This is a genomic window from Streptomyces callyspongiae (assembly GCF_047200695.1).
Taxonomy (GTDB): domain Bacteria; phylum Actinomycetota; class Actinomycetes; order Streptomycetales; family Streptomycetaceae; genus Streptomyces.
On the sequence record NZ_JBJZOM010000017.1, the window covers coordinates 1 to 55286 of the forward strand.

Here is a 55286-nt window from a genome sequence, read left to right on the forward strand (position 1 = left end):
TCGGAGCTGCTCAGTCAAGGCTCGATCCTCGTTGTCTCGTCGCGTCAGACGGCTTCTATAGTGACCGACGAACCTGCTGCCGTATTCCCGCCCCGCCCCACCAGGAACCGACATGCCCGACACGCCGCCCCGCCCTCCCGCGGGCCGCTACGGGTCGTCCTCCCCGACGGCCTCGCGCGCAGCGTCCGACCGCACGCTGCGCCTCATCGGAGCGGTGCTCGGGGTGCTCGTGCTGGCCGGTGTGGCCTGGTTCGGCTACGCCTACGTGGCCGGCACGGAGGTGAGCGGCTCGGTGGTCGCGTTCCGCAAGGTGACGGACGACACCGTCGAGGCGAGGCTGGAGGTCCACAAGGACGCCGAGGTGGCCGGTGTGTGCACAGTGCGTGTGCTGGGTAGCGATGGCGGCGTGGTCGGCAGGAAGGACGTGCGCATCGCAAGCGATGCGGAACGGGCCGATCCGGTCGTGACCGTGCGGACCACGGGTCCGGCCGCGCGACTGCAACTGGTCGGCTGCCAGGCGGCCGGCTGACCGCCCGGGCCGCCCCACCGCGCGGGACCGGACGGACACCGCAGGTTCACCGTCCTTCACTTCCGCACCGGAATTGTTAGGCTCGTAGTTTCCGCCCGCCCGTCACGGCGCAGCCTTACGGGCAGGGCGTTGCTTTATATCCCAGCACCGACGAGGAGCGACCGTGACCCAGACCAGCGACAACGTCACCTGGCTGACCCAGGAGGCGTACAACCAGCTCAAGGCCGAGCTGGAGTACCTGTCGGGTCCTGCACGCACGGAGATCGCCAAGAAGATCGAGGCGGCGCGTGAGGAGGGTGACCTTCGCGAGAACGGCGGGTACCACGCGGCCAAGGAGGAGCAGGGCAAGCAGGAGCTGCGGGTCCGCCAGCTCGAGCAGCTGCTGGAGACCGCGAAGGTCGGCGAGGCCCCCGCGGACACCGGCGTGGTCGCCCCCGGCATGGTGGTGACGATCGCCTTCGACGGCGACGAGGACGACACGCTGACCTTCCTGCTGGCCTCCCGCGAATACGCCAGCGCGGACATCGAGACCTACTCGCCGCAGTCGCCGCTGGGCAACGGCGTGAACGGCAACAAGGTGGGCACCGACGCCGAGTACGAGCTCCCCAACGGGAAGATGGCCTCCGTCCGCATCCTGGAGGCCAAGCCCTACCAGGGCTGAGTGCGCACCGAGGCGCCACGGCCGCCGGGCCGCAGCCTCGCAGGAACGGCCGGGTCGGAACGCCGCTGCGTTCCGACCCGGCCGTTTCGTACGTGCCCCGCCGGATCAGCCGGCGGCCGACTTGTACTTCCGCACGGCCAGCGTGCGGAAGAGAGCGACGATGAGCACGGACCAGATCAGCGAGGCCCACGCCGGGTGCTGCATCGGCCAGGCGTCGGGCACCGGGTAGCCCGGCGGGATGTTGCCGAACAGCTCGCGCGCCGCCTGCACGGTCGCGCTGAACGGGTTCCACTCGGCGATGTGCCGCAGCACGGTCGGCATGTTCTGCGACGGCACGAACGCGTTGGAGACGAAGGTCAGCGGGAAGAGCCAGATCAGCCCTCCCGACGTGGCGGCCTCCGGGGTGCGCACCGACAGCCCGATGAGTGCGCCGATCCAGGTGAAGGCGTAGCCGAGCAGGAGCAGCAGCCCGAAGCCGGCGAGGATGCTCAGCGCGTTCTCGTGGGTGCGCCAACCGACCAGCAGCGCCACCAGTGCCAGCACCACGAGGGTGAGGGCGGTCTGCACGAGGTCGGCGAAGGTGCGCCCGGTGAGGACGGCGCCGCGCGCCATCGGCAGCGAGCGGAAGCGGTCGACGAGCCCCTTGTGCATGTCCTCGGCGATGCCCGCGCCCGCACCCGCCGTCGCGAAGGTGACGGTCTGCGCGAAGATGCCCGCCATCAGGAACTCCCGGTAGGCGTCCGGGTCCAGCCCTGCGCCGGGCACGTTGATGGAGCCGCCGAAGACGTAGGAGAACAGCACCACGAACATGATGGGCTGGATCAGTCCGAAGACGACGACTTCGGGGATCCGCATCATGCGGATGAGGTTGCGCCTGGCGACGATCAGCGAGTCGTTGACGGACTGGCGGAAGCCGCCCGTGGGCACCGGCATGTGCTGCGCCCGGGGGGTCGTGGTCTCGGTGACGCTCACCGGTTCTCCTCCTTCGTGCTTCCGGCGGCGTCCGCGACGGCACCCGCCTCCGGGACGTCTTCCGCCGCGCGGGCGTCCGCGCCGGCGCCGCCGGTGTTCTCGGTCTCCCCGGAGTCCGCGGTGTCACCGGAGTCACCGGAGTCACCGGAGTCACCGGAGTTCTTGCTGTCCTCGGCGGCGTGGCCGGTCAGGGAGATGAAGACGTCGTCCAACGTGGGACGGCGCAGGCCGATGTCGTCGATCTCGACGCCTCGGGAGTCGAGGTCCCTGATGACCTCGGCGAGCAGTTTCGCGCCGCCGGTGACCGGGACGGTGATCCGGCGGGTGTGGGACTCGACCAGGGTCTCGCCCTTGCCGAAGCCGCGCAGCACCGACTCGGCGGTGCCGAGGGTCTCGCGGTCGTGGACGACGACCTCCACCCGCTCGCCGCCCGTCCGTGCCTTGAGCTGGTCCGAAGTGCCGCGGGCGATGACGCGCCCGTGGTCGACGACCGCGATGTCGTGGGCCAGCCGGTCGGCCTCCTCGAGGTACTGGGTGGTGAGGAGCAGCGTGGTGCCGCCCGCCACGAGTTCCTCGATGACCTCCCACAGCTGCTGCCGGTTCCGCGGGTCGAGACCGGTGGTCGGTTCGTCCATGAACATCACGGGCGGGCTGACGACCAGCGCGGCGGCGAGGTCGAGGCGGCGGCGCATGCCGCCGGAGTAGGTCTTGGCGGTGCGGTCGGCGGCGTCGGCGAGGTTGAAGCGCTCCAGGAGCTCGGCCGCGCGGGCCTTCGCGTCCCTTGCGGACATCTGGTAGAGCTGCCCGACCATCCGGAGGTTCTCCCGGCCGGTGAGGTACTCGTCGACCGCGGCGAACTGTCCGGAGAGGCCGATGGAGCGGCGGACCTGCGTGGGCTGTTCGAGGACGTCGAGACCGGCGACGATCGCGCGGCCCCGGTCGGGCCGGAGCAGCGTGGTCAGGACCCGGACGGTGGTGGTCTTGCCGGCACCGTTCGGCCCGAGGAGACCGAGCACGGTCCCCTCGGGAACATCGAGGTCGATGCCGTCCAGAGCCTTGACGTCGCCGAAGGTCTTCACCAGACCTTCGGCGTGGATGGCGCCTGGCATGTGTGGGCTCCCGTTGCGTGGATGGGTGGTGAAAGCGATCGGTTGCGTGCGGGCGTGGGACGTTCCGTCACGCGTCGGCGGTGCGTACTCGGGATCGGCCGGCTCCCGGCCGTGCGGTCAGCTCACGACGGTGTACCCCGCGGACCGCAGTGTGCGGGACAGTTCGATGCAGTGCTCCGGGCCCTTGGTCTCCAGGTGCAGCTCGACCTCCACCTCGTCGAGGCCGAGCCGGGGATCGGTACGTACGTGGCTCACGTCCAGCACGTTAGCGTCAGCCACTGACAGCTCCCCCAGCAGTGCGGCAAGCGCTCCCGGGCGGTCGGACAGCCGGAGGCGGAGCGAGAGGTAGCGGCCGGCTGCCGCCATGCCGTGCCGGAGGGTGCGCTGGAGCACCAGCGGGTCGACGTTGCCGCCGGACAGGACGGCGACGACCGGCCCCTCGAAGCCCTCCGGATCCGACAGCAGCGCCGCCACCGGGGCGGCGCCCGCGGGCTCCACGACCAGCTTGGCCCGTTCCAGGCACAGCAGCAGCCCGCTGGACAGGGCGTCCTCGGTGACGGTGCGGACCTCGTCGACCAGCGCGCGGACGATGCCGAACGGCACCTCGCCGGGCCGGCCGACCTTGATGCCGTCCGCCATGGTGGAGAGCCGCTCCAGCGGGACGGGCCGCCCCGCCGCCAGCGACGGCGGGTACGCCGCCGCCCCCTCCGCCTGCACACCCACGATCCGCACGTCGGGGCGGAGCTGCTTCACGGCAACGGCGAGGCCCGCCGCGAGACCGCCGCCGCCCATGCCGACCACGAGGGTGCGGACCTCGGGGCACTGCTCCAGGATCTCCAGGCCCAGGGTGCCCTGCCCGGCGACGACGGCCGGGTGGTCGAACGGGTGGATGAGGACCCCACCGGTCTCCGCCGCGTACTTCCGCGCGGCCTCCAGCGACGCGTCGACGACCTGCCCCTGCATCACGACCTGCGCCCCGTACTCGCGGGTGGCCGCGACCTTCGGCAGCGGGGCACCGACCGGCATGAACACCGTGGAGCGCACCCCCAGCAGCGCGGCGGCCAGGGCGACGCCCTGCGCGTGGTTCCCGGCGCTGGCCGCCACCACGCCGCGGGCGCGGTCCTCGGGCGGCAGTCCGGCGATGCGCACGTAGGCGCCGCGGACCTTGAAGGAACCGGTGCGCTGCAGGTTCTCGCACTTGAGGTGGACGGGGGTGCCGAGCAGCTCGGAGAGGTGCCTGCTCCCCTCCAGCGCGGTCGTCCGGGCCACACCGGACAGGGTCCGCTGCGCGGCGCGGACGTCGTCGACCGACACCGCCAGGGGGGCGGCGGGGTCCTCGTCCGTGCTGGTGGCCATGCAGTCAGTCTGGCAGCTCGCCGCACCGAGGGGCGCGTGAATTTCCGCACCCCGGCGCCGGCCCGTGGCGCGGCGGCGACGGATGACGGCTGCGGCGGTACCCGCGCGCGCCGGGACGCGTACTGTGGTCCACAGACTCTCCCCGTCGCCCGTACCGTGCCCTCACCGAGAAGCGAGCATCCCGGCCATGCCCACGCACCCGGAACTGACGACCGGATCCCCCGAACCCACCCCCGCCCCGCAGGCGGCACCGGCGCCCCTGGAGGACGCGGTTCCCCGGGGGGAACCCGATTCCGCCCACGAGGCGGCGGTCCTCGACGCCATGCAGCACCAGGTCGCCCTGTTCGCCAGGCGCGCGGAGCAGACCCGGCTGGGAGGTGTGGGCCAGGCCCGCAACTCCATGGACCGGGCCGCCTACCTGCTGCTGCACCGTCTGGACCGGGAAGGCCCGATGGGTGTGAAGGCCCTGGCCGCGGGCATGGGAATCGACTCCTCGACGGTGACCCGGCAGGTGGCGCCGCTGGTCGACTCCGGGCTGGTCAAGCGGACCTCCCATCCGGAGGACGGCCGCGCGGTCGTGCTCCAGCTCTCGGCGCGCGGCTCCGAACGCCTGGAGCAGGTGCGGTCCTCGCGCCGCGAACTGATGGAGCGGCTCACCGAAGGCTGGGGCGAGCAGGAACGCATCACCTTCTGCTCGCTCCTCACACGGTTCAACTCGGCACTCTTCACGGCCGGAACGCCCACGAAGTGACGGGCCGCCGCGGCACCGCCCGAGCGGCGCCGCGCCTCCCTCCCGCCTCTTGCGCCCGGTGCTCCCCCTGGAGTCCCATGGGGAGCACGGGAGGCGAACCACAGTGGCAGTGCTGCACCAGTCGCACCAGGATCGGCTCCGCGACCGGGAGTTCGAGGCGTTCGTCGCGGGAGCGGGCGGGCGGCTGCTGCATGCCGCTTCCCTGCTCACCGCCGAACCGCCCGATGCGGCGCCCGTGGCGGAGGATCTGCTGGTCTCCGCCCTGGCCCGTACGTACGCGGACTGGCGGCGGCTGCGGGACGAGGACCCGTACGACCACGCACGACTGGAACTGGCACTGCTGTTCGCCCACCGCGCCTGGCGGTACCGGCGTCCGCGGGGCGGCCTCCTCGAGCGGCTCCCGCCGCAGGAACGCCTGGTGCTGGTGCTGCGGCTCCACGAAGGCATCGCGGAGGAACAGGTGTCGGCGGCGCTGGGGCTGCCGCTGGACCGGGTGCGGACGCTGTGCGGGCGCGCGGTGGCCACGCTGCGCGAGGTCCCGCACCGGAACGGGACGGTCGCCGGGGGACGGGCGGTGATGTCGTGAACCTGCCCGACCGCCGAGAGGACGAGGTCCGGCGCATGCTGGACGGCGCGCAAGCGACCCTGCCTGCGGATCTTGCCGCCCGGGCGGGCGCGCGCGGGGAGCGGCTGCTGCGCAGGCGGCACCGGCTCCGCGTGGTGCTGTGGACCGTGGCAATCGCCGCCGCCGTGGTCTTCGCGGCCTGGGCCGTCACCGTTCAGCCGTGGCGCGCCCCCGCCACGTCCCCGCCGATCGTCACCTGGTGAGGGCTCTCCCCTCCGCCCGGCGCGGAGCGGGAGAGCCCGTGGCGCGGGTCCGGGTCAGGCGAGTGCCGCGTTGAGGTCCGCGAGCAGGTCGTCGGCCGACTCGATGCCCACGGACAGCCGCACCAGGTCCGCGGGGACCTCCAGTGCGGAACCGGCCGCGGAGGCGTGCGTCATGCGCCCCGGGTGCTCGATGAGCGATTCGACGCCGCCCAGCGACTCCCCGAGCGTGAACAGCTCCGCCCGGTCGCAGACGCGGACGGCGGCCTCCTCGCCGCCACGCACCCGGAAGGAGACCATGCCGCCGAAGCCGCGCATCTGCTTCGCCGCGATCTCGTGGCCGGGGTGGGACGGCAGACCGGGGTAGTAGATCTCGGTCACCGCGGAGTGCCCGCTCAGCAGCTCCACCACGCGCTCGGCGTTGGCGTTGTGCCGGTCCATGCGGACGGGAAGCGTCTTGATGCCGCGCATGACCAGCCAGGAGTCGAACGGCCCGGCGACCCCGCCCATCGAGTTCTGGTGGAACGCGAGATCCTGGCCGAGCTCCTCGTCCGCCACGACGAGTGCGCCGCCGACGACGTCCGAGTGACCGCCCATGTACTTGGTGGTGGAGTGCACCACGACGTCCGCACCGAGCGACAACGGCTGCTGCAGGTAGGGCGAGGCGAAGGTGTTGTCCACGACCAGCCGCGCCCCGGCGGTGTGCGCCACCTCGGCGAGCACCGCGATGTCGCTGATGCCGAGCAGCGGGTTCGACGGCGTCTCGACCCAGATCGCCTTCGTCCGGTCGGTGAGCGCCGCGCGGACGGCGGCGGGGTCGGAGGTGTCGGCCACCGACCACTCCACGCCCCAGCGCTCCACGACCTTGGCGAACAGCCGGAACGTGCCGCCGTAGGCGTCGTTCGGGATCACCACGTGGTCGCCGGGGCGCAGCAGCGTGCGCAGCAGGCAGTCCTCCGCGGCGAGCCCGGAGGCGAAGGCGAGGCCGCGCCGCCCGCCCTCGAGGGCCGCCAGGTTCTCCTCCAGCGCGGTGCGCGTCGGGTTCGCGGAACGGCTGTACTCGTAGCCGCCGCGCATGCCGCCCACGCCGTCCTGCTTGTAGGTCGACACCTGGTAGATGGGCGGCACGACCGCACCGGTGGTCGCGTCCGCCGGCTGCCCGGCGTGAATCGCGAGGGTCTCGAAGCTCTTGGGATTCCGGTCACTCATGGGCCCACGGTAACGGGCCGTACCGTGGAGGCAGACACGGTCGACCGAACCGTTGCCGGTTCCCTTCCTCCGGGAGACACACGTCATGGAAGCCCTGCTCCTGCTGATCGTCATCGCCGCCGTGGCCGGCCTGCTGGTCGTGCCCGCGATGCGCCGCCGACGACTCCTCCGCGGCGCGTCGGGAGGGAACGCGGCGGCGGTCCTGCCCGGGGCGGCGTACGGGTTCGTGCCGGTCGAGGAGCTGGACGTGCGGCTGCCCGGCCCGGACCCGCAGCTGATCGACGCGCTGGAGGAGGCCCGTGCGGAGCAGGAGTGGGAGCAGCTCGCCCGCCTGATCGCTCTGACCGGCGACGAGTGGGAGCTGCGCTGGCAGCGCGTGCAGTCCGCCGCGGGGGCCGCGGCGAAGGAGCTTGCCGACGCCCGTGCGGCCGCGGCCGACGCCGACGCGGACGCCGAGGCCGGCGGCGGGACGGCACCGGAGGGCGGGACCGTCTCCCTCAGCAAGGACGCGGCCACCCGGGCCCGGGTGCCCGACGCGAGCTGGCTGCGCCGCTGGCGCGCCGAGCAGCCCGCCGACGCGGGGGCGGCGGAGGTCTACGCGCAGTTCCTGATCTGGCAGGGGCTGGCCGAGCAGCCGGGGTCGGACAGTCGCCGGATCATCCTGGAGGAGGCGCGTGCGGTCTGCCGCGAGGCGGCGGCGCTGGCACCGGCCGACCCGACGCCGTACGTGTCGGAGCTGCTCGTCGCGCGGGGGCTGGGAGACCGCCGGCCCGACTTCGAGGCACTGTGGTCCGAGGTGACGCGCCGCGCCCCGCACCACATGGGCGCACACCTGGCGGCACTGCAGTACTGGTCGGAGAACGGCTGCGGGTCGAAGGAGCAGGCCGACGCCTTCGCGCAGGGCACCGCGTCCCGGGCGCCGGAGGGCACGCTGCTGCCGGCACTGCCGCTGTTCGCGCTGTACGAGCACCTGCCGGAGGTGCAGGTCGTGCGGAGCCTGTACCGCAGCGCCGAGGTCGAGCAGGCCATCGAGGCCGCGGAGTTCGCCGTGGACCAGGTGGACGACGACCACCCGGTGCGGCCGCACGTGCTGCACCTGCTGGTGTGCCTGCTGGTGCGCGCCGAGCGGTACGAGGAGGCGCTGGAGGCGTTGCTGGTCGTGGACGGCTACGTCGGCGCGCTGCCATGGGCGGCGACCCCCGACCCGGCGGCGAGCTACGCGACGTACCGGGGGCTCGCGGTCGCGGGCTGGGAAGCCGCCTCGCGCGCGGGAACGCGTCAGGCCTGAACCGGGGCGGCGGGGCGAGGGGACCACACCTGTTTCCCGCGGCTCCCGCGAAGGCAGCGGGTCCACACCGTTCTGCGCGACGGGACCTGCTGATCAGCCGGAAGAGCGTCGTCGACGCGCAGACTGTGCAGCCGGACCTCACCCCCGCAGTGTCACCACCCGCTGTCCGAAGTTCACGGGAAGCCTCAGGACGCCGGAGGCGCCGAGGGCGGTCACGGGCGATTCCTCGTTGCTCACGGGACCCCGATATCGACCGTGACAGGGAATGGCACGGTGGCCTTCACGGTGCCGGTGAACACCTCGCCGTCCCGGTAGGCCCTGCTGGCTGGGTCGAGGACGTAGGTGTACACGATCGGAACGCCGGTGGCGGACTGCTCGATGCGCCAGTAGAAGGGGATGCCGGCTTTGGCGTATTGGTCCACCTTCACGATCCGGTCGGTGGTCTCCGACCCCGGGGACACGACCTCGACGACCAGGAGCACGTGCTCGGGACGGGTCGGCGTGAGGTCGATGGTCTCCGCCCGGTACACCGTGACGTCCGGGCGGCGGTTGGTGAGCGGCACGTCCTGCAAGCGGACATCGAAATCCGTGTCGGCGTTCCAGTCCGGGCCCGCGGCGTCGTCCAGAGCATTGGCGAGGAGCCGGGCCAGCCGGTTGTGCCGCTTGGAGGCGCTCGGGCTCACGACGACCATCCCGTCCACGATCTCGATGCCGACGCACTGCTCCTCGGTCCAGGAGTCGTACTGTTCCGCGCTGATCGGCGTATGCATCCACGCGGGCGCCACCATCCCGGCGGTCATGAAGTACCTCCTTCGAGGATTCGGTGCTGCTCGACTCAGCGTACTGCCGGCTTCCAGCCCGGCACCGGCTTCGGGCCGAGGTCGAACCGGCGGGGCCGTCCCGGCGTGAGAGGCTGGGTCCCATGAACCGGCTGGCTGACGTGACCTCGCCTTATCTGCTTCAGCACGTTGACAATCCGGTCGACTGGTGGCCGTGGGGACCGGAGGCGTTCGCGGAAGCGGAACGGCGCGACGTGCCCGTTCTGCTGTCGGTCGGCTACTCCGCGTGCCACTGGTGCCACGTGATGGCGCACGAAAGCTTCGAGGACGAGGAGACGGCCCGGTTCCTCAACGAGCACTTCGTGTCCGTGAAGGTCGACCGCGAGGAGCGGCCCGACATCGACGCCGTGTACATGGAGGCGGTGCAGGCAGCGACCGGGCAGGGCGGGTGGCCCATGACGGTCTTCATGACGCCGCGGGCCGAGCCGTTCTACTTCGGCACCTACTTCCCGCCCGCGCCGCGACACGGCATGCCGTCGTTCCTGCAGGTGCTGGAGGGCGTCGTGACGGCCTGGGCCGACCGGCGCGGTGAAGTCGCGGAGGTCGCCGAGCGGATCACCGGTGATCTCGCAGGGCGGCGGCTCGCCTACGAGGGGCCGCAGCCTCCCGGTGAGGAGGAGCTCGGGCAGGCGCTCCTGGGGCTCACCCGTGACTTCGACGCCCAGCACGGCGGGTTCGGGGACGCGCCGAAGTTCCCGCCCTCGATGGCGCTGGAGTTCCTGCTGCGGCACCACGCACGGACCGGCGCGGACGGCGCGCTGGAGATGGTCGCGGCCACCTGCGAGGGGATGGCACGCGGTGGCCTCTACGACCAGCTCGGCGGGGGGTTCGCGCGCTACTCGGTGGACGGGGGCTGGGTCGTGCCGCACTTCGAGAAGATGCTGTACGACAACGCGCTGCTGTGCCGCGTGTACGCGCACCTGTGGCGTTCCACCGGCTCCGCCCTCGCACGCCGGGTGGCGCTGGAGACCGCGGACTTCCTGCTGCGTGAACTCCGCACGGAGCAGGGCGGTTTCGCTTCCGCTCTCGATGCGGACAGCGACGACGGCAGCGGCCGGCACCGCGAGGGCGCCTTCTACGTGTGGACGCCCCGGCAGCTCGCCGAGGTGCTGGGCGAGCGGGACGGAGCATTCGCCGCGGCGCGTTTCGCCGTGACGGACGACGGCACCTTCGAGGAGGGCGCGTCCGTTCTGCAACTCCCGGCGCAGGAGGACCCGCGGGAGGACGAGGAAGCGGACCGGACCGAGGCCCGGGCGGAGGCGGAGCGCCTGGAGTCGGTGCGCCGGCGGCTGTTCGCCGCGCGCGCGTCGCGGCCGCGCCCGGAGCGGGACGAGAAGGTGGTGGCCGCGTGGAACGGTCTCGCGATCGCGGCACTCGCGGAGACCGGCGCGTACTTCCAGCGCCCGGATCTGGTGGAGGCCGCCCGTGCGGCGGCGGACCTGCTGCTGGCGGTGCACTTCGACGACCGCGGCCGGCTGGTGCGGACCTCGCGCGACGGGGTGCCCGGAACCAGCGACGGCGTGCTGGAGGACTATGCCGACGTCGCCGAGGGCCTGTTGACGCTCTACGCGGTGACCGGGGAGACGGCGTGGCTGGAGATCACCCGCACGCTGCTGGACGCGGTGCTGCGCCATTTCACCGCGGAGGACGGCTCGTTGTACGACACCGCGGACGATGCGGAGCAGTTGATCCGTCGTCCGCAGGACCCCGCGGACAACGCGGCACCGTCGGGCTGGACGGCGGCCGCCCAGGCGCTGCTGTCCTTCGCGGCCTACACCGGCGAGGGCCGCTACCGGGAGGCGGCGGAGCGGGCGCTGGGCATCGTCCGTGCGCTGGCGCCCCGCGCCCCGCGGTTCGTCGGCTGGGGACTGGCCGCCGCGGAAGCCGCGCTGGACGGCCCCCGGGAAGTCGCCGTGGTGGGTGACGCCGAGGACCCGGCGACCGGTGGTCTGCACCGTACGGCGCTGCTGGGGACGGCGCCGGGGGCGGTCGTGGCACTGGGCGCCCCCGGCGCGGCGGATGCGGCGCCGCTGTTGCGGGACCGTCCCGCGCCGGACGGCCGGGCCACCGCGTACGTGTGCCGCGGTTTCGTCTGCGAGGCGCCCACCTCGGACGCGGAGGCGCTCGCCGAGGCCCTGCGCGCGGGTTGAGGACCACCCGCAGCGCCGCGGCCGGAGGGGCCTGTCGTCCCTCCGGCCGCGGCGGCACCGGGCGGGTCAGCCCACCGGCTCGGCGGCGGCCTGCTCCTGCTGCGCCGGGTACAGGGACGCCTCTTCCATGGCGGCGTCGTTCATCGAACCGCCGTCGTGCATGCCCCACTCCCAGCGGCAGTGCGGCACGTGCGAGCGGACGCGGACGGTGTCGGAGTTCACCCAGCCGGGCTGCATGGCGAGCTTGTACCAGGTGTCGCCGTACTTGCGCACCTTGCACTTGAGGTAGATGTGCCGGTGCGCCTGGATCCAGCTGATGACCGGGGAGCGGTGGCTCGGCCGCTTGTGGACCTTGGTCTTCTCGGTCGTCCAGCCGTGGTGCACCTTTCCGCCGCCGTCCGGCATCGAGGGGGCAGCGAGGGCCGGGCCGGCGGCGCCCATGGCGGCGACGGCACCGCCCGCGGCGCAGAGGGCGACCTTGCTCATGGTCGTGTGAAGCATGTGCGGTCTCCAGGGGGAAGGGGACGGGACTCCGGGGACGGAAGTCCGTGGAACAACCCACGGCAGTGACCTTGCGTATTCATTCGATCACGTGCCGCGTTCCTCACGCTAAGGAGGGCACCCGGGTCCCGCAACTCGTCGCCCGGCCCACCGGAACCCGAGAACCCCGATCACCGGAATCCGCGCGCCGGAGCCCGCCGCCGCGAGGCATGACGTGCCCGTCGGCGGTCACCCGGAGGGTGCGGGCGGCACGGCTGCCGGCGCTGCGCCGTCCGCGACGGACGACGCACCGGAGAGGACGTGGCGAACATGAAGGTCGGATTTCTCGTGGCCCCGGCGGGCGTGGAGCAGCTGGAACTCACCGACCCGTGGCGGGCGGTCGAGGACGCGGACGGCACGCCGGAACTGGTGTCCACGGCGCCGGGACACATCCAGGCCTTCCACCACCTCGACAAGGGCGAGAGGTTCCCGGTCGACCGCACCGTCGAGGAGGTGTCGGCGGCGGACTACGACGGCCTGGTGCTTCCAGGCGGGGTGGCCAATCCGGACGCGCTGCGCACGGACGCGGACGCCGTGTCGTTCGTGAAGGGCTTCTTCACCTCGGGGAAGCCGGTGGCGGCGATCTGCCACGCCCCCTGGCTGCTGATCGAGGCGGACGCGGTCCGGGGGCGGACCCTCACGTCGTACCCGAGCCTGCGGACCGACCTGCGCAACGCGGGAGCCTCCTGGGTCGACGAGGAGGTCAGGGTGTGCACGAACGGCCCCAACGCGCTGGTGACGAGTCGCCGTCCGGCCGATCTGAAGCCCTTCGAGGGGGCGTTCCTCCTCGAGTTCGCGCGGGCGGCGGAGGCGAACGTGGCACGCTGAGCGCACGGCCCCGGCCCCGCGGACACGCGCACCGCCCCGGAACGCAGCGGCGTTCCGGGGCGGTGTATGCCGGGAGCGGTCAGGAGGTGGCGGAGCCGGCCTTCCAGTCGTCCCAGGAGAGGTTCCAGCCGTTGAGGCCGTTGGCCGGGTCGATCTGCTTGTCGGGAGACCCCTTGACCACGACGACGTCGCCGACGAGGGAGTTCTGGAAGAACCAGGCGGCGTTCTGCGCCGGGTCGCCCGCTCCCTTGACGTCGTTCAGGCCGATGCATCCGTGGCTGGTGTTGGCCGAGCCGAAGATGTTGTCGCCGGCCCAGTAGTTGCCGTGGATGAAGGTGCCGGACGTGGACAGCCGCATGGCGTGGGGCACGTCCTTGATGTCGTACTCGCCCTTGCCGTCGTCGTCCTTGAACCCGACGGTGGCGCCGTTCATCCGGGTCTCCTTGAACTTCTCGGAGATCACCATCTCACCGTTCCAGGTGGGATTGTCGGCGCTGCCGGCGGAGATCGGGAACGTCTTGATCGTCTTGCCGTCCCGCACGACGGTCATCTGCTTGGTCTTCACGTTGACCGTGCTGACCTGGGAGCGGCCGACGTTGAACGTGACCGTCTTGTCCTGGACGCCGGTCACGCCGTCGGAGGCTTCGACGCCATCGAGGCCGAGGTCGAGGGTGACCTGGGAGCCGGCCTTCCAGTAGTCCTCCGGCCGGAAGTCGAGGCGGGTCTCGCTGAACCAGTGGCCCACGACCTCCTGACCGCTGGAACTGCTGACGTCGATCGCGGACTCGACCTCGGCCTTGTTCTCGATGGCCTTGTCGAAGTTGATGCTCACCGGCATGCCGACGCCGACGGTGGTGCCGTGGTCGGGGTTGAAGTAGCCGATGAAGCTGTTGTCCGGGGAGACGGTGGTGAACGAGGCGGCCTCGTGCGCCTCGCGCCCGTCCGCGTCCTCGGCGACAGCACGGATCTCGTACCGCGTGGCACGCTCCAACTGCCCGTCCGGGGTCCAGGACTTGCCGTCGTCCGCAAGGGTTCCGGCGACCTCGCTCCCGGACTGGGACGCGGTCATGGTCACCTCGGTGAGCTCACCGTCGCTGACGGTGACCTTCCCGGCCTCGTTGATGCTGGCGTCGTCGGTGCCGTTCTTCGGAGAGATGGATATTCGTGCGTCGGACACATCCTCCGCGGCCGCCTGGTCGACCTTGCTCTGCGAGTCGGCCTTGCCGCCGCCCGCTTCCGCGTCGTCGCCACCGCTTCCACAGGCGGTCAGCGCCAGCACACCGCTCAGCAGCGCGGCGGCCGCCGCCATGCTCCTGCGGTGCTTCCCCACCGTCATCACTCGATCTCCATCTGCTCGCTGAGTCCTGGGACTTCCCGGCCTCGCGGTTTCCGGCCCTGCCGGGCAAACCGGACAAGGCACCTTCCAGCTCTACGGATCCAGACGCATCCTGTCTGTGATTCGTTCCACCCGGAACGCGAAATGTGGGGCACGCCACGTCAACGCGCCTCTGCGCCTCGGGACCCGCAGCCCACGAGTCGGCGGCCGCGACGCCGCAGCGCCGGGGACGTGGTGAGGCACCTGCCCGAACCCCGCACCCTCACACATCGAGCGGACCGGGACCGGACCGGCGTACAACCCGAACACGCCTTCCACGAACCGGAGATGATCACTAGAGTAGCCGTCCTCACCGCACGCACCGCACGCGCCGGAGGCATCCCGGCGGAGCTCCGAGGGGGGCCGGCACACCCGTGGCATCCGACCAGTCGACACGCCGCCGGTCGCTGGCGACGGCGGCCGCCGCTGCCGGCGTACTGTTCGGCCTCGGATTCGTGCCCTCCGCTCAGGCGTCGCCGGACGACGTGCGCGCCCCGCAGGCAGCGGCCCGGCGCGTTTCGGCGGTGTCCACGGAGACCCTCCGGTCGGCCGACCCCGGCGTGATCGCCGGACCGAGGCTGAGCCGGAACCCCGCCTTCGACAGGGCGCCGTACACGCTGGGAGCACTCGGCCTGGTGGGCGCCGGAGGTCTGCTCGCCGGGCTGTCCCGGCGGCCCCGCCGGTAGTCCTTTCCCGCCTCGGTCGGTCCCCCGTCTCAGGCGAGCGGGCCGGTGACCGACTCGGCCGCGGCGACCAGTCCGCCGTCGCGCACGAAGCGCACCGCCGCCTCGATGTCGGGCGCCAGGTAGCGGTCCTCCCCCGGTCCCCCGACACCGGCCGCACGCGCGGCCGCGATCACGGCACTTGCCGCCGGGGCCGGCCGGAGGCCGTCCGCCTGCCGGATCTCGACGGCCCGCGCGGCGGCACACAGCTCGATGGCCACGACACGGGTCAGGTTGTCGACCGCGGTCCGCAGTTTGCGCGCCGCGGACCAGCCCATGGAGACGTGGTCCTCCTGCATCGCGGAGGACGGGATGGAGTCGGCGGACGCAGGGACGGCGAGCCGCTTGAGCTCGGAGACCAGGGCGGCCTGCGTGTACTGGGCGATCATCAGCCCCGAATCGACCCCGGCGTCGTGCGCCAGGAACGGCGGCAGCCCGTGCGAGCGGTTCTTGTCCAGGAGGCGGTCCGTGCGCCGCTCCGCGATGGAGGCCAGGTCGGCCGCGGCGACTGCCAGGAAGTCCAGCACGTAGGCGACCGGTGCGCCGTGGAAGTTGCCGTTGGACTCGACGCGGCCGTCGGGGAGGACGACCGGGTTGTCGACGGTCGCGGCCAGCTCGCGGTCCGCCACCGTACGCGCGTGGGCGAGCGTGTCGCGTCCCGCGCCGGCGACCTGCGGGGCGCAGCGCACCGAGTAGGCGTCCTGCACGCGGGGCGCCTCGTCCTGGTGGTGGCCGGTGAGCCCGGAGTCGTGCAGCACCTTGAGCATGTTGGCCGCCGAGGCGGCCTGCCCCGGGTGCGGGCGGATGGCGTGCAGCTCGGGGGCGAGCACCCGGTCCGTACCGAGCAGCGCCTCCAGCGAGAGCGCAGCGGCGATGTCGGCGGAGGTGTGCAGCCGCGCCAGGTCGGCGCAGGCCATGACGAGCATTCCGAGCATGCCGTCGGTGCCGTTGAGGAGGGCCAGCCCCTCCTTCTCCCGCAGCTCCACCGGTGCGATGCCGTGCTCGGCCAGCAGCTCGGACGCCGGGCGCACGGCACCGTCCGGGCCCTCGGCGTCGCCCTCGCCCATGAGCGTCAGGGCGCAGTGGGAGAGCGGCGCGAGATCACCGGAACAGCCGAGCGAGCCGTATTCGTGGACGACGGGGGTGATGCCGGCGTTCAGCACGGCCGCCATCGTGCGGACCACCTCGGGGCGCACCCCGGTGCGGCCGGAGGCGACGGTCTTGAGCCGCAGGAACATCAGGGCGCGGACGACCTCGCGCTCGACGTGCGGCCCGGTACCGGCGGCGTGCGAGCGGACGATGTTCCGCTGGAGCTGCGCCCGCAGGTCGGGGTTGATGTGGCGGACGGCGAGCGCGCCGAAGCCGGTGGAGACGCCGTACACCGGATCCGGCTTGGCCGCGAGCTCGTCGATGTGGCCGCGCGCGGCAGCGACCGCCTGCAGGGCGTCCGGGGAGAGTTCGACGCGGGCTCCGTCCCGGGCCACGGCGACGACGTCCTCGGCGCGGACTCCGGACGTCTCGACGACGACGGTGTGCATACTCATATTCATTCACCCTAGAGGCTGAATCGATGCCTGTCACGGTCGCCGCCGCCCAGGCCTTCCCGGTCGAGTCCGGCCGGGGCGCGCTCGGGACCTCCCGAGCAGGAACGATTCATCAACCGGCGCCGCGGAACCGGCGCCGGTCGCCGCCGGGCCGCTCCGGCGCATCCGCCATCCGCACCACCGGATCCCGGGGGCCGCCGTCCCGCCCGGCGACCACCGGCTTGGTGGCCCGCGCCGCCTTCGCCCGGTACTGCGCCGCATCGGCGAGCCGGAACAGCCGCCGCTGCGAGCGCACCTCCCCGATCGGATCGCCCGTCGAGGCGATCCCGACGGACACCCCTTCCCCCAGTTCCAGCTCCCCGGCCCGCCGGCACAGCTCCTCCGCCGCCCGCACCACCTCGTCCGCGGGCGGCCCCGCGGCCAGCAGGCAGAACTCGTCGCCGCCGAGCCGCGCCACCAGCGCTCCCGGCAGCATCGCACCGCAGTAGCTCAGCACCGACCCGAAACGGGACAGCAGCCGGTCGCCGGCCTCGTGCCCGTGCACGTCGTTGACCCGCTTGAGCCCGTTCACGTCGCACACGGCCAGGCTGACCACGACCCCCTCCGTACGGTGCTGCTCCAGCGCCTCGTCCAGCCGGGCGTCCACCGCCCGCCGGTTCGCCAGGCCGGTCAGCGGATCGGTGAACGCGAGGCGCCGCACCTCCTCCAGCCGCTCGTTCTGGGCGATCCCGGCCGCGATGATCGCCGCCAGCACCGTCGCGAACTCCGCCTCCGTACGTCCGAACGTGCGATCGCCGGCGCGCCGGGCCACATAGAGCTCCCCCCAGGCCCTCCCGTGCAGCACGAGCGGAGCGACGACGCACGCGCTGCGGCCGCGCCTGCGCAGACCGTCCGCCCGTCCACGCCCTCCGGCCGCCGCGCCGCGGGGCCCGCCGTAGGGGCCGGTGCCGGTGCGCCGGCCGTCCGCGGTCTCGATCCAGGCGTGGGCCTCGCCGCCCCCCGCCCACCGTTCGTGCAGCGGTTCGGTGATCTCCGGGAAGTCGTGCACCGGGTAGCGCTCGTCGAGCGGGAACTCCTCCTCGCCCTCGACCAGCTCCCCCACGTTCACCAGGACGCGCAGCTGCCCGCGCTCCCGCTCCCACTGCGACACCGCCGCGAAGGAGCCGCCCAGAGCGGCCCGAGCGCCCGCCGCGGCCGCGTGCGCCACCTCGAGCCGGGTGTGTGCGGCGGCCATGGCCTGCGCCAGCTCGACGACCGCCCGCAGCCGCACGTCTTCTCCCATGGGTCAAGCCTAGAAGTTTTCGCACGAAGCAGGGCAGAAGACGCCTTCCGGGCCTTCATCCGCGGTGCGGACGGCGCAACGGGAGAACGACCGGGCGTGTCGGCCCGCCCGGAGGCGGGGCCGGCACACCCGGCGGGTCGGTCACTCCCCCGGCCACTCGGGCGTGCGCTTCGCGTTGAAGGCGGCCACGCCCTCCGCGCGGTCACCCGAGAAGGCGACGGTCCGCCAGGCGGCGTCCTCGATCTCCAGTCCGGCCCGCAGGTCCTGGCCCCATCCGGTGCGCAGCGCCCGTTTGGCCGCCCGCAGGCCGACCGGCGAGTTGGCGGCCATCCGTCCGGCCAGCTCCAGCGCCTCCTCACGATCGGCACCCTCGGCGGCGAGCCGGTCCACGAGCCCCAGCTCCCGTGCTTCGGCGGCCTCCACGCGACGGGCGGTGAAGATCAGCTCCGCGGCCCGCGCAGCACCGACCCGCCGCGGCAGCAGCTGGGTGCCGCCGCCACCGGGGATGACGCCCACCGACACCTCCGGCAGTCCCACCACGGCCGTGGGGTCGGCCACGATGACGTCGCAGGACAGCGCGAGCTCGAAACCGCCGCCGAGGGCGAAGCCGTGCACCGCGGCGACGGTGGGCTGGGGCAGCTCCAGCACGCCGGTGTACGCCGCTCGCGCGTGGGGACGCTGCCGGCCCAGTTCGGCATCGGTGAAGGAGTTCCGCTCCTTCAGATCGGCGCCCACGCAGAACGCCCGCTCGTGCGTCGACCCCAGCACCACGGCACGGGCTCCCGGATCCTCCGCGAGCGCGGCGCACGCGTCGGCGATGCACCGCGCCATCGCGGTGGACACGGCGTTCATCGCTTTGGGGCGGTCCAGCACCAGTTCGGCGACATGGGTCGCCTCGTCGACACGAACCTCGACGAACTCGCCGTACCTCGCTGTGCGGATCATCCCCGGCCTCCCTGTTCACGCGCGTTCTCGTCCGCGTGAGCATAGGCCGCCGCCGGGACTCCCGGGGGCCCGGGCCCGGTCGGGCCCCGCGCAGGAGGCTCTCCGGACACCGCCGCTCCTCAGCCGCGGCGGCTGAGGAGCCAGGGCTCCACGACGCCGAGCCCTCGGACCGGCCGCTGGTAGAGGGGCTGGAGGGCGAAGCGGAAGCCCGAGAGGTCCTCGGTCTCCTTCTCGGACTCCGGGGCGTCGCCGCTCCCGGTGAGTTCGGCCCGCAGGGCACCGTCCACGAGCACGGTGTCCTTCGGCGCTATGGAGGTGAGGCGGCTGGCCAGGTTCACCGTGTTGCCGAAGACGTCGCCCATGCGGCTGGTCATGGTGCCGAAGGCGATGCCGACACGGAGCTCGGGCATGGTCGGGTCGTTGGCGAGGGTCTCGATGAGGCGCAGGCCGATCTCCGCAGCGGTGCCCGGTTCCTCGGCGACGTAGAGGACCTCGTCCCCGAGGGCCTTGATGAGGCGGCCGCCGTGCGCCGCCACGAGATCGGCCGCGGTCGTCTCGAACGCCTCGACGAGTTCCCCGAGCTCGTCCTCCTCCAGCCGGCGCGTCAACCGGGTGAAGCCCACGAGGTCGGCGAAGCCGATCGCCTGCCGGCGGGCGACGGTGTCGTCGTCCTCCTGCGTCTGCACGACGCGCCCGGTGGCGGCCGCGAGCTGCCGCCGCCACACGTAGACCAGGAACTCCTCGAGCTCCGGCAGCAGCAGCTGGACCAGCGGATAGGTGACCTCGTTGCGGGTCATGCCCGGTTCCGGGGGCTCCGTCAGGTCCTCCAGGAAGGAGTCCATCTGCCAGTCGGCGAGCCGGGCCGTGGTCTGCCCGGTGGAACGGGCGACCTGGATCGCCATCGACTCGCTCAGCAGTCCGGCCTCCACCAGGCCGGCCAGTCGCCGCAGCGCGAGGACGTCGGCCTCGGTGAGCGCGCGCGCCTGACCGACGTCGGCGAAGCCCATGGCACGCCAGAAGCGGGACGCCAGCTCCATGGAGACGCCGGCGGCACGGGCCGCCTGGAAAGGGGTGTACTGGCGCCCGGCGCCGAGGATCAGCTCCTCGATGCGGAGCGCGCTGGGATCGTCCTCCTGACGGCTGTCACCGCCGTGGGCGGGTGCCGACGGCCGAGGGTCGGGGGTCTCCGGCTCATCCACGGCCACGTCCCGCTCCCTGTCGGCCCTGCCAGGTCCCGTCGTCCCTGTGCACTACCTTCCGATCTCCTCCGGGTGCGCCGGGTGCCCACAATACGTCAGTCCTATCACCGGCTCACCCGTCCGCTGCGGAGCGCAGATGGACGACGTCCCCCGCGCCCACCGGGCGCTGCATCCCCTGGTCGGTCGCGAGCACCAGTCGCCCGTCGCCGTCGACCGCGACGGCCTCGCCCGTGAGGGCCTCACCGCCCGGGAGCTCTGCCCTGACGTGACGGCCGAGGGTCGCGCAGCCGGCCGCGTACGCCTCCAGCAGCCCGCACTCGGCCGGGTCGCCCCCGGCCTCGCTCCAGCGCCCGTACCACAGCTCGATCGAGCGCAGCAGCGAGCGCAGCAGCGGGTCGCGGTCCCGGCCCGGCGCCCCGGCGAGGGCGAGCGACCCGGCCTCCGGCACGGGCAGCTCGTCCCGGCGCAGCGAGACGTTCAGCCCGAGGCCGACGACCAGCATGCGGTCCCCGGCGCGCTCCGCGAGGATGCCGCCGATCTTGCGCTCCTCGTCGTCGATCTCGGTCAGCAGGTCGTTGGGCCACTTCAGCAGGCAGTCGATACCGGCGGTGCGCGCCAGGGCACTCGCGGCGGCCACGCCGGTGAGCAGCGGGAGCCAGCCCCAGCGCTCGACGGGCGGCGCCGGTTCGAGGACGACGGAGACGAAGATCCCGGAGCGGGCGGGGGCGGTCCAGGTGCGTTCCAGCCGGCCGCGTCCCGCGGTCTGCTCCTCCGCGACGAGCACGGCGCCGTGCCGGGCCTCGCCCGCCGAGATCCGTTCGACGAGGGCGGTGTTGGTGGAGCCGACGGCCGGTACCACGTCGAGAGAGGTCCAGAGGCCGTCCGGGCGGACGAGCGCCTGCCGGAGGGACTGCGCGTCGAGAGGCGGGCGGTCCAGGTCGGACCAGCGTTCTTCCCTGTCGCCGTGGGATTCGCTCATACGGCCACCCTAGGCCGGACGCTCCCGGGCCTCCGCAGCACACCGCCGAAGGGGCGCAACGACCGCTGCGGAACGGCGGGGTGCCGGCGCACAGCGGTTCCGCCCGTTCCTACCGCACGTGCGCGCGGTCCGCACGGGGTGCGGAGTGTGTTGAACGACGCAGCGTCGATCGCCGCGGGCACGGATAGCCTACGACTGAGTAGCCGACGCAGGAGCGAGGAGCCGCAGGCCGTGTCCGAGCAGGAGACCAGCCCCGACATCCATACGACCGCGGGCAAGATCGCGGATTTCCAGCAGCGCGCGCACGAAGCGACGCACGCGGGGTCCCGGCGCGCGATCGAGAAGCAGCACGCCAAGGGCAAGCTGACCGCGCGTGAGCGTGTGGAGCTGCTGCTCGACGAGGGCTCGTTCACCGAGCTCGACGAGTTCGCGCGGCACCGCTCGACGGCGTTCGGCATGGAGGCCAACCGCCCCTACGGCGACGGCGTGGTGACCGGGTACGGCACGGTCGACGGCCGCCCGGTCTGCGTCTACTCGCAGGACTTCACGATCTTCGGCGGCTCGCTGGGCGAGGTGTACGGCGAGAAGATCGTGAAGGTCATGGACTTCGCCATGAAGACGGGCTGCCCGGTCATCGGCATCAACGACGGGGGCGGGGCCCGGATCCAGGAGGGGGTGACCGCGCTCGGCCTGTTCGCCGAGATCTTCCGCCGGAACGTGCACGCCTCCGGTGTGGTGCCGCAGATCAGCCTGATCCTGGGGCCGTGCGCGGGCGGGGCGGTCTACTCGCCGGCGATCACCGACTTCACCGTGATGGTCGACAAGACCTCGCACATGTTCATCACCGGCCCGGACGTGATCAAGACGGTCACCGGGGAGGACGTCGGCTTCGAAGCCCTCGGCGGCGCCCGGACCCACAACACGACCTCCGGCGTCGCGCACCACATGGCGGGCGACGAGAAGGACGCGGTCGACTACGTCAAGGCCCTGCTCTCGTACCTGCCGAGCAACAACCTCTCCGACCCGCCGGTCTTCCCCGAGGAGGCCGACCTGGAGACCTCCGACGAGGACCGCGAACTCGACAGCCTCATCCCGGACTCGGCGAACCAGCCGTACGACATGCACAGTGCGATCGAGCACGTCCTGGACGACAACGAGTTCCTGGAGACCCAGGCGCTGTTCGCCCCGAACATCATCACCGGGTTCGGCCGCGTCGAGGGCCACTCGGTGGGTATCGTCGCGAACCAGCCGCTGCAGTTCGCGGGATGCCTGGACATCGACGCCAGCGAGAAGGCCGCACGCTTCGTGCGCACCTGCGACGCGTACAACATCCCGGTGCTCACCTTCGTCGACGTGCCGGGCTTCCTCCCGGGCACCGACCAGGAGTACGAGGGGATCATCAGGCGGGGCGCCAAGCTCATCTACGCCTACGCCGAGGCGACCGTCCCGCTGATCACCGTGATCACCCGCAAGGCGTTCGGCGGCGCCTACGACGTGATGGGCTCCAAGCACCTGGGGGCGGACCTCAACTTCGCCTGGCCGACGGCGCAGATCGCGGTGATGGGCGCGCAGGGCGCGGTGAACATCCTGCACCGCCGGCGACTCGCCGCCGTCGAGGGCGCCGAGGAGCGGGAGGAACTGCGCGCCGACCTCACGCAGGAGTACGAGGACACGCTGCTCAACCCGTATGCCGCCGCCGAACGCGGGTACGTGGACTCCGTGATTCTTCCGTCGGAGACCAGGCGCCACATCGTCCGCGGGCTGCGGACGCTGCGCACGAAGCGCGAGCAGCTTCCGCCGAAGAAGCACGGCAACATCCCGCTGTAGGAGGCCGCATCCATGATCAAGGTGATTCGGGGCAACCCGACCCCGGAGGAGCTGGCCGCCGCGCTGGCGGTGGTCCAGGCACGGGCTGCGGCCTCCGCGGCCGCGGGCTCCGCACCCCGGGACGCCACCGAGTGGTCCGACCCGGCGCGCACGGTGCCGCGGCGGTTGCCGCACCCGGGGCCGAAGGCCTGGCGCACCGCCTTCTGGCCGGCGTGAGCGTGCGGGGCGCCTGAGTACCCGTACTCAGGCGCCCCGGCCGGGAGGACGGGAGGATCGGGGCATGCTGTGGTCCGACCCCGAGGACAGGCCTCCCACGGAACTCCGCGCCGCCCAGGCGATGCTCAGGCGTCTGGGCTGGGTCCTGGCGGCCGCGGTGGTGGTCGTGGTGACGCTCGTCTCCCGGACGGCCTGACGCGGGGCCGCCCCCCGGCCGCAGCACTAGCATGAGGCGCATGACCCGCACCGACGCCGAAGGCACCGACCGTCCCGCGCGCCGCCTCGTGCTCGCTTCCGCCTCGCCCGCCCGGCTGGGCCTGCTGCGCCAGGCGGGGCTGGAGCCGGAGGTGATCGTCAGCGGGGTGGACGAGGACGCGCTCACCGAACCCGTTCCGGCGGATCTGGCCCGGGTACTGGCCGAGGCGAAGGCCGGCGCGGTGGCGGAACGGCCCGAGGCCGCGGGAGCGCTGGTGCTCGGCTGCGACTCGGTGCTCGAACTCGACGGCACAGCACTGGGCAAGCCGGCGGACGCCGAGGACGCCACCGCCCGCTGGAAGGCGATGCGCGGCCGCTCGGGAGTCCTGCACACGGGCCACTGCCTCGTCGACACCACCACCGGTGAGGGCGTCGCCCGGACCGCGTCGACGACGGTCCGCTTCGGCGAGCCGACGGACGAGGAGATCGCGGCCTACGTGGCCTCCGGCGAACCCCTCCACGTCGCCGGGGCGTTCACGCTCGACGGTCGTTCGGCGCCGTTCGTCGAGGGAGTCGAGGGCGACCCGGGCAATGTCATCGGGCTGTCGCTCCCCCTGCTGCGCACGCTCCTCGGCCGGTTCGGCGTGGAGATCACCCGGCTGTGGGCTCGGCGGTAGGCGCCGGGTCGCCCTCGGACTCCTTCCCCGCGGCGGTCTCCTCCTGCCCCGGGCCGTAGGCGACGAGGGTTCCCACCAGCAGGCCGACGATCAGCATCATCGCCAGGAAGGCGGGCCAGCCGACCAGGCCGACGGTCAACGCGCCGAGCAGTGCGTGCAGCACCGCGACGCTGACGAGCAGCAGCCGCGGGACGCGCCCCGGCGCGCGGTCGCGCACGGCCGTCACCGCCAGGACGGCGGCGCAGCACAGGAGACAGAGGCCCAGGACGACACCGCCGACCACCGTGCCGATGCTCATGACGTGCGGTTCCAGACCGGCCAGTGACATCTGCTGCTCGTTCACGACGAGTCCCATGAAGCTCTGGAGCAGCACGACGACGACGGCCTGACACATCAGCACGACTGCGGCGATCGCAGCCACCCACCGTCGGGACACGCCGTCCACCCACCTGTTTCCGTCGCCACCGCGTGTACGAAAGCTCTGCGAGAGGAACGCTACTGGCGGGTAGAGGCCGGGGCAAGAGTCGTGACGGGACCGGGGATTCCCAGAACTGACGGGATTCGTTAGTGGGAATTCCACAAAGAAGAGAGGGACGGTCGTGAGTAGTCGGACAGAGACGTCGCCCACATCGCGCCGCCGTCAGGTATCCGCCTGCCCCCGGCGTACCGTGGGACGACAAGGCAAGGCGGGGGTCGGGATGCCCTCGGATCACACTCCGTGTGGGCAAGCTCACCACCGTGAGCGACTCGGCGTGGGGTGTCACCACTAGCTAAAATCACGCCGTCCACTTCTGTTGCGGCGCAGCGCCAAGTAGGGAGTCATCGTGCGCAAGGTGCTCATCGCCAACCGCGGCGAGATCGCTGTCCGGGTGGCCCGAGCGTGCCGGGACACCGGTATCGCCAGTGTCGCCGTCTACGCCGAGCCGGATCGGGACGCGCTCCATGTGCGGGTCGCCGACGAGGCGTTCGCGCTGGGCGGCGACACCCCGGCAGCGAGCTACCTCGACGTGGCGAAGGTGCTGAAGGCCGCTGCGGACTCGGGCGCCGACGCGATCCACCCCGGCTACGGTTTCCTTTCGGAGAACGCCGACTTCGCCCAGGCCGTCATCGACGCCGGGCTGAACTGGATCGGTCCGCCGCCGCAGGCGATCCGTGATCTCGGCGACAAGGTGGCGGCGCGTCACATCGCGCAGCGGGCCGGGGCGCCGCTGGTCGCGGGCACTCCCGACCCGGTCTCCGGCGCCGAGGAGGTCGTGGCCTTCGCCGAGGAGCACGGCCTGCCGATCGCCATCAAAGCCGCCTTCGGCGGCGGTGGCCGCGGCCTGAAGGTCGCCCGCACGCTCGAGGAGGTCCCGGAGCTCTACGACTCCGCGGTCCGCGAGGCGGTGGCCGCATTCGGCCGCGGGGAATGCTTCGTGGAGCGCTACCTCGACCGTCCGCGTCACGTGGAGACGCAGTGCCTCGCGGACAAGCACGGCAACGTGGTGGTCGTCTCGACCCGTGACTGCTCCCTCCAGCGCCGCCACCAGAAGCTGGTCGAGGAGGCGCCCGCGCCGTTCCTGAGCGCCGAGCAGAACGCCGAGCTGTACCGGGCGTCGAAGGCCATCCTGACGGAGGCCGGCTACGAGGGCGCCGGCACCTGCGAGTTCCTGGTCGGCCAGGACGGCACGATCTCCTTCCTCGAGGTCAACACCCGGCTCCAGGTGGAGCACCCGGTGACGGAGGAGGTCACCGGGATCGACCTCGTGCGGGAGATGTTCCGCATCGCCGACGGCGAGGAGCTCGGCTACGACGACCCGGAGGTGCGCGGCCACTCCTTCGAGTTCCGCATCAACGGCGAGGACCCGGGCCGCAACTTCCTGCCCGCGCCCGGCACGGTGACGACCTTCGATCCGCCCGCGGGACCGGGCGTCCGGCTCGATGCCGGCGTGGAGTCGGGTTCCGTGATCGGCCCCGCCTGGGACTCCCTGCTGGCCAAGCTGATCGTCACCGGTGCGTCCCGGCAGCAGGCACTGCAGCGGGCCGCCCGCGCCCTGGGCGAGTTCGGGGTGGAGGGCATGGCGACCGCGATCCCGTTCCACCGGGTGGTCGTGGCGGACCCCGCGTTCGCGCCGGAGGTCCACGGCCGGGAGGGACAGCCCTTCGACGTCCACACCCGGTGGATCGAGACGGAGTTCGTCAACGAGATCACGCCCTTCGCCCCCGCGGGTACCGGGGACGACGAGGCCGAGGGCTCCCGCGAGACCGTCGTCGTCGAGGTCGGCGGCAAGCGGCTGGAGGTCTCGCTGCCCGCCTCCATGGGGGTGGCGCCCGCCGCGGCGACGGCGGGAGCGAAGAAGCCGAAGCGCAAGGCGGCGAAGAAGTCCGGTTCGGCGGCTTCCGGCGACGCGCTGGCCTCTCCCATGCAGGGCACGATCGTGAAGGTCGCCGTCGAGGAGGGCCAGGAGGTCGCGGAGGGCGAACTGGTCGTCGTGCTCGAGGCGATGAAGATGGAGCAGCCGCTGAACGCGCACCGCGCGGGCACCGTCAAGGGCCTGACGGCCGAGGTGGGGGCGTCGCTCTCCGCCGGCTCCGTCATCTGCGAGATCAAGGACTGACTCCGCCCCGCCGGACGGGTGCGGGCCCGGCCCCGCACCGGGAAGCGCGGTTGGGTGCGGGGCCGGGCAGCGGGAGGGCGGTGCCCCGGTCAGGAGCGCCGCAGATCGGCGACGCGGGCGCCGCCGGGCGGATGGTCGGCGGGCCGCAGCGGCGGCGCCGGGTGTGTCCGCCGCTGGCCCGGCAGCGGGGGTTCGCGCCTGCCACCGGCCGTGGGACGGGACTGGGCCCCGGCCACGGCGATCTGCACGCCCTGGTCCGCCAGTGCCTGGAGTTCGCCCGCGGCCCGGTCGTCGTGGGTGGGCGGTTCGTCGGTGACCAGACGCGTCATCACGTCCGTCGGCACCGTCTGGAACATGGTGTCGGAGCCCAGCTTGGTGTGGTCCGCGAGCACCACCACCTCGGACGCCGACTGCACCAGCGCCCGGTCCACGCTGGCCGCGAGCATGTTGGACGTGGACAGCCCCCGTTCCGCGGTCAGCCCGCTGCCGGAGAGGAAGGCGCGGGTGACCCGAAGCCCCTGGAGGGACTGCTCGGCACCGCTGCCCACCAGGGCGTAGTTGGACCCGCGGAGCGTGCCGCCGGTCATCACGACCTCGACGCGGTTGGCGTGGGCCAGGGCCTGGGCGACGAGCAGCGAATTCGTCACCACCGTCAGGCCCGGCACGCGGGCCAGGCGGCGGGCCAGCTCCTGCGTGGTCGTTCCGGCTCCGACGACCACGGCATCGCCCTCCTCGACCAGGCCTGCGGCGAGGTCGGCGATGGCGGTCTTCTCGGCGGTCGCCGAGAGGGACTTCTGCGGGAAGCCGGACTCTCTGGCGAACCCGCCGGGGAGCACGGCACCGCCGTGCCGGCGGTCCAGCAGCCCTTCTGCCTCCAGCGCCCGTACGTCGCGCCGGACGGTCACTTCGGAGGTCTGGACGACGCGGGCGAGCTCCCGGAGCGAGACCGCTCCGTTGGCCCGCACCATTTCGAGGATCAGTTGGCGACGTTCTGCAGCGAACACGGAACCGACAGTAACGCCGCGCGGCCTCCGGTTTCAGCGCATTGCCCCGATATTCGGGAACTGCGCCTGTCCCGCGCCGAAACGTGGTATTGGCGCCGGCTCCTTCAGCTGCCGTCGCCGTCCTTGCGGGTGTGCAGCTGCCGCGCCGCCTCGCCGATCGACCCGGTCAGCGACGGGTAGACGGTGAAGGCCTTGGCGACCTGCTCGACGGTGAGGCTGGCGTCGACGGCGAGGGAGATGGGGTGGATCAGTTCACTCGCACGGGGGGCCACCACGACACCGCCCACGACGATCCCGGTCCCGGGGCGGCAGAACAGCTTGACGAAGCCGTCCCGCACTCCCTGCATCTTCGCCCGCGGGTTGCGCAGCAGGGGCAGCTTGACCACGTTCGCGCTGATCCGGCCCTCGTCGATGTCCGCCTGCGAGTAGCCGACGGCGGCGATCTCCGGGTCGGTGAAGATGTTCGCCGAGACCGCCCGCAGGTTGAGCGGCACCACGGTCTCGCCGAGGAAGTGGTACATGGCGATGCGGCCCTGCATGGCGGCGACGGACGCCAGGGCGAAGACGCCCGTGCAGTCGCCCGCGGCGTACACGCCGGGGGCCGAGGTCCGGGAGACCTTGTCCGTCCAGATGTGCCCGGAGTCGGTCAGCCGGACTCCCGCCTCCTCCAGGCCGATGTCCCGGGTGTTGGGGACCGCGCCCACCGCGACCAGGCAGTGCGAGCCGGTGACGACGCGACCGTCGTTCAGTACCACCTCGACACCGTCGCCCGCCCGCTTGGCGGACGCGGCGCGGGAACGGCTCATCACGTTCATGCCGCGGCGGCGGAAGACGTCCTCCAGCACCGCCGCGGCGTCCGGGTCCTCGCCGGGCAGCACGCGGTCGCGGGAGGACACCAGGGTGACCTGCGAGCCCAGCGCCTGGTAGGCGCCGGCGAACTCGGCGCCGGTGACACCGGATCCGACGACGACCAGTTCCTCGGGGAGCTCCTCGAGGTCGTACAGCTGGGTCCAGTTGAGGATGCGCTCGCCGTCCGGACGCGCGTCCGGGATCTCCCGCGGGTGGCCGCCGGTCGCGACGAGCACGGCGTCCGCGCTCAGCGTCTCCTCGCCGCCCTCCGAGACGACGGTCACCGTGCGGGAGCCGTCCGGCTCCCGCTGCGGTTCCAGGCGCCCGCGGCCGCGCAGCACCCGGCCACCGGCGCGGGTGACGGCAGCGGTGATGTCGTGCGACTGCGCGAGCGCGAGCCGCTTGACCCGCCGGTTCACCTTGCCCGCGTCCACGCCGACCACCCGGGCCGCCTGCTCGATGGGCGGGGTGTCGTCCGCGATGCGGATGCCGAGCTCCTCGTGCGAGGAGTCGAAGTTCGTCATGACCTCCGCGGTCGCGATGAGGGTCTTGGACGGCACGCAGTCGGTCAGCACCGACGCGCCGCCCAGACCGTCGCGGTCGACGACGGTCACCTCCGCTCCGAGCTGCGCGGCCACCAGCGCCGCCTCGTAGCCGCCAGGTCCGCCACCGATGATCACGATCCGAGTCACGCCCTCCAGTGTCCCGCACGCCCGCGTGCCGCGGCGGGTGGGGGCCCGCCTGCCGCACCGGCCCCGCGCTCCGGCGCCCCTTGCCACGGGGGCGCGCTGCGGCACGCTGTGGCACGTGACAGTCCGGTGCCGCGCGGGAGTGCCTCCCGTACCCTCGTGCCATGTCGCTCTACGCCGCCTTCGCCGGCAACCTCGACGCGCGGCTGATGTCCCGCCGCGCACCGCACTCCCCGCTGCGCGGCACGGGATGGCTCGACGGGTGGCGCCTGACCTTCGGCGGCGAGCACATGGGCTGGGAGGGAGCCCTCGCCACCGTGGTGGAGGCCCCCCGCTCGCAGGTGTTCGTCGCGCTCTACGACATCGCCCCCATGGACGAGGAGGCGATGGACCGCTGGGAGGGCGTGGGCCTGGACATCTACCGCCGCATGCGGGTGCGGGTGCACACCCTGGACGGCGACGCGGCCGCCTGGTGCTACGTGCTGAACGGCTACGAAGGCGGCCTGCCCTCACCGCGCTACCTCGGCGAGATCGCGGACGCCGCGGAATCCGCCGGCGCCCCCCACGACTACGTCATGGAACTCCGCAAACGCCCCTGCTGAGCGGGCCCGCCGGCCCTGCGCCGGGGCGGACCGCGACGGCGGCCGGGGACCGCCGGCCGGAGCCGCCGCGATGTGGCGGTGGCCACTCGCCCCCGGGGCACGTCTACGCGCGTAGGCCCATTCAGGCTACCCTCGTCGGGTGAATGCATCTGCGCCTACCGAAGCCGTGTCCCCGCACGACAGAGCCGCCGCCGCCGCGAAGCGGTTGCGCGAGATCACCGGCGTCGACAACCACGACGTCGCGCTCGTCATGGGCTCCGGCTGGGTCCCCGCCGCCGACGCCCTGGGCGAACCCGAGCACGAGTTCCCCGTCACCGAGCTCCCGGGCTTCCCGCCCCCCGCAGTGGAAGGCCACGCGGGCACCATCCGCTCCTACCGGGTCGGGGACAAGCGCGCCCTGGTCTTCCTGGGCCGCACCCACTACTACGAGGGCCGCGGCGTCGCCCAGGTCGTCCACGGCGTCCGCACCGCCGTCGCGGCGGGCTGCGGGACCGTCGTCCTCACCAACGGGTGCGGCGGCCTCCGCGACGACATGCGCGTCGGCCAGCCGGTCCTGATCAGCGACCACCTCAACATGACGGCCGCCTCCCCCATCGTCGGCGCGCACTTCGTCGACCTCACCGACCTCTACTCGCAGCGGCTGCGCACCCTGTGCCGGGAGATCGACGAGACGCTCGGCGAGGGCGTCTACGTCCAGTTCCCCGGCCCGCACTACGAGACTCCCGCCGAGATCAACATGGTCCGCGTGCTGGGAGGCGACCTCGTGGGCATGTCGACCGTGCTCGAGGCCATCGCCGCCCGCGAGGCCGGGGCCGAGGTGCTGGGCATCTCGCTGGTCACCAACCTCGCCGCAGGCATCACCGGCGAACCGCTGAACCACGAAGAGGTCCTGCAGGCGGGCCGCGCGTCCGCCAGCCGGATGGGCTCGCTGCTCGCCCAGGTCCTGCAGCGCCTCTGACGCCCCCGCACCGGCGCGGACGGCGGCAGCCGCCCCGCTCCCCGCGCCGGTGCCGCGCCGCACCGGTGCGTTTCCCCGCGGCACGGGGCCGTGCATCATGACCGCACGACCCTCCCGGCGGACCACCGCGGCCGGAGCCGCACCCGGCACGGCCCGCACCGAGCCCGAGTGAACACCCGCGCCGCCCGGCGGCGCGCCCGCGAGAGACAGGAACCGTCCGTGCAGAACCTCATCGCCCAAGCGGAAGCGTGGCTCGCCGAGGACCCGGACCCCCGGACACGGGAGGAACTGGCCGCACTGCTGGCCGCCGAGGACACCGACGCGCTCCGGGACCGCTTCTCCGGAACGCTGCGTTTCGGCACCGCAGGCCTGCGGGGCGAGCTCGGCGCGGGCCCGATGCGGATGAACCGCGCCGTCGTCGTCCGCGCGGCCGCCGGCCTGGCCGCGTACCTCCACGACCAGGGCCTCGGCGGTTCCGGGGATGCCGACGACGGGGACGACGGGCCGGGGCTCGTCGTCGTGGGCTACGACGCACGCCACAACAGCGAGCAGTTCGCGCGGGACACCGCCGCAGTCGTGACCGGGGCGGGCCTGCGTGCCGCGCTCCTGCCGGGCCCACTGCCCACCCCCGTACTCGCCTTCGCCGTGCGGCACCTCGGCGCGGCCGCCGGCGTCATGGTGACGGCCAGCCACAACCCGCCCCGCGACAACGGCTACAAGGTGTACCTGGGCGCGGACCCCTCCGGCTCGGCGACCGGGGGCGGCTCGCAGATCGTCCCGCCGGCCGACGCGGAGATCGCCGCCCGGATCGACGCGGTCGGCGCCCTCGACGACGTACCGCGTCCGGAGACCGGCCCGCAGGTGCTGGGCCGGGAGATCGTCGACGCCTACCTGGAACGCGCCGTGTCCGTCCTCGACGAGAGCGGGGCCCGCGAGCTGCGGGTGGTGCACACCGCCCTGCACGGCGTCGGGTCGGACACCGTGCGTGAGGCGTTCGTCCGTGCGGGCTTCCCCGCCCCCGTGTCCGTCGCGGAACAGGCGGAGCCCAACCCGGACTTCCCCACGGTCGACTTCCCCAACCCGGAGGAGCCCGGGGCGATGGACCTCGCCTTCGGAGCGGCCCGCGCGGTGCGGCCCGACCTGGTGATCGCGAACGACCCCGACGCCGACCGCTGCGCCGTCGCCGTGCCGGACGACTCGGCGCACAACGGCGACGGCTGGCGCATGCTCCGCGGCGACGAGGTCGGCGCGCTGCTGGCCACCCACCTGGTGCACAAGCGGGCCAAGGGCACCTTCGCGACGACGATCGTCTCGTCCTCGCTGCTCGGCCGCATCGCCGAGGCGGCCCACCTGCCGTACGAGGAGACCCTCACCGGCTTCAAGTGGCTGTCCCGCACACCGGACCTGCGCTTCGCCTACGAGGAGGCACTGGGCTACTGCGTCGACCCCGACGGCGTACGGGACAAGGACGGCATCACCGCCGCGCTGCTGATCGCCGAACTGGCCGCCGAGCTGAAGACGCAGGACCGGACGCTCGACGACCTGCTGGACGACCTCGCCGTCGCGCACGGGCTGCACGCCACCGACCAGCTCTCCGTCCGCGTCGAGGACCTGTCCCTGATCGAACGGGCGATGGAGCGGCTGCGCGCGGACCCCCCGCAGCAGCTCGCCGGGCTGGCGGTGACCGCCACCGACGACCTGCGCGAGGGGGCAGGTGCACTGCCGCCCACGGACGGCCTGCGGTACCGCCTCGGCAACGGGTCGGCACGTGTCGTGGTCCGGCCCAGCGGCACGGAGCCGAAACTGAAGTGCTACCTGGAGGCGGTCGTTCCGGTGCCCGACGCGGCGGCACTGCCGCGGGCACGGGCCGAGGCCCGCCGGGTGCTGGACGGGCTGGCGGCGGACATGAGCGCCGCGGCGGGCATCTGATCCGGCGCGCCGGGCACCGGAACGGGTTCAGGCCGATCGGCCTCCGGCGCGGCCGCAGTGGGCCTGCCGGAGGCCGGTCGGCGGCAACTCGGTGACGAAGAGCGGCGACCGTCCCGGTGGACGCCGTTCGGGAAAGAGACGGGCCGGTCGTGACAGGCCGGCCGGCGCCTCCGGGAGCACGCGCTCGGCGCCGGAGGGCACACGCGGGTGAACGCGGCACGGCGCCGCCGCGAACCGTCGCGCGTCACCCGACCGGGGGAAGTGCGCCGAGACCGCCTCCCGCCGCTTGCCGCCCGCTCGCAGCGGTTCCGCGGCGTCGGACACGGGGTGGCGGCCTCGACCACCGCAGTTGTGCGCCAACCGGTCGGCCCGCATCGTGCGAGAGCGGCTGCAGCCCGCCGCGGCCCGGGATCCCGGGCCGCAGAGCATTCCACACCCCCATCACCCCCTTCTCTCCTCGCAGACCCTGCTGCCCACCTGCACGACCAGTACGGGCACGACCGTCTGCGCCCCCGAGGAAAGGATGTGTCATGGCCAGTCACCCGCTGCGTCTCGCGTGCACGCTCACCCTGTCCGGAGCGATGGGACTCGCCCTCGCTTCCGCCGGAACAGCCGCCGCCGAGGAGGACACCGCGACGGTCACCGTCTTCCACGGCATCCCCGGCACCCCGGTGGACGTCTATGCCGACGGCGAGGAACTGCTGTCCGACTTCCGGCCCGGAACGCTGACCGACCCGCTGCAGCTTCCCTCCGGAACCTACGACATCGAGGTCTTCCCCGCCGGCACCTCGCCGTCGTCCGGCGATCCCGTGGTGGAGAAGCGGGTCGAGGTGGCCGGAGGTGACAACGCCACAGTGGTGGCGCACCTCACCGAAGACGGAAAACCTGCCCTGAACGCCTACGCCAACGACGTCTCCTCCGTTCCCGGAGGCAAGTCGAGGCTGACCGTCCGCCACGTCGCAGCCGCTCCGGCCGTGGACGTGCGTGCCGACGGCCAAGCCGTCTTCAAGGACCTGAAGAACCCCGGCGAGGCCTCCGCAGAGGTACCGGCGGGAACGGTGAACGCCGACGTGACGCTCGCCGGCACGGACACAGTGGCGATCGGTCCGGCGAAACTCGACCTCGCCGACGGCGCCTCGACGGTCGTCTACGCCTGGGGAAGCGCCGAGGAGAAGAATCTGGCGCTCAAGGTCCAAACGCTCACTGCCGGCGGCGGTACACCGGGAGCACCGTCGGCAGGTGGTTCCGGAGCGGCCGCCCCCAATGACGACACGGCTCTGTACGCCCTTGCGGGCGGCATGGCGTTCGTGGTGCTCCTGTCCGGCGTCCGGTTGGCGCACCGCAGGCGGTGAGTCCGTCCAGCGAGCCGAGGCTGTCGGGGCCGGGCCCTTCCGGCACCGGCCCCGACAGCCGCTCTTCCACGTCCGGACACCCCGTCGTGTGGTGGACGGCGCTGATGGCCGCCCTGCTCGTTGCGCTCATCGCACTGGTCATGGCGAGCACACGCGAGAACGTGCCCTCCGACTTCGGCTCGACGGTCTCTCCGGGGCGCCACGAGCGAGGGGGCGGTCGGTCCGGGAGCGTCGGAGGGCGACCGGACGTACCGGTACGAATGTCACTGCCCCGGCAGGACGTGCGTGCTGCCGTCGTGCCGGTCGGGACCACGGCATCGGGCCAGCTTGACGTCCCGAGCGACGCCGACGATGTCGGCTGGTACCGGGCGGGCGCCCGCCCGGGCTCGGCGTCCGGTTCCGCGGTCCTCGTCGGGCACGTGGACTCCCGCTCCGGGAGCCTGGGAACGCTGGCCGCGCTCGCCTCCGTGCTTGCGGGGGATCGGATCCTCGTCCGCACGGCCGACGGCAGCGCCGTCCACTACCGCATCACGGCGCGCCGATCGGTCTCCCGGAACGCCTTCCCCCACCGCATCTTCCGCGGTTCGGGTCCACCGGTGCTGGTGCTGGTCACCTGCGCCCCACCGTTCGACGCGGAACGCGGCGGGTACCAGCGCCTCCTCCTGGTCACAGCAGTCCCCGACGAACGAGGTCGTCGGCCGGAGAAGCCGCACGCCCGCGAGTCCCGGGGGCGCCCGGGTCCGCGACGCTGAAGTCGGCGCGCCGGGGTCGGGGGCGCGGTGCGGGCGCGGTCCGTCCGCGCCCCCTCCGGTCAGGTCAGGAGGAGGGCGAGGAGCCCCGCGGCGCCGGCCGCGGCAGGGGCGATGACCTCGTAGGCCCAGCGCACCGCGACCGGTGCCCCGGGGGCGGGGGCCGTGCCGTCGGCGCCGTGCTTCTCGGCCATCTCCCGCAGTTCGTGGATGACGGTGTCAGAGGTCGCCTGCTTCTCGTGCTCCTCTCCCGTCACGGACTGCGAGAGCCCCACGCCGAACATGCCGCGCCCGGGCTTCCCGCCCGCCTGGACCCGGGCATTGTGCCGGATGGCGGCCTTCCGGGCGCGCAGCGAGACGGGGATCGACCACAGCTGGTAGGTCTTCCCGTCGACGACTGCCTCGCTGGTGTAGCCGGAGCGGATGCTGTCCACGGACGTCCAGGAGGCGGTGACGGTGCGGAACGGGTTGCGGATCCGCAGCCGCTCCCTGCCGGCGAACACCGCCGGGCGCAGGGTGTAGGCGTACACCAGCGGGGCGCCGAGCAGCAGGCCGGTCGCCGCCACCAGCATCTGATGCCCCGTGCCGCGCAGCAGCGCGTCGGCGCCGAGCCAGACGGCGATCGCGAGCAGAGCCACGCCCGCGGCCATGGCGGCGGGCGACCTGTAGCACCGGTCGCTCACCGGCGGGGCCTGGGGTGTCTGCGAAGTCATGGGGCCGATTGTGCCTGATCACGGCCGGGACCGAGATTGCGGTCCGGCATCGATCCCCACCCCGGGACTCGCACGGCGCTACGCGTGTAGATATGCTCCCCTGGTGACCATGTCTTCTGCGCCGAACCCCACCGCTCACGCCCCGAGCGCCCCACCGGCGGACGGCCTTCCGGGAGGCGGCGCGTTCGCCGACGTGACCGCGTCGGAGTCCGCACTGCGCCGCTACCTGCACGGCCTGCCCGGTGTCGACGCCGTGGGTCTCGAAGCCCGTGCCGCGACCCTCGGCACACGCTCGATCAAGACCTCGTCGAAGGCCCATGCCATCGACCTGGCCATCTCCATGATCGATCTGACCACGCTGGAGGGCGCCGACACGCCCGGCAAGGTGCGGTCGCTGTGCGCCAAGGGCCGCAACCCGGACCCGACGGACCGGACGACGCCCCGGGTCGCCGCCATCTGCGTCTACCCGGACATGGTGGCCACGGCCGGAGAGGCACTCGCCGGCTCCGGCATCAACGTCGCCTCGGTGGCCACCGCCTTCCCGGCCGGCCGCGCCGCACTCGACGTGAAGCTCGCGGACACCCGCGACGCCGTCGCCGCGGGCGCCGACGAGATCGACATGGTGATCGACCGCGGCGCCTTCCTCTCCGGCCGCTACATGAAGGTGTTCGAGGAGATCCGGGCCGTCAAGGAAGCCTGCCGCCGCACGGACGGCGGAGCGGCGCACCTGAAGGTGATCTTCGAGAACGGCGAGCTGTCGACGTACGACAACATCCGCCGGGCCTCCTGGCTGGCGATGCTCGCCGGCGCGGACTTCATCAAGACCTCCACCGGCAAGGTCGCCGTCAACGCAACCCTGCCGAACACCCTGCTCATGCTGGAGGCAGTGCGCGACTTCCGCGCCGCGACCGGCGTGCAGATCGGCGTGAAACCGGCCGGCGGCATCCGGACCACCAAGGACGCCCTCAAGTACCTGGTGACGGTGAACGAGACGGCCGGCGAGGACTGGCTCACCCCGGAGTGGTTCCGGTTCGGCGCCTCCAGTCTCCTCAACGACCTGCTGATGCAGCGCCAGAAGCTCAGCACCGGCCACTACTCCGGCCCCGACTACGTGACGGTGGACTGATCGAGATGTCTGCATTCGAGTACGCACCCGCACCCCAGTCCGCCTCGGTCGTCGACATCGCTCCGAACTACGGGCTGTTCATCGACGGCGAGTTCCGCGAGGCCGCGGACGGCAAGGTCTTCAAGACCGTCTCCCCCGCCACCGAGGAGGTCCTCTCCGAGGTCGCGCTGGCCGGCTCCGAGGACGTGCAGGCCGCAGTGAAGGCCGCCCGGCGGGCCTTCGAGAAGTGGTCGGCGCTCCCCGGCTCGGAGCGTGCCAAATACCTGTTCCGCATCGCCCGGCTGATCCAGGAGCGCTCGCGCGAGCTGGCCGTCCTGGAGACCCTCGACAACGGCAAGCCGATCCGGGAGACCCGGGACGCCGACCTGCCGCTGATCGCCGCGCACTTCTTCTACTACGCCGGCTGGGCGGACAAGCTCGAGCACGCCGGCTACGGGCCGGACCCCAAGCCACTGGGCGTGGCGGGGCAGGTCATCCCCTGGAACTTCCCGCTGCTGATGCTGGCCTGGAAGATCGCCCCCGCGCTGGCCACCGGCAACACCGTGGTGCTCAAGCCCGCGGAGACCACCCCGCTGTCCGCGCTGTTCTTCGCCGACATCTGCCGGCAGGCCGGCCTGCCCAAGGGCGTCGTCAACATCATCACCGGTGACGGTCCGGTGGGCGCCGAACTCGTGGCCCACGAGGACGTGAACAAGGTCGCGTTCACCGGCTCGACCGCCGTCGGCAAGCAGATCGCCCGCACGGTCGCCGGCACGCGGAAGAAGCTGACCCTGGAGCTGGGCGGCAAGGGCGCCAACATCGTCTTCGACGACGCGCCGATCGACCAGACGGTCGAGGGCATCGTCAACGGCATCTTCTTCAACCAGGGCCAGGTCTGCTGCGCCGGTTCCCGGCTGCTGGTGCAGGAGTCGGTGGCCGACGAGCTGCTGGACTCCCTCAAGCGGCGACTGACCACCCTGCGCATCGGCGACCCGCTGGACAAGAACACCGACATCGGCGCCATCAACTCGGCCGAGCAGCTGGCCCGCATCACCGAACTCGCCGACTCCGGGGAGGCCGAGGGGGCCGAGCGCTGGTCCCCGGCATGCGAGCTGCCGTCGTCCGGCTACTGGTTCGCGCCGACGCTGTTCACCAACGTGTCGCAGGCGCATCGCATCGCGCGGGAGGAGATCTTCGGCCCGGTGCTGTCCGTCCTGACCTTCCGCACGCCGGACGAGGCCGTCGCCAAGGCGAACAACACGCCGTACGGGCTGTCCGCGGGCGTGTGGACGGAGAAGGGCTCCCGCATCCTGAAGATGGCCTCGAAGCTCCGCGCGGGCGTCGTCTGGTCCAACACCTTCAACAAGTTCGACCCGACCTCGCCGTTCGGCGGCTACAAGGAGTCGGGCTTCGGCCGCGAGGGCGGCCGCCACGGTCTGGAGGCCTACCTCGATGTCTGACGCACGACTGGGTGTTCTCAAGACGTACAAGCTCTTCGTCGGGGGCAAGTTCCCGCGTTCCGAGAGCGGACGGGTGTACGAGGTGACCGACTCCAAGGGCAACTGGCTGGCCAACGCCCCGCAGGCGTCCCGCAAGGACGCCCGGGACGCGGTCTCCGCGGCGCGGAAGGCGTTCGGTGCCTGGTCCGGGGCGACGGCGTACAACCGCGGCCAGGTCCTCTACCGGGTCGCCGAGATGCTCGAGGGACGCCGCGACCAGTTCGTCGCGGAGGTCGCCGCGGCCGAAGGACTGTCCAAGTCGAAGGCAGCCGCGCAGGTCGACGCCGCGATCGACCGCTGGGTCTGGTACGCGGGCTGGGCCGACAAGATCACGCAGGTCGCGGGCGGCGCGAACCCCGTCGCGGGCCCGTACTTCAACCTGTCGTCCCCGGAACCCACCGGTGTGGTGGCGGTGCTGGCGCCGCAGGGCTCCTCGCTGCTGGGCCTGGTGTCGGTGGTGGCGCCGGCGATCGTCTCCGGCAACACCGTCGTCGTGGTGGCCTCGGAGCGGGCCCCGCTGCCCGCGCTGTCGCTCGCGGAGGTGCTCGCCACCTCGGACGTGCCGGGCGGAGTCGTCAACGTGCTGACCGGTTCCGTGTCGGAGCTGGGCACCCCGCTCGCCTCGCACAGCGACGTCAACGCGATGGACCTGGCCGGTGCGGACACCGACGCGGCCCGCGAACTGGAGGTCGCCGCGGCGGAGACCCTCAAGCGGGTACTGCGCCCGGCGGCCGTGAAGGACTGGGCGGCCGACCCGGGCATCGAGCGCATGACGGCGTTCCTGGAGACCAAGACGGTCTGGCACCCGATGGGCGTCTGACCGGCGCACGAGACGCGGTGGGGCCGGAGGCACAGCCTCCGGCCCCACCGCTGTCCGCGCCCCCGCCGCGGACGGCGCCGCTCAGGCTCGGGTGCCCGGCAGCAGACCGGTCGCCTCGCCGACGACCGGAAGCTCGCTCAGCGACGCACCGGAGGCGAGCGGCCCGGTCACGGCCTGGGTGCCGACCGGTTCGAAGTCGGCCACCTGCGTCCCGACCCCGTTGGCCAACGGGTCGGATCCGGTGCCGGCCAGCGGGTCGAGCTGCAGGTCGGAGACCGGGCCCAGCGCGCCGCCGGCGCCGTGGTCCAGAGCGAAGTCCAGGGTCTCGGCGGGCTGGTGCACCAGCGAGGTGTCGAAGTCGCCCAGGGGCGTCTCCACCTTGCTCGGCTCCGCGGCGTTCGCCGCACCGGCCGTTCCGGCCACGGCGGCGCCGACGGCGGTCACGGTCAGCCCGACGCGCAGGATCGCCTGGGCGCGGCGGGGCTCCTTCCTGCGTGCGTGGCGGGGACGGGAAGTCACGGATACACCTACCTGATCACGGGTCACGAAACAACCACCGAGCGTAGTATGCGCAGGGCGCCCGACCCGCGGAACCGTCGGCGATTCACCCTGACGTGGCACCGTTGCACAGGTGTGTGCATCAGCACCGGACGCGGCGGCACCCGCATGGCCCGCATGAGTGAGAATGGGCTCCCGTGACCACCAGCGCCCCCTCCCGCAGCCACTCGTCCGACGGACCCGCCGCAGCGCGGGTGATCCTGCTGACCGGCCCGTCCGGCGCCGGGAAGACCCGGCTGGCGGCGCGGACCGGACTGCCGGTGCTGCGCCTCGACGACTTCTACAAGGAGGGTGACGACCCGTCCCTTCCGCGACTGCCCGACGGCGCAACCGACTGGGACGCGCCCGGCTCGTGGGACGCCGACGCCGCGCTGGAGGCCGTCCGCGCACTGTGCGAGAACGGGCGCACCACGGTGCCCCGCTACGACATCGCCACCAGTTCCCGCATCGGCGCCTCGGATTTCGGCCTGGACGGGGCGTCGTTGTTCGTCGCGGAGGGCATCTTCGCCGCCGACATCGCCCGGCGCTGCGCACACGCCGACCTGCTGGCGGACGCGATATGCCTGCGCGGTCGGCCGTTCACGACCTTCCGCCGGCGGCTGCTGCGCGACATGCGCGAAGGCAGGAAGTCGGTGCCGTTCCTGGTGCGCCGGGGCTGGACCCTGATGCGCGCCGAGGAGGGGATCGTCGCACGCCACCGCGGTCTGGGGGCGTACGCCTGCGCCCGGGACGAGGCGCTGGGGCGGATCGCGGGACTGCGCGCGGGCGACCGGACGCAGTCCACCGCGCGGCGCGGCATCCGACGTTGAGAGCGACGGAGTCGGGGCCGACAGGACCGACGGACCGGTGAGGCGGCGCCGCGGAGGCACGTGGACGGGCGCGGCCGAACCCCCCGGCCGGCCGCACCCGCGTTCCCCCGTATCCCCCGTGTTTCCCCCGTCCCCCCTGTTCCCCCTGTTCCCCCTGTTCCCCCGTTCTTCCCGGCCCCCCTCGGGCCCGGTGGTTCAGGCGACCAGTTCGCCGAAGCTCTCGTCCCGGTCGCGGCCGAAGCTCAGCACCTCGTCGTCCCGCAGCCGGCGCAGCGAGCGCCAGATGCCGCTCTTCACCGTGCCGACGCTGATGTCCATGAGGTCGGCGATCTCCAGATCGGTGCGGCCCTCGTAGTAGCGCAGCACCAGCATCGTGCGCTGGGTCTCCGGCAGGCGGGCCAGTGCCTGCCAGAGCACGGTGCGCAGTTCGGTGCCGCGCATCGCGTCGTGGTCGGCCGACGGGGACTCCGGAAGCTCCTCCGTCGGGTACTCGTTCAGCTTGCGGCGGCGCCAGGCGCTGATGTGCAGATTGGTCATGGTGCGCCGCAGGTAGCCGCCGACCGCGGACTTGTCGGTGATGCGGTCCCAGGCGCGGTAGGTGGAGAACAGCGCGCTCTGCAGCAGGTCCTCCGCCTCGTAGCGGTCTCCCGTGAGGTGGTAGGCGGTGGCGTAGAGCGAGGCGCGGCGCTCGCGGACGTACGCCGTGAACTCCGCCTCCGCACTGTCGCGGCGCTTCTCCCCACCGCGCGGCAGGGACGCGGGCTCCCGGCTCTCCACCTGCGGTGCGCGGCCCACGCGTTCCTCGACGACCGGAGCGTGCCCCGGACGGAAGCAGCCGTCCGCCGCCGCACGGCCCGCGGTACGGGGCGCACCGGGGTGGCAGCCGCGACCGTTCACGGCGGTCTGCTTCTCCGCGACACGGTTCGCGGGAACCGCCGGGGTGTGCAGTCGCGTGGTGACCACCGAGTTGCGGTTCCTCGTGCTGTGCAGAGTGCTCATCGCGCGCCTCCCTCTCCGGTGCGGGCCGTTCGCCTGCCTCACTGGGGAATACACTGCCGGGCCAGTTTCATCGGGGAGTCCCCCGTCTGTCACAGGCGTGTCACAGACGTCGTGGCGTCCCGTCCGCGCGCCGACGGGGGCACGGGATGCCCGACATGTGGTCGAAGTCCGCGGTGCGCATGGGACAGAATGGCGCGTGTGCCTTTCCTGTTGCTGATCGAGGACGACGACGCGGTCCGTACAGCCCTGGAGATGAGCCTGACCCGCCAGGGGCATCGTGTGGTCACCGCCGCGTCCGGCGAGGACGGTCTGCGGATGCTGCGCGAGCAGCGCCCTGACCTGATCGTGCTGGACGTGATGCTGCCGGGTATCGACGGTTTCGAGGTGTGCCGCCGCATCCGCCGCACCGACCAACTGCCGATCATCCTGCTGACCGCGCGGAGCGACGACATCGACGTGGTGGTGGGTCTGGAGTCGGGCGCGGACGACTACGTGGTGAAACCGGTGCAGGGGCGGGTGCTGGACGCCCGCATCCGGGCGGTGATGCGGCGCGGGGAGCGGGAGACCAACGATTCGGCGACCTTCGGCTCGCTGGTCATCGACCGTTCGGCGATGACGGTGACCAAGGAGGGCCAGGACCTCCAGCTCACGCCGACGGAACTGCGGCTGCTGCTGGAACTCAGCCGCCGTCCCGGACAGGCCCTGTCGCGGCAGCAGCTGCTGCGCCTGGTGTGGGAGCACGATTACCTGGGGGACTCCCGGCTGGTCGACGCGTGCGTGCAGCGGCTCCGCGCCAAGGTCGAGGACGTACCGTCCGCTCCGACCCTGATCCGCACGGTGCGGGGTGTCGGGTACCGGCTGGACGCGCCGCAGTGAAGGACGCCGAACTGTGAGGGGCAGCGCCGCATTCGCCCGGTTCCGCGGCCGCCTCGCGGGCCTGCTGCCGACGCTGCGCCTGCGCCTGGTGGTCGTCTTCGCCCTGGTCGCGCTCGCCGCGGCCGTGTCGGCCTCCGGCATCGCCTACTGGCTGAACCGGGACGCGGTCCTCACCCGGGCGCAGGACGCCTCGCTGAAGGACTTCCGGAAGGCGATGGAGGACAACGTCGGGCAGCTGCCGCGGGAGTACGACTGCGCGCAGTTGCGCGACGCGGCCGGCCGGATGGCGGGCAGCACCCAGGACTACGAGGTGGTGCTGCTCGGCCGGGGACGCGAGGGTGGACTGTGCCGGGCGGCCTCGGCACCGAAGCGCTTCGCCGCAGCGGACGTGCCCGGCGCGTTGCGGCGCGCGGTGCTGCGGCGGCGCGAGGTCGACTCCGGCAACGCCTACCCGTACCACCTGTACTGGCAGCGCGTCGTCCGCCACGAGGAGCCGTTCCTGGTGGGGGGCGCGAAACTGATCGGTGAACAACCCTCGCCCCGCGGGTACATGCTGAAGTCCCTGGCACCGGAGCGCGACGATCTGAGCTCGCTGGGGTGGTCGTTGGGGATCGCGACGGCGCTGGCCCTGATCGGCGCGATGCTGCTGGCGCAGGCTGCCGCCACCACCGTGCTGCGCCCGGTGGGGCGGCTGGGCGACGCGGCCCGGCGGCTGGGCGAGGGAAAGCTCGACACCCGGCTCAGGGTGACGGGCACGGACGAACTGGCCCAACTGTCGCGGACGTTCAACGCCACGGCGGCGTCCCTGGAGAAGAAGGTCGCCGAACTCAGCGCCAGGGAGGCGTCCTCGCGTCGTTTCGTCGCCGACATGTCCCACGAGCTGCGGACCCCGCTGACCGCCATCTCCGCCGTGACCGAGGTGCTGGAGGAGGAGCAGGAGAATCTCGACCCGATGATCGCCCCGGCGGTGCAGCTGGTGGTGAGCGAGACCCGGCGGCTGGGAGACCTGGTCGAGAACCTCATGGAGGTCACCCGCTTCGACGCAGGAACGGCCCGCCTGGTCCTGGACGACGTGGACGTGGCGGACCAGGTGACCGCCTGCATCGACGCGCGGGCGTGGCTCGACGCGGTCGAGCTGGACGCCGACCGGGGCATCATGGCCCGGCTGGATCCGCGGCGGCTCGACGTCGTCCTGGCGAACCTGATCGGGAACGCCCTCAAACACGGGGGGTCCCCGGTCCGCGTATCGGTGCGCGTCGTCCCCGCGACGACACGCACGGCGGGCGACGAGCTGGTGATCGAGGTGGCGGACCACGGTCCGGGCATACCGCCGGACGTGCTCCCGCACGTCTTCGACCGCTTCTTCAAGGCCAGTGCTTCCCGGCCGCGTTCGGAGGGCAGCGGCCTGGGCCTGTCCATCGCGCTGGAGAACGCGCACATCCACGGCGGCCGCATCGAGGCCCGCAACAGCGAGGAGCCGGGCGAGGGCGCGGTCTTCACGCTGCGACTGCCCCGCGACGCCAGCGCGCTCGCCGAATCCCGGGACGGCGGCGAGCGGCACCGCCGCGGGGACGGCGGGCGGCCGCGGGACCCGAACGGCGAGGAGGGCACCCGATGACGCGACGTCACCACCGGCGCGGCCCACGGCGGCGCGCCGCCGCACTGCTGTCCGCCGGGGCGCTGGCGCTGTGCGGCTGCGGCATCCAGCCGACCTCGGTGCCCGTGGACGCGGGCGCCGCCCCCTCACGCATCGCCTGCGTGCTGCCGGGCGGGGCGCAACCGGCACCGGACCCGCAGGACACCGTAGTGCGCGTCTACCTGGTGTGCGGCTCCCGCGTCAGCCCGGTGCAGCGCTCCGTGCCGCTGCCCGGGGGTCGGACGGCCGTCGCGGCGGCGCTCGTGGAGGCTCTGACGGCACGGCCGGATGCCACGGAGCGGGCGGCGGGCTTCCACACGAACGTCCCCCGCACGCTCCGGATCACCGGGGGAACCTCCGCGGATCCGCCCGGCACCCTGCGGCTGAGCACCCCGCCCGCGGAGCTGCCGGTGTTCGCCCTGGCCCAGATCGTGTGCACGCTGGCGGAGTCGGAGGCCGCGGTGGGCGACGAGGTGATCGTCGGAGGGCCGGCCGGGAGCGGGCCGCCGCGGCGGGTGCCGTGCACCTCGGCGTTGCGCAATCACGGAAACGCGGCACCGACGGCCGGGGAACGGGTCGGCCGGGGATGACGGCACGGCAGGTGCCCGGAGGAGACCCGCGCCACGCGCACGGCGCGGAACCGGCGGTGGGCGGGCGGCGTCCCTGAGGTCGTGCACGCTCAAGACCCCGGTGGGACGCGACGGGCCGCCCGGATCCGGGCGGCGGCGCTCGTCCTGCTCTGGGTGCATCTGCTCACGGTCGGCTGGCTGACGCTGCGGCCGCGGTCGGTGCCGTGGGTATCCCCCTCGAACCTGCGGCCCTTCGCGACGATCCAGGCCGATCTGGCCGCAGGGCCCCTGGAGGCGATGCAGAGCATCGGGGGCGGTCTGCTGCTGCTGGCTCCCGTAGGGGTGCTGTTCCCGCTGGCCACCGGACGGCTGCACCGTCCGCCCGTCTCCACCGCGCTGCGCACCGTGTCGGCCGGCGTACTGTTCTCGCTGGGGTGTGCGGGGCTGCGGAGTGTGGCCCCCGGCGCGGTCGTCACCCTGGACGCGGTGATGCTGAACGCCGCGGGCATCGCCCTCGCACACCTGGTGCTCTACCTCCCGCTGCGGTCGCGCCTGCTGGGCGGGGACCGACACCGGAAGGACCCCCGGCTCGATCTGCGGGAGGAGGGAATGCGGGGTCGAACCCCGAGAAGCTCCCGGGTCGGGGTCGCCCCGTAGCGTGAGGCGCTCCGGCCGATGCGCTCCTACGGTGAAAGCGACGGCTCGCGGCAGCGAACGCCGTCACCGGGAACCTTCGCAGATGGGAGCCGCCTCATGACCGCACTCACCCGCCCCCGCGACAACCGCATGATCGCCGGGGTGTGTTCCGGGCTCGCCCGCCGCTTCGGCATCTCGCCGACGACGATGCGGGTGATCTTCGTCGTCTCCTGTCTGCTGCCGGGGCCGCAGTTCCTGATCTACCTGGCGCTGTGGATCCTGCTGCCGAACGCCGAGCGCGAGCCGTCCTGGTGACGGGCGCGCGCCCGGCGCCGGCGCAGCGGGTGCCGGGCTCAGCCCAGCGGGAGGCCGCCTCCCAGCGGAAGGCCCTGGGTGGGCAGACCGCCGCCGACCGCGTCGGTGACGGTGTCCGTCGGCAGGCCGTTCCCCGCGAGCTGTCCGGCGATCGGCAGGCCGCCGAGCAGCTTCTGCGGGGCAGCGCCGTCGTCGCCCTCGGCCGCGGCGACGTCCTCCGCCATGCTGGGCGCGACGGCCTCGTCCTGGCTGGTCGGCATCCTGCCGACCGAGTCGCCGCCACCGGTCGCCTCCTGCACCGGCGGGGCCGCCAGCAACTGCTTGGAGGCCGTCTCCACCGTCGTCCCGGCATCGGCCGCCGAGGCGGCTCCGGCGCCGGAAGCGGCGAAGGCGGCGCCGAGCGCGGTGACGCCGAGAGTCTTGAGGGTTCCGTGCTTCATGAGTGGCCACGTCCTGTAGCTGGGGGACTTCGAGCGGTGCGGCGAACGTAGCCACGCCCGTGGATCACCCGCAAACAGGGAGCCGCCGCTCCCCCGGGGCGTGTCGGCCCCGGGAGGAACGGCGGGGAAAGTCCACCGGAAGTACCCGGTCGCACGGGCGGAACCCCTGGTCGGAGCGGTTCACCTCGCGGCGTCGTGGAACAACCACTCCGACTTCAGCTCGGCGTAACCCGGCTTGATCACCTCGTTGATCATGGCGAGACGTTCATCGAAAGGGATGAACGCGGACTTCATCGCGTTGACGGTGAACCACTGCATGTCGTCGAGGGTGTAGCGGAACGTGTCCACCAGGTGCGCGAACTCCCGGCTCATGGTGGTGCCGCTCATCAGGCGGTTGTCGGTGTTCACCGTGGCCCGGAAGTGGAGCTTCCGCAGCAGTCCGATGGGGTGCTCCGCGTAGGAGGCGGCGGCACCGGTCTGCAGGTTCGAGGAGGGGCACAGCTCCAACGGGACGCGCTTGTCGCGCACGTACGACGCCAGGCGTCCCAGCTTCACGGTGCCGTGGTCGTCGACCTGGATGTCGTCGATGATGCGGACGCCGTGGCCGAGCCGGTCCGCACCGCACCACTGCAGGGCCTGCCAGATGGAGGGCAGGCCGAAGGCCTCACCGGCGTGGATGGTGAAGTGGTTGTTCTCCCGCTTGAGGAACTCGAAGGCGTCGAGGTGACGGGTCGGCGGGTGGCCCGCCTCGGCTCCTGCGATGTCGAAGCCGACGACACCGAGGTCGCGGTAGCGGTTGGCCAGCTCCGCGATCTCCAACGCGCGGGCCGCGTGCCGCATCGCGGTCAGCAGCGCACCGATCCGGATGCGCCGCCCGGCCTCGCGGGCGCGCCGCTCGCCCTCGCGGAAGCCCTCGTTGACGGCCTCCACGACCTCCTCCAGGGTCAGGCCGCCCTCCAGGTGCTGCTCCGGCGCGTAGCGCACCTCCGCGTAGACGACGCCGTCCGCGGCGAGGTCCTCGGCGCACTCGGCGGCGACCCGGGTGAGCGCCTCACGGGTCTGCATCACGGCACAGGTGTGGGAGAAGGTCTCCAGGTACCGCTCCAGGGAGCCGGAGTCGGCGGCCTCCCGGAACCAGGCGTCGAGCCGCTCGGCGTCCTCGGACTCCGGCAGCCCCTCGTAACCGGTCTCACGGGCGAGCTCGATGACGGTCGCCGCGCGCAGCCCGCCGTCGAGGTGGTCGTGCAGCAGAACCTTGGGCGCCCTGCGGATCTGCTCCGCTGTCGGAATGGTGAGGGGTGTCTCGCTCGTCATTTTCGTACTCTAGCCCCTACGCGCGTAGACCGCTATGCCCGCCCGTGAAGTGCGAACGACCGGTGCAGAGGTGCTCCACTTGGCGGCCCGCCGCGGCCCGTTCTGCAAGGGTGGGGCCATGACTCAGCACGCGTCGCCCAGCCGAGTGCCGCGCAGAGAAGCGAAGTTGGGCCGGCCGATGGGCGAGAGCCGCTCGGTCGGCGGGGTCGTCCTGCTGCTGCCCGGCGGGACCGCCCACAGCACGCGCCGCCCCTCGCCGGTAGCGGCCGCAGCGATGCTCCCACTGGCCCGGAGGTTCGCCCGCACCGGCCGCGACGCCGCACTCGTCGCCCACGTCGTCCGCTACCGCTATCGGGGGTGGAACGGCTCGGCCGCGCACCCCGCGGCGGACGCGGAGTGGGCGGTCGCGGAGATCGTCCGCCGCTACGGCGACGTACCGGTGTGCCTGGCGGGCAGCGACGTGGGCGGGCGGGCCGCCCTGCGCGCCGCGGGCTGCCCCGCCGTCACCTCGGTACTCGCCCTCGCGCCCTGGCTGCCGGAAGCCGAGGAGGAACCGGTACGCCAACTCGTCGGCCGCAGCGTGCTGCTGGTGCACGGCACCGACGACGCGCACAGCGACCCCGAACTGTCCTTCCGGCTGGCGGAACGCGCCAAGAAGGTGAACGCCGACGTCTCCCGCTTCGAAGTGCACACCGACGGGCACGCCCTCTACCACCACCGCCACGAAGTGGCTGCTCTCGCCGAGGACTTCGTCCTCGGCACACTCTGCGAGGACGACTTCAGCCGCCCCCTCACCGACGCGATGGCCGCCCCGCCGCCGCTCGGCCTGCGGATGCCGCTGGCCACCGGGTTCGGCCGCTCGTTGCGGCGCTGAAACTCACGCCAGCAGAGTGCCGCGGCGCCCGAGCAGGAACCGCTTGAAAGCCTCCACCGGCGGAGTCAGCGGCCGGTCGGGCCACGCGAGACCGATCTCGCGCACCGCCCGCGGTGCCGCGACGGCGAGTTCGTGCACCCCGGGCCGCGGACTCACCGAGGGCGGCAGCAGCGCCACCCCCAGCCCGGCCGCCACCAGGCCCCGGATGGTCTCGGCCTCCTCCCCCTCGAAGGCGATGCGCGGCTGGAACCCCGCCTGCTCGCAGAGCGCTTCGAGGATGCGCCGCATGCCGTACCCGGGCTCGAGGGTCACGAACGACTCCTGGGCCACCTCCACCAGCCGGACGCGCTTGCGCACCGCCAGACGGTGGTCGTCCGGCACGACCAGCCGGAGCCGCTGCTCGTCCAGCCGCCGCGCCACCAGCCCGCGCGGGGCGAGCTCGGCGGCATCCGGGATGGGCGAGATCAGGCAGAGGTCGAGCCCGCCCTCCGCGAGCCGTTCCAGCATGGCCGCCCCGTAGTTCTGCACCAGGGCGAAGCGGACGCGCGGATGCTCGGCGCGGAAGGCCCTGATCAGGCTCGGCACCGTCTCCCACCCCAGGGTGTGCAGGAACCCGAACGCCACCTTCCCCGTGGCCGGATCGGCGTCGGACCGTACCGACTCCGCCGCCTGCTCGACGGCGGCGAGCGCACGCTCGGCGGAGGCGAGGAACGTGCGGCCCGCGGGCGTGAGCACCACGGTACGGCCGCGCCGCGCGAACAGGGCGACGCCGAGGTCCTCCTCCAGACGCGCCAGCCCCCGGCTCAGGGTGGACTGCGGCACGCCGAGCTCCTGCGCGGCACGGGTGACGTGCTCGTGACGGGCGACCGCGGCGAACTGGGCGAGCCGCGGCGTCAGCGCGAGCCCCCAACCGTCCGCGGGACCGGATGTCACGGATGTCACCCTTCTGTCTTCTCCGTTGCGAGACGATGACACGACCCGACCTCACCTGTGTTGATGCATTGCTGGATGAATACTGGCACCTCTGTGCATTGGACGCATGAACCGGGCCGCCGTACGTTCGAGGCATGCCTTCTGCTGATACCAGGGCGTCCACCGCGGGTGTGGGCGCCTCGTCCCCGCATGCCGCCGATCCCGACGCCGACAAATACCGGCCGGGCGACGCCGGTTACCGCCGGCTGAGCCTCGCCCTCTTCGCCGCGGGACTCGTCGCCTTCGGCCTCCTCTACTCCACCCAGGCGCTGCTCCCGGCCCTCTCCGACGACCTCGGCGCCGGCGCCGGCGCGACCAGCTGGACGGTCTCCGGCGCGACCGCCGGACTCGCCCTCGCGGTCCTGCCGCTGAGCGCGCTCTCGGAGCGCTTCGGCCGGCGCCGGACAATGACCCTCTCCCTCACGGCGGCCGTCGCCCTCGCTCTGCTCATGCCGCTGGCGCCGTCGCTCGGCACACTGATCGCGCTCCGCGTCGCACAGGGCGTCGCCCTCGCGGGCGTGCCGGCCTCGGCAATGGCCTTCCTCTCCGAGGAGGTGCGTGCCCGCGCGCTGGTGGGCGCCGTCGGAGTGTTCATCGCCGGCAACAGCATCGGAGGCATGTCCGGCCGCATCCTCACCGGCTGGATCACCCAGCTCTGGGGCTGGCGCGAAGCCCTGGCCGTGCTGGGAGCCACCAGCCTGCTCGCCACGGTCGCCTACGCCGTGCTGGCGCCGAGGGCGCGGCACTTCACGCCCTCGCCGGTGAGCCCGCGGGCACTCGTACGGACGGTGCGCACCCACCTCTCGAACCCGCTGCTGGCCCGGCTCTACGTGATCGGGCTGCTGTTCATGACCGTGTTCGGCGCGGTCTACACGGTGATCGGCTACCGGCTGGTGGGCGAGGAGTTCGGCCTCTCGCAGGGCCTGGTCGGCTCGATCTTCGTGATCTACCTGGTCGGCACCGTCTCCTCCGCCACCTCCGGGCACCTGCACGCACGCCTCGGCCGCCGCAGCACCCTGTACGTCGCGATCACCACCACGATGGCCGGCCTGCTGCTCTCCCTGGCGGACAACCTTCTCGCCGTCGTGGCCGGGCTGGTGCTGATCACTGCGGGCTTCTTCGCCGGGCACGCGGTGGCGTCCGGCGCCGTGAGCCACACGGCCACCGAAGGACGCGCCCAGGCGTCGGCGCTGTATCAGATGGCGTACTACCTGGGCAGTTCGGCCGGCGGCACGGTCGGCGCGCTGGCATACCACGCGGGCGGCTGGCCGGCGACGGTCGCCTTCACACTGTGCGCCCTGCTGGGGGCGGCCGGAACCACCCTCTACGCCACCCGGCGCGCGGTGCTGGCCCGTCGCGCCGCGCCGGTCGCGGCCTGACCCGCCCGGACGGGCCCCGCGGCAGAGCGCCGGGGCTCATCCCCGGGGCACACCGGCCTCCGGCGCACCGTAGAGCGTTGCGGTGGGGCTGCCGGAGTGCCACGGGCCGAGAAGGAGGTAGGGCTCGACCCCCGCGTGTGCACAACCGCGGTACGTGCCGACACGGTCGTGGTCGGCATTGCTCTGCGAGGTGATCTCCACGACGAGCTTCGCCTCTCCATGCGCCGAACGGGGCCGGTGGCGGTCCACCGACCCCGTTCACCCGAACGCGACGTCCCCGGGTCAGGCGATGCGCTCCAGCACCACCGACGCCGATACGTCGACGGCCGTGTCGCCGATCCCGAAACCGCCCGCCAGCGCCTCGTGCGCGGCGGCGAACCGCTCCGGCTCGTCGGTGTGCAGCGTCATCAGGGGCGCCCCGGCCACGACCGGGTCCCCGGGCTTGGCGTGCAGCTCGATACCGGCGCCGGCCTGCACCGGGTCCTCCTTGCGCGCGCGGCCCGCGCCGAGGCTCCAGGAGGCGACGCCGACCGCGTAGGCGTCCAGCGAGGTGAGCACACCGCTCGCGGGAGCGGTCACGACCTGCTGTTCGCGGGCGACGGGCAGCCGGGCATCCGGATCGCCGCCCTGCGCGGCGATCATGCGCCGCCACACGTCCATCGCGGAGCCGTCGGCCAGTGCCTTCGCCGGGTCGGCATCGGGCAGCCCGGCCGCGGTGAGCATCTCGCGCGCCAGGGCCACGGTCAGCTCGACCACGTCGGCGGGCCCGCCACCGGCGAGCACCTCCACCGATTCGCGCACCTCCAGCGCGTTGCCGACGGTGCGTCCCAGCGGCGTGGACATGTCGGTGAGCAGCGCCGCGGTACGCACGCCGTGGTCCGTGCCGAGGCCCACCATGGTCGTGGCGAGCTCGCGGGCGTCCTGGAGGTTCTTCATGAACGCGCCGGAGCCGACCTTGACGTCCAGGACCAGGGAGCCGGTGCCCTCCGCGATCTTCTTGCTCATGATGGAGCTGGCGATCAGCGGGATCGCCTCGACCGTTCCGGTGACGTCGCGGAGGGCGTAGAGCTTCTTGTCGGCGGGGGCGAGGCCGTCGCCCGCGGCGCACACCACGGCGCCCGCGGAGTCGAGGATGCCGAGCATCTCGTCGTTGCTGAGCGAGGCCCGCCATCCGGGGATGGACTCCAGTTTGTCCAGCGTGCCGCCGGTGTGTCCGAGGCCCCGGCCGGACAGCTGCGGCACGGCGGCGCCGCAGGCGGCCACCAGCGGGGCGAGCGGCAGGGTGATCTTGTCGCCGACCCCGCCCGTGGAGTGCTTGTCGGCGGTGGGCCGGGAGAGGGAGGAGAAGTCCATCCGCTCGCCGGAGGCGATCATCGCCGCCGTCCAGCGGGCGATCTCCTCACGGTTCATCCCGTTGAGCAGAATCGCCATGGCCAGCGCCGACATCTGCTCGTCGGCGACGTCGCCGCGGGTGTAGGCGTCGATGACCCAGTCGATCTGGGTGTCGCTCAGCGGGTTTCCGTCGCGCTTGGTCCGGATGACGGAGATGGCGTCCATGTGTTCCTTCGCAGGATCGCGGGGGTGGTTCGGGCGGGCCCGTCAGCGTTCTTGCAGGTCGTGCGGCCCGAAGGCGTCCGGCAGCAGCTCCGCGAGCGTCCGTGTGCCGCGGGGCGTGTCGAGCAGCAGTTCCGGGCCGCCGTGCTCCCAGAGGAGCTGGCGGCAGCGGCCGCAGGGCATGAGCTGCGTGCCGTTCCGGTCGCAGCAGGTGAACGCGGTCAGCCTGCCGCCGCCGGTGGCGACCAGTTCGGACACCAGACCGCACTCGGCGCACAGGGCCACGCCGTACGCCGCGTTCTCCACGTTGCAGCCGACGACGGTCCGTCCGTCGTCGACCAGCGCCGCCGCGCCGACCGGGAAACCCGAGTAGGGGGCGTAGGCCCGGGACATGGTGTCCCGGGCCCGCGTCCGCAGGGTCTCCCAGTCGACGCCGGCGACGGCGGAGGGGTCGGCCGTCACGTGCCCTGGCCCTTCCGGTACGACTTGCCGATCGTCTTCGGTACCCGCAGCCGCTGCGTGGCCAGGCACAGCACCAGCAATGTGGTGATGTAGGGGCTGGCCTCGACCAGTTCCCGCGGCACGGTCTCCGTCACGGCGTACCAGAGGGCGACGAGCACGCCGAAGACGCCGGCCACCGCCGCGGAGGTGCGGGCGCCCTTGGAGAGCTTCCACAGGGCGTAGCCGACGAGGAGCACCGCGAAGACCAGCAGCAGGGCGTGGATGGTGGGTCCGCCGCCGCGGAGCTGGGTGCCGTCCATGAAGCCGAAGATACCCGCGCCCATGGCGACACCGCCCGGACGCCAGTTGCCGAAGATCATCGTGGCGAGGCCGATGTAGCCGCGACCACCCGTCTGGCCCTCCTGGTAGTAGTGCACGTAGAGCGCGAGGAAGGAGCCGCCGAGACCGGCGAGCGCCCCGGAGACCGTGACCGCCGCGTACTTGTAGAGGTAGACGTTCACGCCCAGGGACTCGGCGGCGACCGGGTTCTCGCCGCAGGAGCGCAGGCGGAGGCCGAAGGACGACCTCCACAGCACGTAGAAGGTCAGGACGAACAGTCCGGCCGCGAGGACGGTCACCCAGGAGACGTCGTCCACTCCGGCGCGGGCGATGCCGGCCGCGTCCGAGACGAAGAAGATGTCCTGACTCTCCAGCGACCGGAGCCAGTCGGCCAGGCCGGGCACCGTGAAGGTGGAGATGTCCGCGATCTTGGGTGACTGGCGGTCGTTGCCGCCGAGGGCGGCGGCCTCGCTGCCGGGGGCGGCGAACCAGATCTTCGCGAGGAACTGGGTGAGTCCCAGGGCCAGGATGTTGACCGCGACGCCGGAGACGATGTGGTCCACCCCGAAGGTGACGGTCGCGAGGGCGTGGATGAGGCCGCCCAGTGCCCCGCCGAGCATGCCGGCGACGACGGCGGCCCAGGGGCCGTACTGCCAGCCGATCCATCCGGCGGCGAACGTGCCCATCACCATCATGCCTTCGAGGCCGATGTTGATGATGCCGGCGCGTTCGGACCAGAGGCCGCCGAGACCGGCGAGACCGATCGGCACGGCCCAGCTCAGGGCGGTGGAGTACACGCCGTAGCTGGTGATGCTGTCGACCCCGGTGACCAGGCGCAGTCCCGAGAGCAGGAACAGTCCGGCGGCGACGATCAGCAGGATCCGGGGCCAGGAGAGCCTGCGGCTCTCGGGGCGCTTGCTGCCGCCTTCGGTCAGTGCCTGGGAGACCTTGGCGGAGAGGTTCGTGCTCACGCGGACACCTCCGCCTTGTTGTTCTTCGCTGCCTGCTTGGCGAGCTGTTCGCCGACCGTGCGCTGCTGCCGCCGGAGGCCGTAGCGCCGGACGAGCTCGTAGGCGATGACGACGCAGAGGACGATGACGCCCTTCATGACCTCGACGGTCTCCTGCGCGTAGTCCTCGAGCTGGATGTAGGCCCCGGTGCGGTCGAGGAAACCCCACAGCAGAGCGGCGAACGCCATGCCGACCGCGTTGTTGCGGCCGAGCAGGGCGAGTGCGATGCCGGTGAAGCCGATGCCGGTCGGGAAGTCGTTGCCGTAGTTGTAGGCGTCGCCGAGCAGGATCGGCATGCCGACCAGGCCGGCGGCGGCGCCGGAGAGCACCATCGAAGTGACGACCATCCGCTTCACGCTGACGCCGCTGGCCTCGGCCGCGGTCTCCGAGCCGCCGACGGCGCGGAGGTCGAAGCCGAACCGGGTGCGGTTGAGCATGAACCAGTAGCCGAAGCCGACGAGGGCGGCGATCAGGATGAAGCCGTTGATCTCGTCCGGCGCCGTCGGCAGGAAGAAGAAGTGGCTGGACGCCGGGATGTCCGGCGTGTGGAAGATGTTGCCGTCCTTCTCCGCCAGCCGGCCTTCCTGGAGGAAGTAGCCGATCAGCGATGCGGCGATGAAGTTCAGCATGATCGTGGTGATGACCTCGCTGACGCCACGGGTCACCTTGAGGAAGCCGGCGATGCCGGACCAGAAGGCGCCCACCACGACGGCGATCAGCATGATCAGCGGAATCTGCACCACGCCGGGCAGCGTCAGCGCGCCGCCCACGACCGCCGCGAAGAACGCGGCGATGCGGTACTGGCCGTCCACACCGATGTTGAACAGGTTCATCCGGAAGCCGATGGCGACGGCCAGTGCGGACAGGTAGTACGGGATCGACTTGTTGATGATCCAGACCTGGCTGTCGCTCTTGGAGCCGTAGTCCAGCATCAGCGCGTACGCGCCGAACGGGTCCTGGCCGGTCGCGAGGATGATCAGCGAGGTGATGACGAGGGCCGCGACGAGCGCCAGCACCGGGGCGGCGAGGCCGAGCAGCAGCCGGTTCTTGTCGATCTTGAGGGACTTCATCGGTGCTCGCCCCCCTCGGCGCTCCGGTCCTCCGTGTGCTCGAGGTGGCCGCTGGCGGCGCCGGTCATGGCGGAGCCCAACTCCTCAGGGGTGATCGTCGCGGGGTCCGCGTCCGCCACAAGACGGCCGCGGTACATCACCCGCAGGGTGTCGGAGAGCCCGATCAGTTCGTCGAGGTCGGCGGAGATCAGCAGCACCGCCAGCCCTTCGCGACGGGCCTCCCGGATCTGGTCCCAGATCTGCGCCTGCGCGCCCACGTCCACACCACGGGTGGGGTGTGCCGCGATGAGCAGCTTGGGATCGTGACTCATCTCGCGGCCGACGATCAGCTTCTGCTGGTTGCCGCCGGAGAGGCTGGCCGCCGTCACCTCGATGCCGGGGGTGCGGACGTCGTACTCGCGGACGATGCGCTCGGTGTCGGTGCGGGCGGCCTTGATGTCGAGGACGCCGAGGGCGCCGCCGCGGGTGTTGGGCGGCTCGGTGACGTGGCCGAGCATGCGGTTCTCCCACAGCGGGGAGTTCAGCAGCAGGCCGTGGCGGTGGCGGTCCTCGGGGATGTAGCCGATCCCGCCCTCGCGACGCACCCGGGTGGGGCGGTGCGATATGTCGGC

The 55286-nt window shown here is 72.6% G+C and carries 56 protein-coding genes and 1 pseudogene (1 of these 57 running past the window's edge); 30 read left to right on the top strand and 27 right to left on the bottom strand.

Annotated features, from left to right (window positions below):
* Positions 1-112: 112 nt before the first annotated feature.
* A complete protein-coding gene (locus tag ACL06G_RS16895) occupies positions 113-529 on the top strand; it encodes a DUF4307 domain-containing protein (protein ID WP_412836253.1) in 417 nt (138 codons plus the stop codon).
* A gap of 163 nt (positions 530-692) precedes the next feature.
* Positions 693-1190 (top strand): transcription elongation factor GreA, encoded by a 498-nt coding sequence (gene greA, locus ACL06G_RS16900; RefSeq protein ID WP_412787289.1) that lies wholly within the window; start codon positions 693-695, stop codon positions 1188-1190.
* 105 nt (positions 1191-1295) lie between these two features.
* On the opposite strand, the gene ACL06G_RS16905 is transcribed toward greA, so the two are convergent.
* The 3 genes from ACL06G_RS16905 to ilvA form a co-directional block, all read right to left on the bottom strand.
* Entirely contained in the window at positions 1296-2123 is an 828-nt protein-coding gene (locus ACL06G_RS16905) for an ABC transporter permease (RefSeq protein ID WP_412787372.1), read from the bottom strand.
* Positions 2124-2158: 35 nt separating this feature from the next.
* Positions 2159-3271, bottom strand: a complete 1113-nt coding sequence (locus tag ACL06G_RS16910; protein ID WP_412836254.1) for an ATP-binding cassette domain-containing protein — start codon at positions 3269-3271, stop codon at positions 2159-2161.
* A gap of 117 nt (positions 3272-3388) precedes the next feature.
* Positions 3389-4627, bottom strand: a complete 1239-nt coding sequence (ilvA, locus tag ACL06G_RS16915) for a threonine ammonia-lyase (RefSeq protein ID WP_412787291.1) — start codon at positions 4625-4627, stop codon at positions 3389-3391.
* A gap of 322 nt (positions 4628-4949) precedes the next feature.
* Here ilvA and ACL06G_RS16920 point away from each other — a divergent pair, with 322 nt between their 5' ends.
* The 3 genes from ACL06G_RS16920 (at position 4950) to ACL06G_RS16930 (ending at position 6206) form a co-directional block, all read left to right on the top strand.
* Positions 4950-5378, top strand: a complete 429-nt coding sequence (locus ACL06G_RS16920; RefSeq protein ID WP_412787373.1) for a MarR family winged helix-turn-helix transcriptional regulator — start codon at positions 4950-4952, stop codon at positions 5376-5378.
* 103 nt (positions 5379-5481) lie between these two features.
* Entirely contained in the window at positions 5482-5964 is a 483-nt protein-coding gene (locus tag ACL06G_RS16925) for a sigma factor-like helix-turn-helix DNA-binding protein (protein ID WP_412836255.1), read from the top strand.
* Positions 5961-6206: a hypothetical protein gene (locus tag ACL06G_RS16930; protein WP_412787293.1), complete on the top strand. Its 246-nt coding sequence runs from the start codon at positions 5961-5963 to the stop codon at positions 6204-6206. Before ACL06G_RS16925 ends, ACL06G_RS16930 begins: the two co-directional genes overlap by 4 nt.
* A 54-nt stretch (positions 6207-6260) precedes the next feature.
* On the opposite strand, the gene ACL06G_RS16935 is transcribed toward ACL06G_RS16930, so the two are convergent.
* Complete coding sequence (locus tag ACL06G_RS16935) at positions 6261-7412, bottom strand: cystathionine gamma-synthase (protein ID WP_412787294.1); 1152 nt, start codon at positions 7410-7412, stop codon at positions 6261-6263.
* An 85-nt stretch (positions 7413-7497) separates the two neighbouring features.
* Between ACL06G_RS16935 and ACL06G_RS16940 the strand changes: the two genes are divergently transcribed.
* Entirely contained in the window at positions 7498-8700 is a 1203-nt protein-coding gene (locus ACL06G_RS16940) for a hypothetical protein (protein ID WP_412836256.1), read from the top strand.
* Positions 8701-8933: 233 nt separating this feature from the next.
* Here the strand turns inward: ACL06G_RS16940 and ACL06G_RS16945 are convergent, their stop codons facing one another.
* On the bottom strand, positions 8934-9500 hold the full coding sequence (locus tag ACL06G_RS16945; protein ID WP_412787296.1) for a Uma2 family endonuclease: 567 nt from the start codon (positions 9498-9500) through the stop codon (positions 8934-8936).
* A 122-nt stretch (positions 9501-9622) separates the two neighbouring features.
* Here ACL06G_RS16945 and ACL06G_RS16950 point away from each other — a divergent pair, with 122 nt between their 5' ends.
* Complete coding sequence (locus ACL06G_RS16950) at positions 9623-11689, top strand: thioredoxin domain-containing protein (protein WP_412836257.1); 2067 nt, start codon at positions 9623-9625, stop codon at positions 11687-11689.
* A gap of 66 nt (positions 11690-11755) precedes the next feature.
* On the opposite strand, the gene ACL06G_RS16955 is transcribed toward ACL06G_RS16950, so the two are convergent.
* A complete protein-coding gene (locus ACL06G_RS16955; protein WP_412787298.1) occupies positions 11756-12190 on the bottom strand; it encodes a hypothetical protein in 435 nt (144 codons plus the stop codon).
* A 309-nt stretch (positions 12191-12499) separates the two neighbouring features.
* On the opposite strand from ACL06G_RS16955, the gene ACL06G_RS16960 reads away from it, so the two are divergent.
* Positions 12500-13057 (top strand): type 1 glutamine amidotransferase domain-containing protein, encoded by a 558-nt coding sequence (locus tag ACL06G_RS16960; protein WP_412787374.1) that lies wholly within the window; start codon positions 12500-12502, stop codon positions 13055-13057.
* Between the two features lie 79 nt (positions 13058-13136).
* On the opposite strand, the gene ACL06G_RS16965 is transcribed toward ACL06G_RS16960, so the two are convergent.
* Entirely contained in the window at positions 13137-14393 is a 1257-nt protein-coding gene (locus tag ACL06G_RS16965) for a L,D-transpeptidase (RefSeq protein ID WP_412787299.1), read from the bottom strand.
* A gap of 413 nt (positions 14394-14806) precedes the next feature.
* On the opposite strand from ACL06G_RS16965, the gene ACL06G_RS16970 reads away from it, so the two are divergent.
* Positions 14807-15118, top strand: a complete 312-nt coding sequence (locus ACL06G_RS16970) for a hypothetical protein (protein WP_412787300.1) — start codon at positions 14807-14809, stop codon at positions 15116-15118.
* Positions 15119-15147: 29 nt separating this feature from the next.
* Here ACL06G_RS16970 and hutH read toward each other — a convergent pair whose 3' ends face one another.
* The 5 genes from hutH to ACL06G_RS16995 all read right to left on the bottom strand — a co-directional run bounded on the left by hutH (position 15148) and on the right by ACL06G_RS16995 (position 21103).
* On the bottom strand, positions 15148-16692 hold the full coding sequence (hutH, locus tag ACL06G_RS16975) for a histidine ammonia-lyase (protein WP_412836282.1): 1545 nt from the start codon (positions 16690-16692) through the stop codon (positions 15148-15150).
* A gap of 118 nt (positions 16693-16810) precedes the next feature.
* The gene (locus ACL06G_RS16980) at positions 16811-17980 is read right to left on the bottom strand and encodes a GGDEF domain-containing protein (RefSeq protein WP_412787301.1); all 1170 of its coding nucleotides are present in this window, start codon (positions 17978-17980) and stop codon (positions 16811-16813) included.
* 141 nt (positions 17981-18121) lie between these two features.
* Entirely contained in the window at positions 18122-18925 is an 804-nt protein-coding gene (locus tag ACL06G_RS16985; protein WP_412836258.1) for an enoyl-CoA hydratase/isomerase family protein, read from the bottom strand.
* Between the two features lie 119 nt (positions 18926-19044).
* The gene (locus tag ACL06G_RS16990; RefSeq protein ID WP_412787303.1) at positions 19045-20130 is read right to left on the bottom strand and encodes an adenylate/guanylate cyclase domain-containing protein; all 1086 of its coding nucleotides are present in this window, start codon (positions 20128-20130) and stop codon (positions 19045-19047) included.
* A 106-nt stretch (positions 20131-20236) separates the two neighbouring features.
* On the bottom strand, positions 20237-21103 hold the full coding sequence (locus ACL06G_RS16995; protein ID WP_412787304.1) for a biotin--[acetyl-CoA-carboxylase] ligase: 867 nt from the start codon (positions 21101-21103) through the stop codon (positions 20237-20239).
* Between the two features lie 231 nt (positions 21104-21334).
* On the opposite strand from ACL06G_RS16995, the gene ACL06G_RS17000 reads away from it, so the two are divergent.
* From ACL06G_RS17000 to ACL06G_RS17015, 4 genes are all read left to right on the top strand, one after another.
* Complete coding sequence (locus ACL06G_RS17000) at positions 21335-22930, top strand: acyl-CoA carboxylase subunit beta (protein WP_412836259.1); 1596 nt, start codon at positions 21335-21337, stop codon at positions 22928-22930.
* A gap of 12 nt (positions 22931-22942) precedes the next feature.
* Positions 22943-23146 carry an acyl-CoA carboxylase epsilon subunit gene (locus tag ACL06G_RS17005; RefSeq protein WP_412787306.1) on the top strand — a complete coding sequence of 68 codons (204 nt, stop codon included), beginning with the start codon at positions 22943-22945 and terminating at the stop codon, positions 23144-23146.
* A 64-nt stretch (positions 23147-23210) separates the two neighbouring features.
* Positions 23211-23342 carry a morphogenic membrane protein MmpB gene (mmpB, locus tag ACL06G_RS17010; protein ID WP_412836260.1) on the top strand — a complete coding sequence of 44 codons (132 nt, stop codon included), beginning with the start codon at positions 23211-23213 and terminating at the stop codon, positions 23340-23342.
* Positions 23343-23382: 40 nt separating this feature from the next.
* A complete protein-coding gene (locus ACL06G_RS17015) occupies positions 23383-24018 on the top strand; it encodes a Maf family protein (RefSeq protein WP_412787308.1) in 636 nt (211 codons plus the stop codon).
* Here the strand turns inward: ACL06G_RS17015 and ACL06G_RS17020 are convergent.
* On the bottom strand, positions 23993-24454 hold the full coding sequence (locus tag ACL06G_RS17020) for a hypothetical protein (RefSeq protein ID WP_412787309.1): 462 nt from the start codon (positions 24452-24454) through the stop codon (positions 23993-23995). The genes ACL06G_RS17015 and ACL06G_RS17020 overlap by 26 nt on opposite strands.
* 388 nt (positions 24455-24842) lie before the next feature.
* On the opposite strand from ACL06G_RS17020, the gene ACL06G_RS17025 reads away from it, so the two are divergent.
* On the top strand, positions 24843-26615 hold the full coding sequence (locus ACL06G_RS17025) for an acetyl/propionyl/methylcrotonyl-CoA carboxylase subunit alpha (RefSeq protein ID WP_412787310.1): 1773 nt from the start codon (positions 24843-24845) through the stop codon (positions 26613-26615).
* 89 nt (positions 26616-26704) lie between these two features.
* Here ACL06G_RS17025 and ACL06G_RS17030 read toward each other — a convergent pair whose 3' ends face one another.
* On the bottom strand, positions 26705-27619 hold the full coding sequence (locus tag ACL06G_RS17030; protein WP_412787311.1) for a DeoR/GlpR family DNA-binding transcription regulator: 915 nt from the start codon (positions 27617-27619) through the stop codon (positions 26705-26707).
* A 104-nt stretch (positions 27620-27723) separates the two neighbouring features.
* Positions 27724-29169 (bottom strand): NAD(P)H-quinone dehydrogenase, encoded by a 1446-nt coding sequence (locus ACL06G_RS17035; protein ID WP_412787376.1) that lies wholly within the window; start codon positions 29167-29169, stop codon positions 27724-27726.
* A gap of 152 nt (positions 29170-29321) precedes the next feature.
* On the opposite strand from ACL06G_RS17035, the gene ACL06G_RS17040 reads away from it, so the two are divergent.
* The 5 genes from ACL06G_RS17040 (at position 29322) to ACL06G_RS17060 (ending at position 34750) form a co-directional block, all read left to right on the top strand.
* Positions 29322-29759, top strand: coding sequence for a gamma-glutamylcyclotransferase family protein (locus ACL06G_RS17040; protein WP_412787312.1), 438 nt, complete (start codon positions 29322-29324; stop codon positions 29757-29759).
* A 139-nt stretch (positions 29760-29898) separates the two neighbouring features.
* The gene (locus ACL06G_RS17045) at positions 29899-30717 is read left to right on the top strand and encodes a purine-nucleoside phosphorylase (RefSeq protein ID WP_412787313.1); all 819 of its coding nucleotides are present in this window, start codon (positions 29899-29901) and stop codon (positions 30715-30717) included.
* A gap of 168 nt (positions 30718-30885) precedes the next feature.
* Positions 30886-32646, top strand: coding sequence for a phospho-sugar mutase (locus ACL06G_RS17050; protein ID WP_412787314.1), 1761 nt, complete (start codon positions 30886-30888; stop codon positions 32644-32646).
* A gap of 530 nt (positions 32647-33176) precedes the next feature.
* Positions 33177-33998: a DUF4397 domain-containing protein gene (locus ACL06G_RS17055; protein ID WP_412787315.1), complete on the top strand. Its 822-nt coding sequence runs from the start codon at positions 33177-33179 to the stop codon at positions 33996-33998.
* Between the two features lie 104 nt (positions 33999-34102).
* A complete protein-coding gene (locus ACL06G_RS17060; protein WP_412787316.1) occupies positions 34103-34750 on the top strand; it encodes a class F sortase in 648 nt (215 codons plus the stop codon).
* Between the two features lie 59 nt (positions 34751-34809).
* Here ACL06G_RS17060 and ACL06G_RS17065 read toward each other — a convergent pair whose 3' ends face one another.
* On the bottom strand, positions 34810-35460 hold the full coding sequence (locus tag ACL06G_RS17065; protein ID WP_412787317.1) for a PH domain-containing protein: 651 nt from the start codon (positions 35458-35460) through the stop codon (positions 34810-34812).
* A 109-nt stretch (positions 35461-35569) separates the two neighbouring features.
* Here ACL06G_RS17065 and deoC point away from each other — a divergent pair, with 109 nt between their 5' ends.
* From deoC to ACL06G_RS17080, 3 genes are read left to right on the top strand one after another with little or no spacing between them, the layout of a single operon-like run.
* The gene (deoC, locus tag ACL06G_RS17070; RefSeq protein ID WP_412836283.1) at positions 35570-36586 is read left to right on the top strand and encodes a deoxyribose-phosphate aldolase; all 1017 of its coding nucleotides are present in this window, start codon (positions 35570-35572) and stop codon (positions 36584-36586) included.
* Between the two features lie 5 nt (positions 36587-36591).
* Positions 36592-38025, top strand: coding sequence for an aldehyde dehydrogenase family protein (locus tag ACL06G_RS17075; protein ID WP_412787318.1), 1434 nt, complete (start codon positions 36592-36594; stop codon positions 38023-38025).
* The gene (locus tag ACL06G_RS17080; RefSeq protein WP_412787319.1) at positions 38018-38884 is read left to right on the top strand and encodes an aldehyde dehydrogenase family protein; all 867 of its coding nucleotides are present in this window, start codon (positions 38018-38020) and stop codon (positions 38882-38884) included. Before ACL06G_RS17075 ends, ACL06G_RS17080 begins: the two co-directional genes overlap by 8 nt.
* Before the next feature lie 81 nt (positions 38885-38965).
* On the opposite strand, the gene ACL06G_RS17085 is transcribed toward ACL06G_RS17080, so the two are convergent.
* Complete coding sequence (locus tag ACL06G_RS17085) at positions 38966-39403, bottom strand: hypothetical protein (protein ID WP_412787320.1); 438 nt, start codon at positions 39401-39403, stop codon at positions 38966-38968.
* 176 nt (positions 39404-39579) lie between these two features.
* Here ACL06G_RS17085 and ACL06G_RS17090 point away from each other — a divergent pair, with 176 nt between their 5' ends.
* Positions 39580-40251 carry a uridine kinase family protein gene (locus ACL06G_RS17090; RefSeq protein WP_412787321.1) on the top strand — a complete coding sequence of 224 codons (672 nt, stop codon included), beginning with the start codon at positions 39580-39582 and terminating at the stop codon, positions 40249-40251.
* A 195-nt stretch (positions 40252-40446) separates the two neighbouring features.
* Here the strand turns inward: ACL06G_RS17090 and ACL06G_RS17095 are convergent, their stop codons facing one another.
* On the bottom strand, positions 40447-41250 hold the full coding sequence (locus ACL06G_RS17095; protein ID WP_412787322.1) for a SigE family RNA polymerase sigma factor: 804 nt from the start codon (positions 41248-41250) through the stop codon (positions 40447-40449).
* Between the two features lie 198 nt (positions 41251-41448).
* On the opposite strand from ACL06G_RS17095, the gene ACL06G_RS17100 reads away from it, so the two are divergent.
* From ACL06G_RS17100 to ACL06G_RS17120, 5 genes are all read left to right on the top strand, one after another.
* Complete coding sequence (locus ACL06G_RS17100; RefSeq protein WP_412787323.1) at positions 41449-42126, top strand: response regulator; 678 nt, start codon at positions 41449-41451, stop codon at positions 42124-42126.
* A gap of 13 nt (positions 42127-42139) precedes the next feature.
* Complete coding sequence (locus ACL06G_RS17105; RefSeq protein ID WP_412836261.1) at positions 42140-43744, top strand: ATP-binding protein; 1605 nt, start codon at positions 42140-42142, stop codon at positions 43742-43744.
* The gene (locus tag ACL06G_RS17110; RefSeq protein WP_412787325.1) at positions 43741-44352 is read left to right on the top strand and encodes a hypothetical protein; all 612 of its coding nucleotides are present in this window, start codon (positions 43741-43743) and stop codon (positions 44350-44352) included. The genes ACL06G_RS17105 and ACL06G_RS17110 overlap by 4 nt, the downstream gene beginning before the upstream one ends.
* Before the next feature lie 81 nt (positions 44353-44433).
* Positions 44434-44988 (top strand): VanZ family protein, encoded by a 555-nt coding sequence (locus tag ACL06G_RS17115; RefSeq protein ID WP_412787326.1) that lies wholly within the window; start codon positions 44434-44436, stop codon positions 44986-44988.
* Between the two features lie 96 nt (positions 44989-45084).
* Positions 45085-45282: a PspC domain-containing protein gene (locus ACL06G_RS17120; RefSeq protein ID WP_412787327.1), complete on the top strand. Its 198-nt coding sequence runs from the start codon at positions 45085-45087 to the stop codon at positions 45280-45282.
* Positions 45283-45320: 38 nt separating this feature from the next.
* Here ACL06G_RS17120 and ACL06G_RS17125 read toward each other — a convergent pair whose 3' ends face one another.
* Positions 45321-45722 carry an ATP-binding protein gene (locus ACL06G_RS17125; RefSeq protein WP_412787328.1) on the bottom strand — a complete coding sequence of 134 codons (402 nt, stop codon included), beginning with the start codon at positions 45720-45722 and terminating at the stop codon, positions 45321-45323.
* Between the two features lie 180 nt (positions 45723-45902).
* Positions 45903-47036: an adenosine deaminase gene (locus tag ACL06G_RS17130; protein WP_412787329.1), complete on the bottom strand. Its 1134-nt coding sequence runs from the start codon at positions 47034-47036 to the stop codon at positions 45903-45905.
* 118 nt (positions 47037-47154) lie between these two features.
* Here ACL06G_RS17130 and ACL06G_RS17135 point away from each other — a divergent pair, with 118 nt between their 5' ends.
* Positions 47155-47910 (top strand): alpha/beta hydrolase, encoded by a 756-nt coding sequence (locus ACL06G_RS17135; RefSeq protein ID WP_412787330.1) that lies wholly within the window; start codon positions 47155-47157, stop codon positions 47908-47910.
* A gap of 3 nt (positions 47911-47913) precedes the next feature.
* Here the strand turns inward: ACL06G_RS17135 and ACL06G_RS17140 are convergent, their stop codons facing one another.
* Complete coding sequence (locus tag ACL06G_RS17140) at positions 47914-48843, bottom strand: LysR family transcriptional regulator (RefSeq protein WP_412787331.1); 930 nt, start codon at positions 48841-48843, stop codon at positions 47914-47916.
* Between the two features lie 134 nt (positions 48844-48977).
* On the opposite strand from ACL06G_RS17140, the gene ACL06G_RS17145 reads away from it, so the two are divergent.
* A complete protein-coding gene (locus tag ACL06G_RS17145; RefSeq protein WP_412787332.1) occupies positions 48978-50261 on the top strand; it encodes an MFS transporter in 1284 nt (427 codons plus the stop codon).
* Positions 50262-50303: 42 nt separating this feature from the next.
* Here the strand turns inward: ACL06G_RS17145 and ACL06G_RS17150 are convergent.
* The 6 genes and pseudogenes from ACL06G_RS17150 to ACL06G_RS17175 all read right to left on the bottom strand — a co-directional run.
* Positions 50304-50477, bottom strand: a pseudogene (locus ACL06G_RS17150) (Uma2 family endonuclease); the annotation flags it as partial.
* 66 nt (positions 50478-50543) lie between these two features.
* A complete protein-coding gene (locus tag ACL06G_RS17155; RefSeq protein ID WP_412787333.1) occupies positions 50544-51818 on the bottom strand; it encodes a thymidine phosphorylase in 1275 nt (424 codons plus the stop codon).
* Between the two features lie 42 nt (positions 51819-51860).
* Positions 51861-52277, bottom strand: a complete 417-nt coding sequence (locus ACL06G_RS17160) for a cytidine deaminase (RefSeq protein ID WP_412787334.1) — start codon at positions 52275-52277, stop codon at positions 51861-51863.
* A complete protein-coding gene (locus ACL06G_RS17165; protein WP_412787335.1) occupies positions 52274-53566 on the bottom strand; it encodes an ABC transporter permease in 1293 nt (430 codons plus the stop codon). The genes ACL06G_RS17160 and ACL06G_RS17165 overlap by 4 nt, the downstream gene beginning before the upstream one ends.
* Positions 53563-54675 carry an ABC transporter permease gene (locus tag ACL06G_RS17170; RefSeq protein ID WP_412787336.1) on the bottom strand — a complete coding sequence of 371 codons (1113 nt, stop codon included), beginning with the start codon at positions 54673-54675 and terminating at the stop codon, positions 53563-53565. The genes ACL06G_RS17165 and ACL06G_RS17170 overlap by 4 nt, the downstream gene beginning before the upstream one ends.
* On the bottom strand, positions 54672-55286 hold the end of the coding sequence (locus ACL06G_RS17175) for an ABC transporter ATP-binding protein (protein ID WP_412836284.1). 990 nt of this gene lie beyond the right edge of the window; 615 of the gene's 1605 nt are visible here — the last part of the coding sequence; the start codon falls outside the window, past its right edge — the gene reads right to left on this strand; the stop codon is at positions 54672-54674. The genes ACL06G_RS17170 and ACL06G_RS17175 overlap by 4 nt, the downstream gene beginning before the upstream one ends.

What these genes read in the sequence shown, in the direction of transcription:
- ACL06G_RS16895 (WP_412836253.1), top strand. Translation starts at nt 113, where the DNA reads ATGCCCGACACGCCGCCCCGCCCTCCCGCGGGCCGCTACGGGTCGTCC.
- ACL06G_RS16905 (WP_412787372.1), bottom strand. Translation starts at nt 2,123, where the DNA reads ATGCCGGTGCCCACGGGCGGCTTCCGCCAGTCCGTCAACGACTCGCTG.
- ACL06G_RS16910 (WP_412836254.1), bottom strand. Translation starts at nt 3,271, where the DNA reads ATGCCAGGCGCCATCCACGCCGAAGGTCTGGTGAAGACCTTCGGCGAC.
- ilvA (WP_412787291.1), bottom strand. Translation starts at nt 4,627, where the DNA reads ATGGCCACCAGCACGGACGAGGACCCCGCCGCCCCCCTGGCGGTGTCG.
- ACL06G_RS16920 (WP_412787373.1), top strand. Translation starts at nt 4,950, where the DNA reads ATGCAGCACCAGGTCGCCCTGTTCGCCAGGCGCGCGGAGCAGACCCGG.
- ACL06G_RS16935 (WP_412787294.1), bottom strand. Translation starts at nt 7,412, where the DNA reads ATGAGTGACCGGAATCCCAAGAGCTTCGAGACCCTCGCGATTCACGCC.
- ACL06G_RS16940 (WP_412836256.1), top strand. Translation starts at nt 7,498, where the DNA reads ATGGAAGCCCTGCTCCTGCTGATCGTCATCGCCGCCGTGGCCGGCCTG.
- ACL06G_RS16945 (WP_412787296.1), bottom strand. Translation starts at nt 9,500, where the DNA reads ATGACCGCCGGGATGGTGGCGCCCGCGTGGATGCATACGCCGATCAGC.
- ACL06G_RS16950 (WP_412836257.1), top strand. Translation starts at nt 9,623, where the DNA reads ATGAACCGGCTGGCTGACGTGACCTCGCCTTATCTGCTTCAGCACGTT.
- ACL06G_RS16955 (WP_412787298.1), bottom strand. Translation starts at nt 12,190, where the DNA reads ATGCTTCACACGACCATGAGCAAGGTCGCCCTCTGCGCCGCGGGCGGT.
- ACL06G_RS16960 (WP_412787374.1), top strand. Translation starts at nt 12,500, where the DNA reads ATGAAGGTCGGATTTCTCGTGGCCCCGGCGGGCGTGGAGCAGCTGGAA.
- ACL06G_RS16965 (WP_412787299.1), bottom strand. Translation starts at nt 14,393, where the DNA reads ATGACGGTGGGGAAGCACCGCAGGAGCATGGCGGCGGCCGCCGCGCTG.
- hutH (WP_412836282.1), bottom strand. Translation starts at nt 16,692, where the DNA reads ATGCACACCGTCGTCGTCGAGACGTCCGGAGTCCGCGCCGAGGACGTC.
- ACL06G_RS16980 (WP_412787301.1), bottom strand. Translation starts at nt 17,980, where the DNA reads ATGGGAGAAGACGTGCGGCTGCGGGCGGTCGTCGAGCTGGCGCAGGCC.
- ACL06G_RS16985 (WP_412836258.1), bottom strand. Translation starts at nt 18,925, where the DNA reads ATGATCCGCACAGCGAGGTACGGCGAGTTCGTCGAGGTTCGTGTCGAC.
- ACL06G_RS16995 (WP_412787304.1), bottom strand. Translation starts at nt 21,103, where the DNA reads ATGAGCGAATCCCACGGCGACAGGGAAGAACGCTGGTCCGACCTGGAC.
- ACL06G_RS17005 (WP_412787306.1), top strand. Translation starts at nt 22,943, where the DNA reads ATGATCAAGGTGATTCGGGGCAACCCGACCCCGGAGGAGCTGGCCGCC.
- mmpB (WP_412836260.1), top strand. Translation starts at nt 23,211, where the DNA reads ATGCTGTGGTCCGACCCCGAGGACAGGCCTCCCACGGAACTCCGCGCC.
- ACL06G_RS17015 (WP_412787308.1), top strand. Translation starts at nt 23,383, where the DNA reads ATGACCCGCACCGACGCCGAAGGCACCGACCGTCCCGCGCGCCGCCTC.
- ACL06G_RS17040 (WP_412787312.1), top strand. Translation starts at nt 29,322, where the DNA reads ATGTCGCTCTACGCCGCCTTCGCCGGCAACCTCGACGCGCGGCTGATG.
- ACL06G_RS17055 (WP_412787315.1), top strand. Translation starts at nt 33,177, where the DNA reads ATGGCCAGTCACCCGCTGCGTCTCGCGTGCACGCTCACCCTGTCCGGA.
- ACL06G_RS17060 (WP_412787316.1), top strand. Translation starts at nt 34,103, where the DNA reads ATGGCCGCCCTGCTCGTTGCGCTCATCGCACTGGTCATGGCGAGCACA.
- ACL06G_RS17065 (WP_412787317.1), bottom strand. Translation starts at nt 35,460, where the DNA reads ATGACTTCGCAGACACCCCAGGCCCCGCCGGTGAGCGACCGGTGCTAC.
- deoC (WP_412836283.1), top strand. Translation starts at nt 35,570, where the DNA reads ATGTCTTCTGCGCCGAACCCCACCGCTCACGCCCCGAGCGCCCCACCG.
- ACL06G_RS17075 (WP_412787318.1), top strand. Translation starts at nt 36,592, where the DNA reads ATGTCTGCATTCGAGTACGCACCCGCACCCCAGTCCGCCTCGGTCGTC.
- ACL06G_RS17080 (WP_412787319.1), top strand. Translation starts at nt 38,018, where the DNA reads ATGTCTGACGCACGACTGGGTGTTCTCAAGACGTACAAGCTCTTCGTC.
- ACL06G_RS17095 (WP_412787322.1), bottom strand. Translation starts at nt 41,250, where the DNA reads ATGAGCACTCTGCACAGCACGAGGAACCGCAACTCGGTGGTCACCACG.
- ACL06G_RS17110 (WP_412787325.1), top strand. Translation starts at nt 43,741, where the DNA reads ATGACGCGACGTCACCACCGGCGCGGCCCACGGCGGCGCGCCGCCGCA.
- ACL06G_RS17120 (WP_412787327.1), top strand. Translation starts at nt 45,085, where the DNA reads ATGACCGCACTCACCCGCCCCCGCGACAACCGCATGATCGCCGGGGTG.
- ACL06G_RS17125 (WP_412787328.1), bottom strand. Translation starts at nt 45,722, where the DNA reads ATGAAGCACGGAACCCTCAAGACTCTCGGCGTCACCGCGCTCGGCGCC.
- ACL06G_RS17130 (WP_412787329.1), bottom strand. Translation starts at nt 47,036, where the DNA reads ATGACGAGCGAGACACCCCTCACCATTCCGACAGCGGAGCAGATCCGC.
- ACL06G_RS17135 (WP_412787330.1), top strand. Translation starts at nt 47,155, where the DNA reads ATGACTCAGCACGCGTCGCCCAGCCGAGTGCCGCGCAGAGAAGCGAAG.
- ACL06G_RS17145 (WP_412787332.1), top strand. Translation starts at nt 48,978, where the DNA reads ATGCCTTCTGCTGATACCAGGGCGTCCACCGCGGGTGTGGGCGCCTCG.
- ACL06G_RS17155 (WP_412787333.1), bottom strand. Translation starts at nt 51,818, where the DNA reads ATGGACGCCATCTCCGTCATCCGGACCAAGCGCGACGGAAACCCGCTG.
- ACL06G_RS17170 (WP_412787336.1), bottom strand. Translation starts at nt 54,675, where the DNA reads ATGAAGTCCCTCAAGATCGACAAGAACCGGCTGCTGCTCGGCCTCGCC.